This window comes from Lysinibacillus sp. JNUCC 51 (assembly GCF_015999525.1).
In the GTDB taxonomy this organism is placed as follows: Bacteria; Bacillota; Bacilli; order Bacillales_A; family Planococcaceae; genus Lysinibacillus; species Lysinibacillus xylanilyticus.
In genome coordinates this window covers 4218117-4275787 of the sequence record NZ_CP065545.1, presented here as the reverse complement: position 1 = coordinate 4275787, position 57671 = coordinate 4218117, and the positions used below count along the sequence as shown (strand labels likewise).

At 36.6% G+C, this 57671-nt stretch carries 48 protein-coding genes and 2 pseudogenes (1 of these 50 only partly in view); 3 read left to right on the top strand and 47 right to left on the bottom strand.

The features are described from left to right. Nucleotides 1-129 precede the first annotated feature (129 nt). From JNUCC51_RS20615 to JNUCC51_RS20550, 14 genes are all read right to left on the bottom strand, one after another. Nucleotides 130-327 (bottom strand): hypothetical protein, encoded by a 198-nt coding sequence (locus JNUCC51_RS20615; protein ID WP_337989543.1) that lies wholly within the window; start codon nucleotides 325-327, stop codon nucleotides 130-132. Between the two features lie 237 nt (nucleotides 328-564). Then, a complete protein-coding gene (locus JNUCC51_RS20610) occupies nucleotides 565-1416 on the bottom strand; it encodes a leucine-rich repeat domain-containing protein (RefSeq protein ID WP_337989542.1) in 852 nt (283 codons plus the stop codon). After that, the gene (locus JNUCC51_RS20605) at nucleotides 1416-1712 is read right to left on the bottom strand and encodes a hypothetical protein (RefSeq protein WP_337989541.1); all 297 of its coding nucleotides are present in this window, start codon (nucleotides 1710-1712) and stop codon (nucleotides 1416-1418) included. Before JNUCC51_RS20605 ends, JNUCC51_RS20610 begins: the two co-directional genes overlap by 1 nt. 832 nt (nucleotides 1713-2544) lie before the next feature. Further along, on the bottom strand, nucleotides 2545-3255 hold the full coding sequence (locus JNUCC51_RS20600) for a hypothetical protein (protein ID WP_337989540.1): 711 nt from the start codon (nucleotides 3253-3255) through the stop codon (nucleotides 2545-2547). Beyond that, nucleotides 3227-5314: an RHS repeat-associated core domain-containing protein gene (locus JNUCC51_RS20595; protein WP_337989539.1), complete on the bottom strand. Its 2088-nt coding sequence runs from the start codon at nucleotides 5312-5314 to the stop codon at nucleotides 3227-3229. Before JNUCC51_RS20595 ends, JNUCC51_RS20600 begins: the two co-directional genes overlap by 29 nt. A 565-nt stretch (nucleotides 5315-5879) precedes the next feature. Further along, nucleotides 5880-6305, bottom strand: a complete 426-nt coding sequence (locus JNUCC51_RS20590) for an SMI1/KNR4 family protein (protein WP_337989538.1) — start codon at nucleotides 6303-6305, stop codon at nucleotides 5880-5882. Between the two features lie 109 nt (nucleotides 6306-6414). Continuing rightward, nucleotides 6415-6585: a hypothetical protein gene (locus JNUCC51_RS20585; RefSeq protein ID WP_337989537.1), complete on the bottom strand. Its 171-nt coding sequence runs from the start codon at nucleotides 6583-6585 to the stop codon at nucleotides 6415-6417. Between the two features lie 84 nt (nucleotides 6586-6669). Further along, nucleotides 6670-6990: a hypothetical protein gene (locus tag JNUCC51_RS20580; protein WP_268635660.1), complete on the bottom strand. Its 321-nt coding sequence runs from the start codon at nucleotides 6988-6990 to the stop codon at nucleotides 6670-6672. After that, the gene (locus JNUCC51_RS20575) at nucleotides 6959-8428 is read right to left on the bottom strand and encodes an RHS repeat domain-containing protein (RefSeq protein ID WP_337989536.1); all 1470 of its coding nucleotides are present in this window, start codon (nucleotides 8426-8428) and stop codon (nucleotides 6959-6961) included. The genes JNUCC51_RS20580 and JNUCC51_RS20575 overlap by 32 nt, the downstream gene beginning before the upstream one ends. 455 nt (nucleotides 8429-8883) lie before the next feature. Then, nucleotides 8884-9372 (bottom strand): CPCC family cysteine-rich protein, encoded by a 489-nt coding sequence (locus JNUCC51_RS20570; protein ID WP_337989535.1) that lies wholly within the window; start codon nucleotides 9370-9372, stop codon nucleotides 8884-8886. Next, on the bottom strand, nucleotides 9366-10991 hold the full coding sequence (locus JNUCC51_RS20565) for an RHS repeat domain-containing protein (protein ID WP_337989534.1): 1626 nt from the start codon (nucleotides 10989-10991) through the stop codon (nucleotides 9366-9368). The genes JNUCC51_RS20570 and JNUCC51_RS20565 overlap by 7 nt, the downstream gene beginning before the upstream one ends. A gap of 78 nt (nucleotides 10992-11069) precedes the next feature. Beyond that, nucleotides 11070-11309, bottom strand: coding sequence for a hypothetical protein (locus JNUCC51_RS20560; protein ID WP_337989533.1), 240 nt, complete (start codon nucleotides 11307-11309; stop codon nucleotides 11070-11072). 531 nt (nucleotides 11310-11840) lie between these two features. Further along, entirely contained in the window at nucleotides 11841-12437 is a 597-nt protein-coding gene (locus JNUCC51_RS20555; RefSeq protein WP_337989532.1) for a DUF4303 domain-containing protein, read from the bottom strand. A 98-nt stretch (nucleotides 12438-12535) separates the two neighbouring features. Next, nucleotides 12536-13231, bottom strand: coding sequence for an RHS repeat-associated core domain-containing protein (locus JNUCC51_RS20550; protein WP_337989531.1), 696 nt, complete (start codon nucleotides 13229-13231; stop codon nucleotides 12536-12538). A 52-nt stretch (nucleotides 13232-13283) separates the two neighbouring features. On the opposite strand from JNUCC51_RS20550, the pseudogene JNUCC51_RS20545 reads away from it, so the two are divergent. After that, nucleotides 13284-13551, top strand: a pseudogene (locus JNUCC51_RS20545) (IS3 family transposase); the annotation flags it as partial. 103 nt (nucleotides 13552-13654) lie between these two features. Here the strand turns inward: JNUCC51_RS20545 and JNUCC51_RS20540 are convergent. From JNUCC51_RS20540 to JNUCC51_RS20430, 23 genes are all read right to left on the bottom strand, one after another. Beyond that, nucleotides 13655-14332 carry a hypothetical protein gene (locus JNUCC51_RS20540; RefSeq protein WP_337989530.1) on the bottom strand — a complete coding sequence of 226 codons (678 nt, stop codon included), beginning with the start codon at nucleotides 14330-14332 and terminating at the stop codon, nucleotides 13655-13657. A 4-nt stretch (nucleotides 14333-14336) separates the two neighbouring features. After that, nucleotides 14337-15935: an RHS repeat domain-containing protein gene (locus tag JNUCC51_RS20535; RefSeq protein WP_337989529.1), complete on the bottom strand. Its 1599-nt coding sequence runs from the start codon at nucleotides 15933-15935 to the stop codon at nucleotides 14337-14339. A 260-nt stretch (nucleotides 15936-16195) separates the two neighbouring features. Then, entirely contained in the window at nucleotides 16196-16402 is a 207-nt protein-coding gene (locus JNUCC51_RS20530) for a hypothetical protein (RefSeq protein WP_337989528.1), read from the bottom strand. Between the two features lie 345 nt (nucleotides 16403-16747). After that, complete coding sequence (locus JNUCC51_RS20525; RefSeq protein ID WP_337989527.1) at nucleotides 16748-17197, bottom strand: SMI1/KNR4 family protein; 450 nt, start codon at nucleotides 17195-17197, stop codon at nucleotides 16748-16750. 24 nt (nucleotides 17198-17221) lie between these two features. Next, complete coding sequence (locus tag JNUCC51_RS20520) at nucleotides 17222-19054, bottom strand: RHS repeat-associated core domain-containing protein (RefSeq protein ID WP_337989526.1); 1833 nt, start codon at nucleotides 19052-19054, stop codon at nucleotides 17222-17224. 439 nt (nucleotides 19055-19493) lie between these two features. Continuing rightward, a protein-coding gene (locus JNUCC51_RS20515) for an IS3 family transposase (RefSeq protein ID WP_337988355.1) occupies nucleotides 19494-21067 on the bottom strand; the annotation gives its coding sequence in 2 pieces (ribosomal slippage) (nucleotides 19494-20425 and nucleotides 20425-21067; 1575 coding nt in all). A 289-nt stretch (nucleotides 21068-21356) separates the two neighbouring features. Further along, complete coding sequence (locus tag JNUCC51_RS20510; protein ID WP_337989525.1) at nucleotides 21357-21716, bottom strand: DUF7716 domain-containing protein; 360 nt, start codon at nucleotides 21714-21716, stop codon at nucleotides 21357-21359. Nucleotides 21717-21728: 12 nt separating this feature from the next. Continuing rightward, entirely contained in the window at nucleotides 21729-27266 is a 5538-nt protein-coding gene (locus tag JNUCC51_RS20505; RefSeq protein ID WP_337989524.1) for a DUF6531 domain-containing protein, read from the bottom strand. Between the two features lie 178 nt (nucleotides 27267-27444). After that, entirely contained in the window at nucleotides 27445-27591 is a 147-nt protein-coding gene (locus JNUCC51_RS20500) for a hypothetical protein (RefSeq protein WP_337989523.1), read from the bottom strand. Between the two features lie 734 nt (nucleotides 27592-28325). Further along, nucleotides 28326-28490 carry an ATP-binding protein gene (locus JNUCC51_RS20495; protein ID WP_197144222.1) on the bottom strand — a complete coding sequence of 55 codons (165 nt, stop codon included), beginning with the start codon at nucleotides 28488-28490 and terminating at the stop codon, nucleotides 28326-28328. A 773-nt stretch (nucleotides 28491-29263) separates the two neighbouring features. Further along, complete coding sequence (locus JNUCC51_RS20490; protein WP_197229940.1) at nucleotides 29264-29503, bottom strand: hypothetical protein; 240 nt, start codon at nucleotides 29501-29503, stop codon at nucleotides 29264-29266. Between the two features lie 24 nt (nucleotides 29504-29527). Beyond that, nucleotides 29528-32866, bottom strand: a complete 3339-nt coding sequence (locus tag JNUCC51_RS20485) for an RHS repeat-associated core domain-containing protein (RefSeq protein WP_337989522.1) — start codon at nucleotides 32864-32866, stop codon at nucleotides 29528-29530. Nucleotides 32867-33778: 912 nt separating this feature from the next. Further along, entirely contained in the window at nucleotides 33779-34096 is a 318-nt protein-coding gene (locus tag JNUCC51_RS20480) for a hypothetical protein (RefSeq protein WP_337989521.1), read from the bottom strand. Nucleotides 34097-34519: 423 nt separating this feature from the next. Then, nucleotides 34520-35047: a DUF4303 domain-containing protein gene (locus JNUCC51_RS20475; protein WP_337989520.1), complete on the bottom strand. Its 528-nt coding sequence runs from the start codon at nucleotides 35045-35047 to the stop codon at nucleotides 34520-34522. Between the two features lie 32 nt (nucleotides 35048-35079). Continuing rightward, nucleotides 35080-40551 (bottom strand): DUF6531 domain-containing protein, encoded by a 5472-nt coding sequence (locus JNUCC51_RS20470; RefSeq protein ID WP_337989519.1) that lies wholly within the window; start codon nucleotides 40549-40551, stop codon nucleotides 35080-35082. A gap of 30 nt (nucleotides 40552-40581) precedes the next feature. Then, nucleotides 40582-40980 (bottom strand): DUF4280 domain-containing protein, encoded by a 399-nt coding sequence (locus JNUCC51_RS20465; RefSeq protein WP_134020098.1) that lies wholly within the window; start codon nucleotides 40978-40980, stop codon nucleotides 40582-40584. Between the two features lie 76 nt (nucleotides 40981-41056). Next, nucleotides 41057-41554 (bottom strand): hypothetical protein, encoded by a 498-nt coding sequence (locus tag JNUCC51_RS20460; RefSeq protein ID WP_337989518.1) that lies wholly within the window; start codon nucleotides 41552-41554, stop codon nucleotides 41057-41059. Nucleotides 41555-41593: 39 nt separating this feature from the next. Next, the gene (locus JNUCC51_RS20455) at nucleotides 41594-42691 is read right to left on the bottom strand and encodes a pentapeptide repeat-containing protein (RefSeq protein WP_337989517.1); all 1098 of its coding nucleotides are present in this window, start codon (nucleotides 42689-42691) and stop codon (nucleotides 41594-41596) included. 15 nt (nucleotides 42692-42706) lie between these two features. Then, nucleotides 42707-44242, bottom strand: coding sequence for a phage baseplate assembly protein V (locus JNUCC51_RS20450; RefSeq protein ID WP_337989516.1), 1536 nt, complete (start codon nucleotides 44240-44242; stop codon nucleotides 42707-42709). Then, nucleotides 44242-44883, bottom strand: coding sequence for a hypothetical protein (locus tag JNUCC51_RS20445; RefSeq protein ID WP_134020110.1), 642 nt, complete (start codon nucleotides 44881-44883; stop codon nucleotides 44242-44244). The genes JNUCC51_RS20450 and JNUCC51_RS20445 overlap by 1 nt, the downstream gene beginning before the upstream one ends. Nucleotides 44884-45711: 828 nt before the next feature. Next, entirely contained in the window at nucleotides 45712-45963 is a 252-nt protein-coding gene (locus tag JNUCC51_RS20440; protein WP_337989515.1) for a hypothetical protein, read from the bottom strand. A 70-nt stretch (nucleotides 45964-46033) separates the two neighbouring features. Continuing rightward, on the bottom strand, nucleotides 46034-46543 hold the full coding sequence (locus JNUCC51_RS20435) for a hypothetical protein (protein WP_261612635.1): 510 nt from the start codon (nucleotides 46541-46543) through the stop codon (nucleotides 46034-46036). 4 nt (nucleotides 46544-46547) lie between these two features. Next, nucleotides 46548-46946, bottom strand: coding sequence for a nucleic acid/nucleotide deaminase domain-containing protein (locus JNUCC51_RS20430; protein ID WP_337989514.1), 399 nt, complete (start codon nucleotides 46944-46946; stop codon nucleotides 46548-46550). Nucleotides 46947-47168: 222 nt separating this feature from the next. Between JNUCC51_RS20430 and JNUCC51_RS20425 the strand changes: the two genes are divergently transcribed. After that, nucleotides 47169-48502, top strand: a protein-coding gene (locus JNUCC51_RS20425) for an IS3 family transposase (protein WP_337989513.1) whose coding sequence is annotated in 2 segments (ribosomal slippage) — nucleotides 47169-47550 and nucleotides 47550-48502 — 1335 coding nt in all. Because the reading frame shifts where the segments join, the coding sequence is not laid out codon by codon here. 42 nt (nucleotides 48503-48544) lie between these two features. On the opposite strand, the gene JNUCC51_RS20420 is transcribed toward JNUCC51_RS20425, so the two are convergent. Continuing rightward, nucleotides 48545-49783: an IS110 family RNA-guided transposase gene (locus JNUCC51_RS20420; protein WP_337989512.1), complete on the bottom strand. Its 1239-nt coding sequence runs from the start codon at nucleotides 49781-49783 to the stop codon at nucleotides 48545-48547. Nucleotides 49784-50058: 275 nt separating this feature from the next. After that, a pseudogene (locus tag JNUCC51_RS24870) lies at nucleotides 50059-50217 on the bottom strand (recombinase family protein); the annotation flags it as partial. Between the two features lie 205 nt (nucleotides 50218-50422). On the opposite strand from JNUCC51_RS24870, the gene JNUCC51_RS24865 reads away from it, so the two are divergent. Beyond that, complete coding sequence (locus JNUCC51_RS24865; RefSeq protein ID WP_412758785.1) at nucleotides 50423-50638, top strand: helix-turn-helix domain-containing protein; 216 nt, start codon at nucleotides 50423-50425, stop codon at nucleotides 50636-50638. Here the strand turns inward: JNUCC51_RS24865 and JNUCC51_RS20410 are convergent. The 8 genes from JNUCC51_RS20410 to JNUCC51_RS20375 form a co-directional block, all read right to left on the bottom strand. Continuing rightward, complete coding sequence (locus JNUCC51_RS20410; protein ID WP_337989511.1) at nucleotides 50635-51456, bottom strand: replication initiation protein; 822 nt, start codon at nucleotides 51454-51456, stop codon at nucleotides 50635-50637. The two genes, JNUCC51_RS24865 and JNUCC51_RS20410, sit on opposite strands and share 4 nt — an antisense overlap. Nucleotides 51457-52157: 701 nt before the next feature. After that, nucleotides 52158-52691 carry a hypothetical protein gene (locus JNUCC51_RS20405; RefSeq protein WP_337989510.1) on the bottom strand — a complete coding sequence of 178 codons (534 nt, stop codon included), beginning with the start codon at nucleotides 52689-52691 and terminating at the stop codon, nucleotides 52158-52160. Between the two features lie 12 nt (nucleotides 52692-52703). Further along, the gene (locus tag JNUCC51_RS20400) at nucleotides 52704-53342 is read right to left on the bottom strand and encodes a hypothetical protein (RefSeq protein WP_337989509.1); all 639 of its coding nucleotides are present in this window, start codon (nucleotides 53340-53342) and stop codon (nucleotides 52704-52706) included. A gap of 161 nt (nucleotides 53343-53503) precedes the next feature. Further along, nucleotides 53504-53884 carry a hypothetical protein gene (locus JNUCC51_RS20395; RefSeq protein ID WP_337989508.1) on the bottom strand — a complete coding sequence of 127 codons (381 nt, stop codon included), beginning with the start codon at nucleotides 53882-53884 and terminating at the stop codon, nucleotides 53504-53506. A gap of 202 nt (nucleotides 53885-54086) precedes the next feature. After that, nucleotides 54087-54653, bottom strand: coding sequence for a phage baseplate assembly protein V (locus tag JNUCC51_RS20390; protein ID WP_337989507.1), 567 nt, complete (start codon nucleotides 54651-54653; stop codon nucleotides 54087-54089). Nucleotides 54654-55497: 844 nt separating this feature from the next. Next, nucleotides 55498-56178 (bottom strand): Imm3 family immunity protein, encoded by a 681-nt coding sequence (locus tag JNUCC51_RS20385; RefSeq protein WP_337989506.1) that lies wholly within the window; start codon nucleotides 56176-56178, stop codon nucleotides 55498-55500. A 26-nt stretch (nucleotides 56179-56204) separates the two neighbouring features. Then, on the bottom strand, nucleotides 56205-57089 hold the full coding sequence (locus JNUCC51_RS20380) for a deaminase domain-containing protein (RefSeq protein ID WP_337989505.1): 885 nt from the start codon (nucleotides 57087-57089) through the stop codon (nucleotides 56205-56207). Between the two features lie 451 nt (nucleotides 57090-57540). Next, on the bottom strand, nucleotides 57541-57671 hold the 3' end of the coding sequence (locus tag JNUCC51_RS20375) for a YxiG family protein (RefSeq protein ID WP_337989504.1). 283 nt of this gene lie beyond the right edge of the window; only the last 131 of its 414 coding nucleotides appear in the window; the start codon falls outside the window, past its right edge; its stop codon occupies nucleotides 57541-57543.

Sequence of the window (57671 nt, the reverse complement as noted above, 5' to 3'; positions counted from 1 at the left end):
CCACAATATTATTCATTTATCACCGTACTGTTGCTTTAAAAATATTTATTCCAACTTTTATTTTACCCTAACGAGAGTTAATGTGTGTTCCCACCTCATATAATTCAATAAATTTGAAACCTTTTAATTTTAGAGCAATACATTGTTGCATAAATTTTTCTGAATACTAACAATACCGACTCCTGGAATTTTTCTAGTATGACCATCCCTCGGTACAAAGATAGCAGGTGCTTTTAATTCATCATAACCTGGAATAAATTTTTTCATAAGAGCTTTTTGTCCAACATGATGCGAATCTAAACCTGTTCCAGCATGGATGCTGTCCAATGGGCTTGCTCTGAGCGAGAAGCCGTGATTTGTGACACATTGCCCATTTCATTACGAGCGACATCGATTTGTGCAGCTAAGCTACATGTAATCTGTGAATGATTACCTAATTCATCATAAAAAATGAAATCACATCACGATTTAAAAAAACAAAGAGTAGCAATATAATCCAAATTTCTAAGGATTTTGCTACTCTTTTAGGGTGAGTATTTAATACATTTTAAAAATCTTTTTTGTTTAGTTCTTGTTTTTCAAGAGATTGTTTATAGTGTCTCTTTTATGAGAGTAATGCCTCTTCTCTGGATGAAAAGAAACCCCTTTTAATGTCAGACATTCTAGTAATGGCGTTAAGTCCCCTGATTTACAGTTCCAAAAGTTAATGGTCTCCAATTCTCTCATGGTTCTTACAAACTCCAAGGAGACTAGATCTGAAATTAACAATTTTTTTATGGAGCCATTATCATTCAAGAATGAATAATCCATTAGGTTTTTGCAACCTTCTACATGCAACCACTCTAGTCTACTTAATTTGGAAATGCTATTTGCTTCAGATAGGTAATTGTTTTTAACCAACCAGCACGTTTCTAAGTTTTCTAAGTCTTCAACACCTTCAAGTGATTCCAGTTTCTTAGACCCGCTCAGTCGTAGATAAACCAACTCTTTTAATGTGCGTAACTCATGACAATTTTGTTTTGAATATCCAAAAATATAAAGCCTTTTTAAATTAGTAAGTGTTTCTAAGTGTTCGTAACAACTATTAAAGAGATAAAGTTTTTCTAGTTGTTTTAATCGAGAAAAATCAATAGGGATTTGCAAAGATACACTAAAATCAATCATATTCACCAAAGAGTAAAGAGCTTCAATATTGGCAACACTTTTTAATTTAAAATTGTTGTCAATCGTCAGGTTTTTAATGAATTTCTTATCCTTTAAAGGGGCAAGATCTAAATCACACTTAAAATCAACATCATCAACAAACGCACTAATATTAATCGATTCAAACTGCTCTTCTTCTGCTACACGGACTCCTTCTTCTAAATACCTTGGATCTATTTCAATTACACTGTCATTATAACTATATTTTCTCATCATGGGCATCCTCTCACTGACATTTTTTTAATCCCATCTCCATGGCTCATAGTGTCGAATTTAAACTTTATGTACTCAGCATAGTTCTTCGCCTGCTCTTGTATTTCTTTAGAAGCATTAGCAAAATGTTTTTTTCCAGGTGAGCTTCTCACTGGATCATTTGAAAAATGCTCAGCTTTCATTGCGCCATACTTTTTAATTAATAAGTGTTCAACCATGAACCCCATTTTCTTATCTCCGAAATCTAAATGAAGTCCTTTAGTTACATTTTTATAGCCATCTACTCGCTGTCTCATAGAATTATACATACGATTGTAAGTACCATTTTTCCCTCCTGCAACTGGACCTTGGCTAAGTAGTTCGTTTTTTTATGCTTTCATTCTTTAATTTCAACTGGTTGTAAAGCCTTGCTTACACCTTTTTTAAAGTCAACATTACGATGTGGAAATGCTATAAGGTATCCAAATAGATTTTCTCAAATCAGTTTAATTTTCCTTTTTTATATCTATAAATACTCTGGACGTTGCAAACTGCCCTCTTTAATACTCCATAATTTTATTTTCTTGACACAAATTCACAAAAACCTCATCCACAATAATCAAATGTTTAGATTCTTCCATTCTGATGATATGTTGCACCCCGAGAGAATCAGATATATATACAACAATAGTTAATACTAATCGGGGCTGGTATGTTGGTCTACCTGTTACGTTATACTGCCTGACATCCCCTGGTAAAATTCTCTCAATCTCTTGACCAAGAACATTGTACTTCATGGAAGCTGTCCAATGTTCTTGATCTGAGGGAAAAACGGTAATTTGAAACACATTTCCCATTTCATTAAACAGGCAGAAAGCAATTAGCTTTTGCGATTTGATTTTATTTTTTTGCTGAACACAGCAGTTTCAAAAAAAGAGTAGCAATAAAATCCGATTCTCAAAGGATTTATGCTACTCTTTTGATGTAGATACAGTGTTAAAAGCATAACGTACTGTGTGGTATCATCAAAATCCAATTCTTTTTTATTTTTGACCGCTAAGATAGTCGAGCGGAATATCAATATTTACTCGATTTAAACTATTATTTTTTTGTCTTTCGATTTTGATCGAATTATACTTATACAAAGTATTACTCCGACTTAGAAAATATTTTTGTAATCGCTGGTTTACCACTTGCAAGATTATTATCTTGGCTATGAATTTCTGATAAGTTATCAGACAAATCATATGCAATATTATAGTCCCTATCAATTATTATTCTATTTATACTATTTTGAATATAACCTCTAACATTTATTCTCATTACTTTAGAGTCTTTATACTCATACAGTTCCTTAACAATAGTATACTCTTCTTCATTGTCCTCTTCATCATAGTCAATTTCATGTTCGTATGTTATATATTTTTGTGGATGTCCTTCATTATTAAAAAATAAAATCGATATTTTATCTAGGCTTTTAATTTCAATTCCATCAGAATACCTAATCTCAATTAATGAATTTCCTTCTTTAAGAATAAACTTCTCAGAATAAATATACTCATCGTTTGAATATAACTTAGTGTTAACTATGCCATTTTCTAACTTGCCGTATGCAATAATTTGGTCCTTTTTTTTAGGTTCTTTTTTCAATAGCTTTCCTTTTTTATATCCTGATCTTTCAATTTCAAAAGGAGTAAAATTATAATAAAATCCTCCTTTTGACCATTCCCACTGTAATTCTTGAGTTTCATAATTAACCTTCAATTGATTATACATTTTTTTATATAAATTAAACTTCTCCTTTAAAAAGGTTAATTCTTCTAATTGAATGTTATTTTTTGCATTTGAATTTAACTCCATTACTTAACTCCTTTTTTATTGTTTTAAGTTCTTTTAAGAATTCTTTTCTAGTATTTTTATTGTTTAATCGATCATATGCTTTTTGTTTGTAATCGTCTCCATGAACACCATGTCCTTTGTGAGCTGTACTTGTATCATTTATTACCCTATCATTATCCGTTCTAGGAAGCCATATTCCATTTTCTTTACTATTAATATCTATTGGTGGTTTAAAATTAGCCATCTTTGTCCGTAAAGCAACCATCCTAGTATCAGAGGCTCCAGCCATTACAATATGATGAGCATCATAATTAGTTCCCGGCTTACTTCCCAGATTTCCACCAAGAATTGCACTATTAGACTTAAGACCTGCAACGTCTAATAATAAATTAGTATCACTTACATATCCATATAATCTTATTCCACCAAATAAACCTATCGGATCCTGTTGTGTATACACCCCCTCAATTGGAGAGTAGTAACGGAATCTGTTGTAATATAATCCGATCTCCATGTCCTCATACTGCCCCTGATACCTAAACGGAATGAAATCATGTTTACCAGTGAACTCTACCGCCCGCCCATAAACATCAAGTTCAGCTGACCAAACCCTATTACCTTCTTCATCAAAGGCTTCTACAGGTGTTCCTAGATAGTCACTAATAATGCTATAGTTACCTTCACTCGTAATTTTAGCTGAAGGTACGAACCCACCGTTAAACACCCATGTGACTAGATTATCTGGTATTTCAGATTTATTCTCTGAAGAATACTCAACAGGATTTTCAAATTTATCTGAATTATCCTGTGAGATATACTCATGTAGGATAGTATTCCCATCCCATATGAATTTCGTTATCTTTTCGTTTGAACACTTCTCTATCCGTCTACCTATCGAGTCATACTTGAAAGTAACTTCTGTGTTGTCTGGCATGATGACCTTAGACATCATGCCATTTCCGTTATATTCGTACTTCCACGTATCACCATTCTTCTCAATCTTCTGAATGAGATTCCCTTTATCATCATAAGTGAAGGTTGCCTCTTTTGTTTCAAGTAATCTGCTTCCGGCACCATAGACACGATCTGTCTTTTCTTTTGTTTCATACAAATTCCCGACATCATCGACACTGCGATGTAAGAAGTCAAATTGACCGCCTTGATTGGACCAGACGAGATTACTGAATTCATCGTAACCATAGGTAACTTTTACACCTGTTAGCTCGTTTACCATGCTTCGTAATCGATGATTGACATCCCAATTATACGCTCGTCTTCGTGTATCACGGTTTTGACTACTTATTCGGTGATGTGTCGGTTTACCCGTTGCATCGTACTGCCATTCGCTGATGACATCTCCCGGTAAGATTCTTTCAATCTCTTGACCGAGCTCATTGTACTGCATGGATGCTGTCCAATTTTTTTGCTCTGAGCGAGAAGTTGTGATTTGCGATACATTGCCCATTTCATTGCGAGCAACATCGATTTTTGCGCCTAAGCTACTCGTAATCTGTGAACGGTTGCCTAAATCATCATAGCTACTCGCAATCCAATGGTCATTTTGCCACTCATTAATCACTTGTCCAACTGGGTCTAGCTCCAGCTTTACAGTCACATGCTCATTCTCAGTCTCAATTAACGAACCATTTTTGTCATAACCAAACGTTTCCCAAGTGTCATCATAATAATCAGCTCGAATGACATTCCCTAGACCGTCATGTTGGTATGCTGTCCATCGATCGCCCGGACGTTGAATTCTCTGAACCAATCCAGCCAAACTTCGCTCATACGTTCTTTCAATATCATCAAAGCCAATTTCCTTGATGATATTCCCTTTCGAATCGCGTTCAAACTGATACACTTCGCCTTTTTCATTGATGACAGCGGTTAACTGCTCTTCTGTATCATAGGCGAATTTAACTTTCTTCCCGCCTTGGTCTCGAGAGATTAAGCTGCCGAGAATGGTGTAATCAAAGGCTACCTGCGTATGGTTACCCCTTGCAAAAACAACAACATCATCGGCATTGTACTTTAATTGAATGTCGTTACCGGCCGAAAGGTTTGCCCTTAGGCGATTCAAGTTATCATATCGGAACTAATAATCGCAATCTCCTTGTTCACCAAAAGATCTAATTTCCGATATTTAATACTCGTCGCTAAAACAAAATAATAGAAAACAGGCTCGTTATGACATGAAAAGTCATGGCGAGTCTATTTTCTATTTGTACATGGGCTTCGTTTTTACTTTTCTAAACTGACGTATACTTTTTTGAGAATGATCCAGACCTACTGCCATCTTTTGCATAAATATTGCTCGTAAAAATTATCACTATTTTCCTGACTTAGTATTTTCATATCATAAAAAAGACTATCAAGAATTTCTTCAGCAATCTCTAGGTCTTCTGCACAACCTGTATTTTTTGCCAGAAGCTCTACACCTACTTTTATCAGATACCCTCTGTCTTCTTTAGGCAGAGTACTATCATTATAAACTTGAATTATTACGCTTCGCACTTTTCATTGATGACAGCGGTTAACTGCTCTTCTGTATCATTTTGTTCCTTGATAGGTGCAAGCGACTTGATCTTCTAATGGATAAGTGAAAAAACCTTGATAGAAAATTATTCTATCAAGGCTTACAAATATTATCCATTAAGAAACTGAGGAAGATTTGTTATCCATTCTTCTAGGTTTCTATTATACTCTTCAACATCAAAGTCTTCACTATAGTAGTAATATACAGGTGATTTAGGACTTTGTTTGGCACTAATACAAAAGTAATCACCATTACCAACGTCAAGGAATGGAATCAAATCTGCATCCCAATTACCATTCTTAATCTCGTAATCATAAACAAATACTATTAAATCATTGCCATTATTTTTCCCTGTTGATACATTTAAAATTCCTGGAAACACATACTTAGACATTAATGTAATAAATATTTTAAAGTCGTCACTAAATTTACAGTTGAATTTATATTCCAGTTCCCCCCAATCCCTCATAGAAGGGGGATCTAAGACCTCCCATTCTCTGTCCAACACTTGTGCCTCCACTTCATCATGAGTCATCTTAAATTACCTTCCTCTCTTTATTTTTATATACCCTCACCTGGTAATATATATTCATTTCCTCTTTTTTTATAGTGTTCACTTATTTCTTTTCTTCTTTGGCTTGGTGTTAGTCTTGATTTCTCTTTATGTCTAGTATGGTTAATTCACGTCGATGAGTATATTCTTCTAATTCATCAAATACGCCACCTTCAGAGATAGGGACCTGGTTCCTATGGTGTGCCTCGATATTTCTATCTCCATGTGTCTTTTTAGTAGTTGGTCCATCACCACGACGCATCCTTTGTACTTCCTCCATACATCGCCCCTTTGTTCTGTCTTATATAAATTAGGTTGCCCTATTCATTATAGTTGAAAATCAATATTAAATCTCTTCCACCTCGTATTGTAAACTTAGGCTTACAATCACTTTACAAACTTCCTCAATTAACTTACTTTCTTGAACTCTCCTGTTACCAATAGTCCAGATGTATATTTCATCCTTGTAATTTTCTATAGTACACCATCTACCCCAATTAACATCGTCATATGGAAATACTATTACTTTTTGATCCATGATTACATCTTTATATATTTCATTAGATTTAAGGACAGAGAATATCTTCTCGATTACCAAATCTATTTTTTCGTTTTCTTCGAGAACTATTCTGTATTCAATACCCATATTGTCTACACCCTTCTCCATGATTTCTTCCTCTTACCTCAGGCAAAGTCTTTTGGGTTTTATATGGACCAGTCCATACATCTCCATAGGGATGTATCATTACTTTAGAACCATCAGTATGATTCCATGTTTGATTTCCTGTTGAAGTTACTCTGGTCTGATTAAACCCTGAATTTGTTAATATTTTTTCAATTTGAGAAACACTTTTTCCCCTAAGTTGTTTTAGAAGAGATGCTGAATTTAATCCAAATACATCAATCCAAATATTCGGATCATGCACATAAGCATAAAGCGTGGGATTATTCCCTGCAAGCCCTATTGGGTCTTGTTGGGTATATATCCCTGGTACGGGATCGTAGTACCTGAATCGGTTGTAATATAATCCTGTTTCAATATCTTCGTACTGTCCTTGATATCTAAACGGGATGAAGTCTTTTGCGCATGTGAACTCTTTTGCTTGTTTGTATTGGTCTAGTTCTGGTTTTTCTCTGCCATAGATGTCCAGTTCACATAGCCAGATTTCTTTTCCTTGTTCGTCATAGGCACTTACTGGTGTGCCTAAGTGATCGGTTATAATACTGTAACTACCTGAACTTGTTAGTTTGGCTGTTGGGATGAATGTGTCTGTATTGAATATCCATGTTGTTAGGTCTTCATTTGTCGGTTGGGACAAGCCGCTTTCTTTAGTGATTTTCCATTCGTGTAAAATGATGTTCCCATCCCATATGAATTTTGTTTCTTTACATTCACTCACTTTGGCTATTCGTCGTCCGAGTGGGTCGTACATAAAATGAATTTCTATTTTGTCTGGTCTAACGACCTTCGACATCATTCCATTTCCACAAAACTCGTATTTCCACGTATCACCGTTCTTCTCAATCTTCTGAACAAGATTACCTTCATCATCATAAGAGAATGTTGCCTCTTTTGTTTCAAGCAATCTACTTCCGGCACCATAGACACGATCTGTCTTTTCTTTCGTTTCATACAAATTCCCAACATCGTCGACACTGCGGTGTAAGAAATCAAATTGACCGCCTTGATTAGACCAAACGAGGCTACTGAATTCATCGTAACCATAGGTAACTTTTACACCGGCTAGCTCGTTTACCATGCTTCGTAATTGATGATTGACATCCCAATTATACACGCGTTTTCGTGTATCGCGATTTTGACTGCTTATTCGATGATATGTTGGTCTACCTGCTACATCATACTGCCATTTGCTAATGACATCCCCTGGTAAGATTCTCTCAATTTCTTGACCGAGTTCATTGTACTGCATCGCCGCTGTCCATTGTTCTCGCTCTAAGTGAGATGCTGTAATTTGTGACACATTTCCCACTTCATTACGAGTAACATCAATTTCTGCTCCTAAGCTACTCGTAATCTGTGAACGATTGCCTAATTCATTATAGCTACTTGCAATCCAATGGTCATTTTGCCACTCCTTGATCACTCATCCAGATATATCTCGCTCTAACTTTATGGTCACATACTCATTTTCAGTCTCAATTAGCTAACCCTTTTTGTTATAGCCAAACGTTTCCCAGGTATCATCATAAAAATCAGCCCGAATAACATTACTTAGGCCGTCATGCTGATATGTTGTCCAACGATCGCCTGGACGTTGAATTCTTTGCACCAATCCCGCAAGACTTCGCTCATACTAGGTCGGTACCCTATTTTAAATCCTAAAAATGTGGCGTTTGTTGCACATGCCATGCACTTAAAAAGCCCTTTTGTCACAGAGGACAAAAGGGCATACAAAACAAAAATATTATTAGCCTTAAAATATCACTTAACCCTTTTCAGCCTTTGTAAACTATATTCTTAAAGGCTAATCTCTTCTTCGGTTTTCTCGCTTTTGACGATTGAAAGTCGAGCGTTCTCTATAATACAAATACAATTGATTTAGTCACCTTTTTTATATGGGATATTTTCTGGTTCAAGAAGCGTTCGGTGCTTATCTCTATAGTCTTTAATTGAAGAATGATTTACAGTACTAATACGCTCTATATCATTTTCCGTTCCGCCATCATCCTCCCACATACAGACGCGGCACACTTCATATTCGCCTCGAGTTGAAAGAGTAAGATACCCACAGCATGGACATTTATATAAAACTTCCTCATCTCCAATTATATTTACATCGTCTTTAAAACAATCTTCAAGAAATTTTTTTAAAAAGTTATTTGATATTCCAACAAGAATGATAGTAGTAAAATGGCCAACTAAAAAGTTTTGAACATTTGGAGAGTAAGCACTATCATATTCTTTTGTTTCACCTTCCTCATCCAAATAATCGGAACAAAGGATATTATCGATTTCGTTTTTGGATAAAGAAGAGATTTTGTATATCGCGTAACTTGTTAACGCAAGTTCTCTACTAAATATTAACATTTGTACTTAACCTCTGACTTTGATAGTTTTGTTTTTTCAAGCGCGAAATTAACTGCATCTGTAAAAGGATCCTCTACAACGAATTCAGGAAGTGCTATATAAAACGAAAGAATCTTTCCATCTTTAGCATGTCCTGCAAGTACTCGATTAGTAGCTGGATCAACTTTTATAAGTTGGTTTCCAACTTTAGCTTGTTTTATACCTGGAGATTCATCTGCTAGAAATTGCTCCATAAGATCATGATACTCATTCTGTGAGATATCACCAAATTCCCCTTGTTTTACTACATGTTTGTTATAATGAGTACCTAATTCCCCGCTTTTCCATTTATTTTTTCCTTTTTTCCACTTTACATCACTAAAAAACAATCCAAGCGGATCGATACTAATGTTTGGATCACCAACATAACCATACAAAGTCGGATTTCCACCCGCTAGTCCAATCGGGTCTGACTGTGTATAAATTCCCTCTGTAGGCGAGTAGTATCTGAATCGGTTATAATATAATCCTGTTTCAATATCTTCATACTGCCCTTGATAACGGAATGGAATAAAGTCTTTCTCACCTGTGAATTCTTTCATTCGTCCATAAATATCAAGTTCTGCTGACCAAACACTGTTGCCTTGTTCATCATAGGCTTCAACAGGCGTTCCTAGATAGTCACTAACTATACTGTAATTACCTTCACTCGTGATTTTAGCTGAAGGAATGAATCCTTCATTAAACACCCATGTCACTAGATTATCTTGTATTTGAGATTTATTTTGTGAAGAATACTCATCTAGATTTTCAAATATATCTGAATTATCCTGCGAGCAATACTCATGCAGGATATTATTCCCATCCCATACGAATATCGTTGTTTTTTCGTCAAAGCTCTTCTCTATACGTCTACCTAGCGAGTCATACTTGAATGTAACTACTGTCCTGTCTGGGCGCACGACTTTCGACATCATGCCATTGCCGTTATATTCGTACTTCCACGTATCACCGTTCTTCTCAACCTTCTGAATCAGATTACCTTCTTCATCATAAGAGAAGGTTGCTTCTCTAGTTTCAAGCAATCTGCTTCCTGCACCGTAGACACGATCAGTCTTTTCTTTCGTTTCATACAAACTCCCGACATCATCAACACTGCGGTGTAAGAAATCAAATTGATCACCTTGATTGGACCAGACGAGGTTACTAAACTCATCATAACCATAGGTAACTTTTACACCAGTTAACTCGTTTACCATACTTCGTAAGCGATGATTGACGTCCCAATTATACACGCGTCTTCGTGTATCTCGGTTTTGACTACTTATTCGATGGTGTGTAGGTCTACCTGTTACGTCATACTGCCATTTGCTAATGACATCTCCAGGTAAGATTCTCTCAATCTCTTGACCGAGTTCATTGTACTGCATGGATGCTGTCCAATGGGCTTGCTCTGAGCGAGAGGCTGTGATTTGTGACACCTCTCCCATTTCATTGCGAGCGACATCGATTTTTGCACCTAAGCTACTTGTAATCTGGGAACGGTTGCCTAATTCATCATAACTACTCGCAATCCAATGGTCATTTTGCCATTCCTTGATTATTTGGCCAGATGGGTCTCGTTCCAGCTTTACGGCCACATGCTCATTTTCAGTGTCAATTAACGAACCATTTATGTCATAGCCAAACGTTTCCCAGGTGTCATGATAATAATCGGCTCAAATGATATTCCCTAGACCATCATGCCGATACGCTGTCCATCGATCGCCCGGACGTTGAATCCTCTGAACCAATCCAGTTAGACTTCGCTCATACGTTCTTTCTATCTCATCAAAGCCGATTTCCTTAATGATATTCCCTTTCGTATCACGTTCTAACTGATACGCTTCGCCTTTTTCATTGATGACAGCGGTTAATTGCTCTTCAGTATCATATATGAACTTAGGTAGGAAGAGCATATAGCATCTTCTTACCCATGTCCTGGATTCGACTTTATTATTTACACGATCCTACTAATTAAATCTAAAGACTGTTAAATCAAAATATTCCGGACTTAACAAGCTTCCTTCCTTGATAAAATTAATTCCTCAAATTTTTTGTCTATACAAGAATTTATAAATCTTTCATCAAGTATTTAACTAAAGGAGTATAATCTGACCTTATAAGATCTAAACAAGGATGGAGATATACAGTAAATACACGACAAAACAATTCTATTTCTAACAGAAAAACATATATAAAGAAAGTGCTTATAGCAACTTCTATATATATGTTTTAAAACTTAACTATAGTAAATCTATTTTAACTTCACACTTCACAATAAGTGTTCCCACATTATTATTAAACCAAGTACTTCTTCTAAATTTTCACCAATAAAATCAAAACCATCTTTTCCAGTAACAAATCATGTATTACATATATTCACACATAGATTTCTCGTAATCGTATACGCTTAACAACAATACAAATTTACTATTATACTATTGTATTCAATTGTATCGTTTACTGAATTTATTATAGATTTCTTCTGAATTAAGGATTTTAGCAGAGAAATTTTCTATTTCTTCTGTTCTTTCATCATCAGATATTGAAATAAATATTGTAATTTCTTGATTATTATCAATAAAAACCCCCTTTTTTATCAATGTTTGTAATGTAGATGTTAAACATTCAAAAAATAATCTTTGAAACAAGGATAATTCCTGTGGATTTAATGTCGAACCCTTTTCAAATAAATTAGGAACAATTAAAGCCATTTCACTATGCTTTAAATCATTATTAGAATATCCCCATTCAGCAGGAATCCATTTTGTATCATAAGTAATATTATCTAGCTCATCGAACTTCTCGGGAAAATACTCTGCAAATTGAGCAAATAATTCGTTGTCTTGACTGTCATCCTCATTATTTTTTTTTTCTAAAAATTCGTTTGTATTTACTGCCAAGAATAGACTAACTGTATCACTATCTGTAACTAAACTTAATGCATATATTTTTTCATTACCGATCATTTTTTTTATGTTAGTAAAATCTAATTCTATAGCTTTGACTAGTCTTTTCTTTAGATCAATAAAAAAATCATCCATTTTTTCATCTTCCTTCCTCATTAGTAACCTAGTTCAGAAAACTAAGTTACTTTTTAAGTTGTAAAGCTAAGCTATTTTGAAGTGTTTATTACATTCATTTAATAACAACTAAAAACTTTTTCTCCCACTTTTTGGAGGTGTTCTTTCATCTGTTTTTGTGCATTTTTAAATGCTTCAGCTTCCCCAGATAATTGAGGTAAAAGCTCTTTGTGCTTTTCCATTAAAGCCTCCGCAACTTTCTTTGCATTTGCTTCTGTATGAACCCCCTTCGTATTTGAAGCCCACATTAAATTGGATGGATCATTTATACCTATTTTATATACATCAAGTATCCCTTGACTTATCTTCACATATATTCCTCGTTTGTCTTTGAATACACCTTTAAACACAATATGGTGTCCATGTGGATTAGTTAACCCTGGTGGTTGAGGTATATTTAATGCTCTCAAAAACGCCGACCAGTTCGTCAAACCTAAAGGGTCAACCTCAATATTTGAATCCCTAATATATCCATATAAAGTAGGATTGTTTCCTTCTAATCCTATAGGATCCTGTTGTGTATATATTCCTTCACTTGGTGAATAATAGCGGAATCGGTTATAATATAGATTTACTTCTTTATCATCATACTGCCCTTGATATCTGAAAGGAATAAAATCTTTCTCACCTGTAAATTCATTCACTCTGCCGTAGATATCAAGTTCTGCTGACCAAACCCTATTACCTTCTTCATCAAAGGCTTCAACAGGCGTTCCTAGATAGTCACTAATAATGCTGTAATTACCTTCACTCATGATTTTAGCTGAAGGTACGAACCCATCATTAAACACCCATGTGACTAGATTATCTCACTATCAAATGAAACCATATTGTCATACGCTTCAATCAAGAGGTATGTCTCGTAAAGGAAACTGTTACGACAACTCTGTAATGGAGAATTTCTTCGGGATTATGAAGTCTGAGTTTTTATACTTCAAAAAATTTGAAAGTGTAGACCATTTTAAAACTGAATTAGAATAGTATATAACGTATTACAATACAAAAAGAATTAAGGCAAAATTAAAAGGCATGGAGTCCGATACAATATCGAACCCATACCCTAACCGCTACCTAATGAAATAACCGTGTCTAACTTTTAGGGGTCACTTCATTTTGACATGCTTTTTATTTTGCAAAGCTCGATATATCGGAACTTCTCTTTTGTATCATTTAATATTTTACAATTCCTCTGAATCAACTAATTCATCTTTTAAATAGGTTATTTCTTCATTTAAGAAAACGCTGATTCCTAAATCACGATTTACTGTGTTTTTTTTAAAACTTATTATCTCATCTATTAAATTTTGTATTTCAACTACATCATTCTGATTGTAAGTGTAAATTTTAAAATATAATTTAATGAAATCATATTTTGTTTCTGCTTCTAAATTGTATAGATCGTTGTTTATGTTTTGGTAATTAAATGTTGATGTTTTTTCAAGAATCAAATATTTTAAAGTCATTTGTTCATCAAAAACTATAAATACATCTTCTGTTAATTCCCTGAAAATATAACTTTCAGCTAAATAAAGTTCATTTTCAATAGAATATGAAAAAATAATAGTATCCTTATATAGAAATTGACGTACATTATCAAGTTTTTTGTTTTTATCCAAAAAAACTTGATAATTTAATTCTATCTTTTCTTTTTGTTTTTCACCTAATACTTTTAGTACTTTAGGTTCATTTCGCAAAATTTTAGATCCTGAATTATAGAGTAGCTGAATGTTTAGTTTACAAACATTTCCGAATCTATCTGCTTCCCAAAAATCTTGTATTTCGTCAGAAGCATAAACTGATTCTCCCCACTCTATACAGTAGTAACCACCATTAACTATTTTTGTTATATTATTCATAGTTTCATTCTATTTGAGTAATTGCGGGCTTATCAGTTATAGACTTAATGTCTTTATACACTCCGGCAGCATCAGACTTACCATAAGCGGTTATTATGCCAGAGTCCTTTCCGCTAACTACTACAACATCTCCATCTTTATAGAATATTAAATGATTATTGTTCTTATGATAAAAAATATTATCTGGCTTGTCGAGTATATCCTTGATAACATCATGATTCATACCATGTTTATCCATATGCCCGTTGAATCTGGATTCTTTCAGGTCACCCGTAAAGTTTTTTCTGAATTTTTCTAGTCTTTTTGCACCTTTACATTCACTTAATCCGAATGGATCAACAAACCTATTCGAATCACTAACATAACCATAAAGCGTAGGATTATTTCCTGCCAACCCTATCGGGTCTTGTTGTGTGTAAATACCCGTGCTAGGGTCATAATAACGAAATCTATTATAATATAAGCCAGTTTCCAAATCGTGATACTGCCCTTGAAACCTAAATGGAATAAAGTCTATTGCAAATTCTTCTTTACAAGTATAGCCACCGAATTTTTTATTATCTCGTTCTCTCGGTCTGCCATAAATATCAAGTTCAGCCGACCAGATTTTATCGCCATCTTTATCGTAAGCTTCGACAGGCGTCCCTAGGTAATCAGTGATGATACTGTAGTTACCTTCATTCGTGATTTTAGCTGTTGGTACGGATCCATCATTAAATATCCATGTGACTAGGCTTTCCTGTTCTGCTGAGTCATCTTCTAAACTATATTCATGCAAGATGGTGTTGCCATCCCAGACAAATCTCGTTGTTTTTTCATTGGAATGCTTTTCAATTCGTCTCCCTAGTGGATCGTATTTAAACATGACTTCTTTTAAAACTGATTGATTCTGTGAATAGCATACAACCTTCGCCATCATGCCATTGCCGTTATATTCGTACTTCCACGTATCACCATTCTTCTCGACTTTTTGAACTAGATTCCCTTCCTCATCATAAGAGAATGTGGCCTCCCTCGTTTCAAGCAATCTACTTCCAACACCATAGACACGATCTGTCTTTTCTTTTGTTTCATATAAATTCCCGACATCATCGACACTGCGGTGTAAGAAGTCAAATTGACCGCCTTGATTGGACCAAACGAGGTTACTGAATTCATCGTAACCATAGGTAACTTTTACACCCGTTAACTCATTAACCATGCTTCGTAAGCGATGATTGACGTCCCAATTATACGCGCGTCTTCGTGTATCGCGGTTTTGACTACTTATTCGGTGGTGTGTTGGTCTACCCGTCGTATCATACTGCCATTTGCTGATGACATCTCCTGGTAAGATTCTCTCAATCTCTTGGCCGAGTTCATTGTACTGCATTGATGCTGTCCAATGAGATTGGTCTGAGCGAGAAGCTGTGATTTGCACCACATTTCCCATTTCATTACGAGCGACATCGATTTTTGCACCTAAACTACTTGTAATCTGTGAACGGTTACCTAATTCATCATAGGTACTCGCAATCCAATGGTCATTCTGCCACTCCTTTATCACTTGTCCAGATGAGTCTCGCTCCAGCTTTACTTTCACATGCTCATTTTCAGTCTCCATCAACAAACCATTTTTGTCATAGCCAAACTCTTCCCAGGTGTCATCATAATAATCAGCTCGGATGACATTCCCTAGACCGCCATGTTGATTTGCTTTCCAACGATCACCTAGACGTTGAATTCTCTGAACTAATCCTGCCAGACTTCGTTCATACGTTCTTGTAAGCTCATCAAAGCCGATTTCCTTGATGATATTGCCTTTTGTATCAAGTTCAAACTGATACGCTTCGCCTTTTTCATTGATGACAGCGGTTAACTACATTAGTTGACATTTGTACCTGTTGCTTCAAATACGATATCTGGCGCTTGTCCATCTTGCTTTGTCATCTCTTCCATTCGTTCGTGTAATCGCTCGAAATCACCCCGTGTATGATGTAGCACACCTTCAAACTCACATTGGCGGTGACCATCATAAATCGCAACGGTACTTTTTCCTTTACTAACATCTAACGCAATGACATGTTTCATCTCATTCTTCTCCTTTTGACCAATCATAGAAGCCTTCACAGTACCTTATCGATTCCACTTTCTTATACACGATCTCTTGGATCCAACATACTAAACTAATTCATATTAGGGCATGAAGTTAGCCGGTTTTATTTACGGACTCACAAATGGTCCCAGAGGCTAGTCGGCTTTTCTTCACTTCTACTATAAAAAAATAGTAGCACAAACCATGGCCTTGGTTTGTACTACTAATGTTAGTGTGTTTTAATCTTTATTAAATCCATTAAATAACACAAAAGACTTGTAATACTGTTGTTTCTTTATTTTTATATTATTGTTGGTTAAAACTCACTTCTTTATTATATCTTAATATTTACGTTCTTCTTCTTCATCATCTAGTATATGATTAAAAAAGTCAGAAAAATTCTCCCATACATCTGGCTCGGAAATAAAATCTTGCTCCTCTAATTTAGTTATTTCTACAGAATCTAGCCAAATGATTGATGGTTTGTTTTCTGTATCCATAACAATAATACTTTCATCTTGTTCAGCAATAACAACAAATCTACTCGGTAAACCAACGGCCTCTCTAATTCTCAAAGTTTCTCCAATAAGATTTGTTGAATCAGAAAATAAAAAAGAATGTATATTTTTCCCTCCAACATCTCCTCCACTGTAGAAACTAGATACTTCTCGAAAATCATTAGGTAGTTTTATTTGAAGATCATATTCGATTTTATCCAAGTAATCTTTAGAAATTCCATCAATATCGTATAAAGCTCTATATTTATTTAGCAATTCATTCATATCATTCATTATATCAACACCTCTTCTAAAAATTTATGATTTACATCGGGTTTTCCAATATTCTCGTGTATCGACACCAAATTTCGACCTATTTATCGGATAATTAGGATGTGGTTTATTTCTCCCAAATTGACTATGCAATATATCTTGCCCATACTTTCCAACACCATGATAACGAGTACTTGCTTCTACTAATGCTCCTCTCGAATCTTGACCTAAATGATGTAATGTTGCAAAACTACCATCAGATAGTTGTGGTGCTTTTCCGTATTTATTTGCCGCATCCCTATTTGTCATACCAATATACTTTTTATCTCCTGCACTTCTAATTTGATCCCAATTAATATCATCTCTTTGATACACATCATATGTTTGTCTAGTTCCCTTTGGTCTTGTTGCAGTCCAAATAACTTTTTTCCAATTTATCAAGCCAAACGGATCCAGCTCCATGAGAGGGTCACTAACATATCCATATAACGTTGGATTATTCCCCGCTAGCCTAATAGGGTCTTGTTGTGTGTAAATCCCCTCACTTGGTGAGTAATATCGGAATCTGTTGTAATATAATCCAATTTCCACGTCTTCATACTGCCCTTGATAACGGAATGGAATGAAGTCCTTCTCACCTATGATCTCTTTCATTCGTCCATAAATATCAAGCTCAGCTGACCAAACCCTCTTACCTTCTTGATCATAAGCTTCTACAGGCGTTCCAAGATAATCACTAATAATACTGTAATTACCTTCATCTGTAATTTTAGCTGAAGGTACTAGTCCATCGTTAAATACCCACGTAACTAGATTATCTGGTATTGCAGATTTGTTCTGTGAAGAATATCCCTCCAGATTTTCAAATTTATCTGAATCTCCCTCCGAGAAATACTCATGGAAAATCGTATTCCCATCCCATACGAAACTTATAGTTTTATCGTCAGAGCACTTCTCTATCCGTCTACCTAGCGAGTCATACTTAAATGTAACTTCTGTGTTGTCTGGTCTGATGACCTTCGACATCATCCCATTGCCGTTATATTCGTACTTCCACGTATCACCATTCTTTTCGACTTTTTGAATCAGATTTCCTTCTTCATCATAAGAGAATGTTGCCTCTTTCGTTTCAAGCAATCTACTTCCAGCACCATAGACACGATCTGTCTTTTCTTTTGTTTCATACAAATTCCCGACATCATCGACGCTGCGGTGTAAGAAATCAAATTGACCGCCTTGATTGGACCAAACAAGGTTACTAAATTCATCATAACCATAAGTAACTTTTACACCTGTTAACTCGTTGACCATGCTACGTAAGCGTTGATTGACGTCCCAATTATACACTCTTCTTCTTGTATCACGGTTTTGACTATTTATTCGATGGTGTGTCGGTCTACCAGACATATCATACTTCCATTTGCTTATGACCTCCCCTGGTAAGATCCTCTCAATTTCTTGGCCGAGTTCATTGTACTGCATTGATGCTGTCCAATGGGCTTGCTCTGAGCGAGATGCTGTAATTTGTGACACATTGCCCATCTCATTACGAGCGACATCAATTTTTGCTCCTAAGCTACTCGTAATCTGTGAACGATTGCCTAATTCATCATAACTACTCGCAATCCAATGGTCATTCTGCCATTCTTTGATTACTTGTCCTGATGGGTCTCGCTCTAGCTTTACGGTCACATGCTCATTTTCAGTCTCAATTAAGGAACCATTTTTGTCATAGCCAAACGTTTCCCAAGTGTCATCATAATAATCAGCTCGGATAACATTCCCTAGACCGTCATGTTCATACGCTGTCCAACGGTCACCCGGACGTTGAATTCTCTGAACCAATCCTGCCAGACTTCGCTCATACGTTCTTTCCATCTCATCAAAGCCGATTTCCTTGATGATATTTCCTTTTGTATCACGTTCAAACTGATACGCTTCGCCTTTTTCATTGATGACAGCGGTTAACTGCTCTTCTGTATCATAGGTGAATTTGACTTTCTTCCCACCTTATTCTCGAGTCATTAAGCTGCCGAGAATAGTGTAATCAAAAGCTACCTTCGTATGGTTATCTTTCGCAAAAACAACATCATCATAGGCATTGTACTTTAATTGAACATCGTTACCATCTGAAAGATTGCCGCAAAAAACCAAACATATGCACTTGTTTTTCTTATAATTTTTATAAATCATATTTTTGAAAAATGCATCTTATTCATAAAACGGCTAAATAAATCCCTTCGATCTAAAAAATCAGGCACTTTTGTTATACTGAACTGCTCCCTGTCAAGTAGACAGTGGAAATAATAAAAATGCTTTAAGCGGCTTGAGTCCTGAATTCTAAAGGACTCAAGCCGTTTAATGTTTCTTGATAACGTTCGTTGTTATAGAATTCGATGTACGTATCAATGGCGTGTTTTAATGCCTCAAACGTCTCAAACTTATGTAAATAATACTTTTCTACTTTCAGTGTCCCCCAAAACGCTTCAATTGGCCCATTATCGATGCAACGGCCGACTCTCGACATACTATGTGTTAGTTTTGCCTTCTTCATAATTCGCTTAAATTCTTTAGATGTATATTGATACCCACGATCACTATGTAAAAGCGGAAACTCATCTTTTGACAGTTGACGAATAGCTGGTCTTACCGTCTCAAAAACAAGGTCATTATTGTTTGAATGACCTAATACGTAACTCACAATGGACTTATCATAAAGATCGATAATCGCACTTAAATAAGCCTTCTTACCGTTACCATACTTGAACTCCGTCACATCTGTACACCATTTCTGATTCGGCTTTTCGGCTGTAAACATACGTGCTAACACGTTTTCTGCTACGTAATCCGGTTTCACCTTTCGGTACTTTTTCGGACGACGGCGAATCACCGCCTCTAAACCACAAATTTGCATTAGACGATGAATACGCTTCTTATTCACTTTCGCTAAGTTTTCTTTTTCACGTTGGCGGTTAATAGTCATTGCGATACGGCGGTAGCCATAAATGCCATCTATTTGTGTATATAAGTGTTGGATAGACGCCATTAGCTGTTGGTTCTCCAATTCCCGTGCTGAGGGTTGACGATTGAGCCATTTGTAATAAGCTGCACGGGATACCTTGGCGATTTTACATAATAAAATAATCGATAAGTTTTCATGCTTCGCTAGCTCTTGGATCGCGAAATAAAGGCTTTGAATCCGAACTTTACTTAACGATACCTCCTTTCGATTTCCTCTAACTTTTTTAGTAGTAAATTTTCTGCACGTAATCGTTCATTTTCGCGCTCCATCTGTTGAATTTTTAAGCGTAATTCATCTTCTGGTGTGCGTTCTTCTGCTGGTTTTGTACGACCTCGTTGATCTTGAAGGGCCTTTTCCCCATCTTGTTCAAACTTACGTACCCATTGATACACCTGTTGATAAGATACCTCATATTGTGCTGCTGTCTCTTGATAATTCTTCGCGTTTGCTAGGCAGGCTTTGACGATTTCAATGCGTTCTACTACGGTTGTTTTTCTTCCTTTAGTCATAGTTTGGCTCATTCCTTTACCCGAATCTTTTAATTCACTATGACTAGTATAGGTTTTTAACCATGATTTGAACAACGACCAACTGCTAATTTCATATGTTGAGAGGATTTCGTACATTGAATACTTTTTTGTTAAGTAGTCTGCTACTGCTCGTTCTTTTAGTTCTTTGGAGTAAAACTTATTTTTCTTAGCTGGCGTTAATGCTTCAATTCCCCCGGTTTTAAATTTAGTACGCCAGCTTTTAAATGTGTAAGTCGAAATAGCGTACTTTTCACAAATTTCTCGAATAGAATAAAGCTCTTCCTCTACATATTGAAGAGCTAACAATTTCATTTCAGGTGTTATTAGTTGTTTCGTCATAAAAAAACTCCCCATTTAATAAACAGATTTTATTTTTTAATCTGTCTACCTAATGGGGAGCATATCATACATCTTTATATATCAATTCATACAGTCTTTTAGAAACCTTTTTCGAAAGTCTTTTAGCGTTATATTAAATTCTGATTTAACAACTTTTCTAGCAGCCTCTTTAATTCCATTAATCACAAGAATATATTTCAAAAAAATTTATTTCTAGCATTGTAAAAACGACTTTAGCATAAGCTAAAGCCGTTGAACTAATCATTGAAGATGTTAATATACAGCCAGACTAAAAATCCATAAACGTATCGTGTTCCATATAATAATTTAGTCCCAGTATAAAGTCATTAATTGAAGCTTGTTTTTTCTGGTGTAAGACATTCATTAACACATCTTCAAATTGTTGTCCGTCATAAAAGAATTCTAATGATTCATTAATTACAAAATCAGGGTATACTTCTTCGTCATCATCAGTAATGATTGGATTGAGATCCAAATAACAAATTAGGTCTGGACTCGCAATTTCTTCATCTTCTTTAGTATACAAACAAAAGTTAGTATTTTTAAAACCATTTTTTTCAATATCCTTTGAAATAACATTGATTATCTGACTTAATTTATATGGTTTTCCGAACTCTATATTTTCCATAAAAATCCTCCTTTACTTTTTGCATTTAATCTTACCAGTTGCACCATCTAACTTTCCTTTTCTACCCGGCTTTCCTCCTCCCCAAATGTCACGACCTCCAGCTCCAGTTGGATGATATAATTTATGATTATTAGCGTGATCAGCGCGGTCCACAAGTGCAAGCCTTCTTGTATCTTCATGATGATGCCATGTAAGATCTACTGGACTTGATCCCATATCAGGGTTTTTCAACCAATCATGTAGTGCAGGATATCGACCCAGCATATCACGTCGGAAAACTGGATCACTATTGAGTTCATTAATAAATGCTTTATTTGCCCTATTAAACTGAACTTTATCACTTGAATATTGGTGTTTAGGGTCTAACATAAAATCATAAAATATATGATATTTACCATTATTAGGGCGTGTAGCTAATCCTAATGGATCAATCATAGTATTCGGATCATTTGTATATCCATACAGTGTCGGATTATTCCCCGCTAGTCCTATCGGATCTTGTTGCACATACGTTCCCTCAATAGGAGAGTAGTAACGGAATCGGTTGTAATACAATCCAGTTTCCTCATCCTCATACTGCCCCTGGTATCTGAACGGAATAAAGTCACATTCACCAGTAAACTCCTTCACCCGACCATAAACATCAAGTTGAGCTGACCAAACCTGATTACCTTGTCCATCATATGCTTTTACAGGTGTTCCAAGACAATCACTAATAATGCTGTAGTTACCTTCATTCGTGATTTTAGCAGACGGTACGAACCCATCGTTAAATACCCATGTGACTAGATTGTCTGGTATTTCAGACTTGTTCTGTGAAGAATACTCCTCTAGGTTTTCAAATCCCCCTGAATCTTCCTCCGAGAAATACTCATGTAGAATAGTATTCCCATCCCAGACGAAATTCATAGTTTTATCATCAGAACTCTTCTCAATTCGTCTACCTAGCGAATCATACTTGAAAGTAACTTCTGTGTTGTCTGGCCTGATCACTTTCGCCATCATGCCATTGCCATAGTATTCGTACGTCCACGTATCACCGTTCTTCTCAAGTTTCTGATTCAGATTACCTTCATCATCATAAGTGAAAGTTGCCTCTCTCGTTTCAAGCAATCTACTTCCTGCACCATAGATGCGATCTGTTTTTTCTTTCGTTTCATACAAATTCCCGACATCGTCGACACTTCGGTGTAAGAAGTCAAATTGACCGCCTTGATTGGACCAGACAAGGTTACTGAATTCATCGTAACCATAGGTAACTTTTACACCCGTTAACTCATTAACCATGCTTCGTAAGCGATGATTGACGTCCCAATTATACGCGCGTCTTCGTGTATCGCGGTTTTGACTACTTATTCGGTGGTGTGTTGGTCTACCCGTCGTATCATACTGCCATTTGCTGATGACATCTCCTGGTAAGACTCTTTCAATCTCTTGACCAAGTTCATTGTACTGCATTGATGCTGTCCAATGTTCTTGCTCTGAGCGAGATGCTGTAATTTGTGACACATTGCCCATCTCATTACGAGCGACATCAATTTTTGCTCCTAAGCTACTCGTAATCTGTGAACGATTGCCTAATTCATCGTAGGAACTCGCAATCCAATGGTCATTCTGCCACTCCTCTATCACTTGTCCAGATGAGTCTCGCTCCAGCTTTACTTTCACATGCTCATTTTCAGTCTCCATCAACAAACCATTTTTGTCATAGCCAAACGTTTCCCAGGTGTCATCATAATAATCAGCTCGAATAATATTCCCTAGACCATCATGTTGATACGCTGTCCAACGATCACCCGGTCGTTGAATTCTCTGAACCAATCCAGCCAAACTTCGTTCATACGTTCTTGTAAGCTCATCAAAGCCAATTTCCTTGATGATATTACCTTTCGTATCACGTTCAAACTGATACACTTCTCCTTTTTCATTTATGACAGCGGTTAACTGCTCCTCTGTATCATAAGTGAATTTGACTTTCTTCCCGCCTTGTTCTCGAGATAGTAAACTTCCAAGAATGCTGTAATCAAAGGCTACTTGTGTATGATTATCTTTCGCAAACACAACATCATCATAGGCATCATACTTCAATTGAACGTCGTTACCATCTGATAGATTCGCCCGTACTAGACGATTCAAGTTATCATAACGGAACTTCTCTGTGGCCCCTAGCGGATTGGTCGTTGATGTACAGTTACCACGACGGTCATATGTCCATGCGGAACTCGTTCCGTCTGGTAATGTCACTTGACTCAAATTCAGATCAGCATCATAAGATAAGCTTACCACATGGCCTTGCGCATTTGTCACACTTTTAATTAAATATTGCTCATTATAGGAAAATTCTGTTTTCATTCCATCTTCTAAAATATTTGCTTGCAATGTGCTATCTTCATTATAAATCCATTGACGACTTCCGCCCTCTGCGTTAACTGCCTGAACCAGCCTATCCTTCTCATCATACTTTGAAGATAAGATACTGCCATCTGCACGAGTAATGGTCACTGGATTTGCCCACTCATCATAGCTAAATGTCGTCACACGACCATCTTCATCAACTGTTTGAAGTAATTCAAAGTCATCATTATATTGATAACTGACTTCACTACCATCTGGATGTACAATTTTTGTACAGAGATTATCTTCATTAAAATAATAATAACTCTTATGGCCTAAGCTATTCGTAATTTCGTTATAGCCCTCATGATAAGAAAGCTCCCCTGCAAGGACATTGCCATCTCCCCATGTTTTGATTACTCGTGCACCTGTAGTTGGGCCATCATAGCGCCAGAAGAAGCTATTTTTATTACGATCTGTTTTTTGCATCATTAAGTGATTAACATATTTAATATGCGTACTTTGCCCTAACGCATCTTGGATTTCGATTAAATCTTGTCCATCATTGTAATCATAGCGAACTAAAACTTCACGACTCATCTGGTTGCGTAAGGCTACTTCTGTCATTCTGCCTACCTCATTGGTTGTAACTTCGAGCACTCTACCCACACTGTCCGTTACTTGAGATAGGAACCCTTTAAGGTTATAGGCAAATTGAATATGATGCTCTTGTTCATTTTTTACTTCTTTTAATCGATATGTTGTTTCTGTTGATTGTTCAAATACATAAATCAATCGTGTATCATGCTCAAATAGATGATATTCCTCGCCTGTATTTGTTAAGGTCATTCTTTCTCTTTTGTTAAAATACGGCAAGTTTATTGGTAAAATTGGAAATCCTACTGCGCGACCATCCGTTACTACAATCCCAATCAGGTCATCTTCTTCAAAAATCTCTAAGGCTAGATCGTATGTAAAGTGCATACCATGACCTGTTAAGCCAATGCGACTACTATCACTGTACCAAGCGCGTTCCCATGAAAGGGGGATAGGTCCAGGTAATTCAAAGTCGACGCCTTCATAAATCATACGTCCTGTGATTAAATCAACGGGCTCAAAACCTCTTTTACAGAATTTTTTACTTAACCCTTGTGTACAATTAAACTTCTTTAATACCCCATGATTAAATTTCGTTAGCCCAGTTTTGGCCATAGCTTTCATTGCGCCTACTGCCTTCGATGCAGCGAGCAATTCATCCATCGACGAAATAACTTTATCTGCGGCAGTCTTCACAGCCTTAGATGCTTTGTTAGCTAGTTCCGCTAGTCCCTTTACTGCATCTAACGTTTTAGATATTTTCGGATAAGCTGCCTTCATCCCTTTTGCTAAAGCTTTTGAAGCATCTATTGCCTTATCAGCACCTTTTGCAGCATCAGCAGCTTTATCTAAGAGTTTTGCCCCTTTTTTGACCTTGTAGGCTCCCTTGGCGGCATCACCAACTAACGGGACCGCACCTACTAAGTTCATGGCTGCATCCATGTAATTCCCTCTTGCCAAGCTAATTCCTGCATTCGCAATATCTGCAAATGTACCTATAACAGGAATAAATCCAGCAACATCCAGTGCTGCACTTACGCCATCTACTAAACTACTAAACCAGCCTTTCTTCTCTTTCTTCTCTTCTGCCTTTTGCGGGAAGATTAAGTCAACTTTACTCATTGCTTCGATTGCTTCTTCATTTAGCTTCGGTGGCTGGCTTTGCTTCTCTTTACCTTCTTGATCAATGAGCGTACTAATTAATTGTGTGTCAGCGGCCATAATCACATGACTTTGTTCCTTCGCTGATATAGCAATCCATTCTTCCGCCTCTACGGCTAGCTCTTTCATTCCACTAATTTCGAGAGTTTCATCGGCCGCTAGAATGATGGTGCTGTTACTTTGAAATGTTACGCCGTCTCCATCATCCATCTTTAAATCCAAGACACCATCTACTGCACTAAAGGTAATATCTCCAACACCTAATGTCACATCTTTCCCAACATTGGTCGCCAATGATTTAACAGTAGTATCCGCCATTTTCTTCATCTGCTTTTGTCCGCCCTCTGGCGTGGCTGGACTAACACGCACCGAGCTGATTACGATGGCTTCTTCTTCAACTGCACTTGGAAAATGCAATTGAGCACGTGCACCTATTTGGGGCATTAAATACATAACGCCATTGGCATCTGCTGAATATGCAAACCAATGTGCTTTTGCTTGATCCTGGCTTTTATCTATATCTAAGTGAATTTTAACGGTGTTTTGCGTAACATCAATGATCTTTCCTGTAAATGCTGCACCAATGAGATCTAAATTACGTACTAATCGCTGACGAATACTTTTCTCTGGTTGGGCAGTATATTGAAACTTCAACACACCTTCATCAAGATGGGTTTCCCTAGCCGTTACGATATAGGAGCTTCCCTTGAATTGCACCAATGTGCCCAACTCATGGGGCTCCGTGCTTTCAAACTCACAAAAAGTATAATCGGCTTCACTCACATCAGTACCATCATTTTCAGTAATCAATCGATATGCATCGACGTCCATACGTAATATTGATGGCAGATGGTCGATCGTTATGCTTTTCCTACTTTGAGGTGTCCCAAGCCAGAATCGAGCACCTTTTCCTTTTAAATCTGGAAAAACAACGGCGTGCAAACGGGAGGCCATTCTTTTAATAAATTCCCAATCTGTTTCTAAGTATTGAATCGCGATACTACCAATGGCTTGGCCGTTAGAAGCTTGGTCGATGTAATCCCCGTTAGGATAGGCTTTCACGATGTTATTTATTAATTGCACATACGTCATATTGGCATCTTGAAAAGAACGTGAGCGCTTCGCAATATCCATATTTGCTGTAAATGATACAGCCTCAACGGAGACATAGTGTACCCCTTGTGATGCCTGCAACTCTGCATTTTCAATTCTTCCTGAGAACAATATGGCACTGTCTCGTCCAAATTTCACAACCACTTCATCTGTATGATTGACCCGCTGAATATACTTTTGCGCTTGCTCTTCAGCGATCATTCCTGTAAAGTACAATCTCGCATGGTCATTGCCCTTATGTTTGATAGTTAGTTTATCTAAATGAATAAGCGGATAAGGCCATTCGAGCACAAGATCCTCATACGTACTAACCATGTGTACTTCCTTTTCTTCTAGCGATTTCATTACTTACCTCCTTTCAATCAACTTCGTCTTTTCTTGTAAGTTAAATTCCAACATGCCGTAAGCAATGGGTTTCCAAATATTCATCTCTTTTTTCACACAATTAACCGAACCCATCGTCATTTCTCGCCTACCTAAAACAAAAACATTAAATTATAAATCTTGTTATCTAGTACTGGCGTCATGAAAACAAATAACCAATTTGTACACCGTTAACTTCATTAATGCCAATATCCAACATTTTCGCAGTTGGCTGTGTTTTTTGAAATATATTCATCATGGACTGTGTGATATCTTTTACTTCTTCTGCTTTTATCTGTTGTTCCATGATTTTCAACATGACGTAGATTTTTTGTGTTTGTATAGATATAATCGGTATCTACGACTAGATAGATATTTTTTATCTATTATTCAGGTTCCAAACACGTCAAATTTTGAAGGTATACATCCGGATTTTAATCCTCATAAAAACTAATTTCTGTAAACTCATATGTAATAATTAGGGTTCGATGTTCTCCATTCATTCCTTTTGCCTTACATGTCTCTTCATCCATGAAATTCATTGTGTTCTATCCTTTGTTTCAATTTGTATTATTCTTTCTATCTCATAACCTTTTATTTTTTACTTTCCTATTAAATACTATCGCTAAATTTTGTTTTTTAATTCAGCAATACCCCAAAATTAATTAAATACGGAATTAAAACCATTAATTGGTTATTTTTCTTCATAAATATGCTAATAAACCATAGATAAAAAGTCAACATCCATACGAACCATTATTCAGAATAGACCAAAAATACTGTGTATTAAGGAAATTTGAATTTTAGTAGTTAGATATACTGAGTGAGAGATGTTAAAGTGAAACTTTAAACATTAGGTACAAGAAATATAATTAATCGTCAAACTAAGATTACATTCGTGATGGGGAGAATAGTTATAGTTGTAAAATATTATTATACTATGGTGAAAGGTATGCTATCGTAAATGGTAATAAAATTTAAAGTAGGCAAATAAATGTAAACACCAATATGTACATTTTTGCTTGTTTAAAGGTGAATAACTCACTTGTTTTCAGAGTTTAAATGATACTTTAAACTGTTTGAATCATCGACGATTGTGACAACGCTAGCGTGATGTAATAGGCGATCTATTATCGCATTCGATAACTCTGGTTCAGGGAAAATTTCATTCCATGATTTGTAAAGGTCTTTTTTATTTCTCTCCATATATACTGCGTATACATTTCTATTTCATCTTGCATGCTAACTACCAGTTCTCTTTGCTTCTTCTTAAGTATTGTCCAATCTAAGCTGCAACTTAATGAGCCTCGCCCCTCTTAAACTCCCATAAGCAAACCCCACAGGGCAATTTCACCTTATGGGGTACACTTCTGTTAATTTATTAAACACTCGGTTCTCTATAAATTAGGTTGCCCTATTCATCATAGTTAAAAATCAGTTGATGGGGAGTACATATTAAATCTCTCCCACCTCATATGTAAACATAGGTTTACATTCACTTTACAAACTTCCTCAATTAACTTACTTTCTTGAACTCTTCTGTTACCAGTAGTCCAGATGTATATTTCACCCTTGTAATTTTCTATAGTATACCATCGATTCCAATTAACATCGTTATATGGAAATACTATTACTTTTGGATCCATAATTACATCTTTATATTTTTCATTAGACTTAAGGAAAGAGAATATCTTCTCGATTACCAAATCTATTTTTCATTATCTTCAAGAACTATTCTGTATTCAATACCCATTTTATCTATACCCATCTCTATGATTCCTTCCTCTTACGACAGGCAAGTCTTTTGGTTATAACCACTATCACCAGACAGAAAAAGCAGACCCTGACTTAAAAAAACCTACGTAAAAAAGGATATTGTATCTCTTCAAACGTAGGTTCTAAAATTATATTTTCTCGGAAATATTACTATTAATTATGAAGTTCATCAAATACTACTCACAAAGATTTTCCTTACACCTTTAGGTTTTGATAAATTCAGCCCAGCCATAACTAATCACCTCATCTTCAGTTGGAAAATCATATTTTGCATATGTGTTAAATGGCAAACATTGTTCCTGAGTTATTTCATATGGACTTTTCCATTCAGACTCACATTCTTTACAACATAAATACAGACTTGATGTTTGAATATCTTTTACAATTATAACCCAGCCTTGGTCACACAATGGGCACCAATCAACTTTATATTCATTTATCATTTTACTCTCTTCTTTCATCATTAGTTATTTTGAAGGAAATGCGGTAACAATTTTATTTGTTCCACCTTCTGTAATAATCGTAACATTATTTAAAACATCACCTGATCCTCTAAATCCACCTTCCAATCCAGCTTCTGGAGAAGGAATTACATATTTATCATTCCCGTTCGGTTGAGTAACAGGGGTTCCTTTATTTGTCCAAGCATCATTAGTTTGAGTAAAACCATCCTCCGAAAATACGCCGTGCTTCGGTTTAGTTAAATCATCAACGTTATGTAGTTCTACATGCTGTTGAGTAGTGTAACCATCGTGCCTTGTTCGGCTCCAATCTGGCTTGTCAATCTCACATTCATTTAATCCAAAAGGATCGATCATTCTATTTGGATCTTTTACATAGCCATACAAAGTGGGATTTCCACCAGCAAGTCCAATCGGATCTATTTGAGTATAATTGCCTTGTTCGGGGTCGTAGTATCGGAATCTATTATAATACAATCCTATTTCTTCATCTTCATACTGACCTTGATAACGGAATGGTATAAAGTCTTTCTCACCTGTAAATTCTTTCACTCGTCCATATATATCAAGCTCAGCTGACCAAACCTTATTACCTTTTTCATCAAAGGCTTCTACAGGAGTTCCTAAATAGTCACTAATAATACTGTAATTACCTTCATTCGTAATTTTAGCTGTTGGAACGAACTCATCATTAAACACCCATGTAATTAGATTATCTGGTATTTCGGAATTAGTCTGTGAAGAATTCTTAACTAGGTTTTCAAATTCATCTGAATTTTTCTCCGAGAAATATTCATGTAGAATCTTATTCCCATCCCATACGAATTTCAATATCTTTTCGTTTGAACTCTTCTCTATTCGTCTACCTATCGAGTCATATTTGAAAGTAACTTCTGCGTTGTCTGGTTTGATGACTTTCGCCATCATGCCTTTCCCGTTATACTCGTACTTCCACGTATCACCATTCTTCTCAACTTTCTGAATCAGATTACCTTCATCATCATAAGAAAATGTTGCATCTCTCGTTTCAAGCAATCTGCTTCCCGGACCATAGACACGATCTGTCTTTTCTTTCGTTTCATACAAATTCCCGACATCATCGACACTGCGGTGTAAGAAGTCAAATTGACCGCCTTGATTGGACCAGACTAAGTTACTGAATTCATCGTAACCATAGGTAACTTTTACACCGGTTAACTCATTTACCATGCTTCGTAATCGATGATTGACGTCCCAATTATATACGCGTCTTCGTGTGTCACGATTTTGGCTATTTATTCGATGGTGTGTCGGTCTACCAGTTACGTCATATTGCCATTTGCTGATGACTTCCCCTGGTAAGATTCTTTCAATCTCTTGACCAAGTTCATTGTACTGCATTGATGCTGTCCAATTTTCTTGCTCTAAACGAGAAGCTGTGATTTGCGACACATTCCCCATTTCATTGCGAGCAACATCAATTTTTGCGCCTAGGCTACTCGTAATCTGTGAACGATTGCCTAATTGATCATAACTACTCGCGATCCAATGGTCATTCTGCCACTCCTTGGTCACTTGTCCAGATGGGTCTCGATCCAGCTTTACTTTCACATGCTCATTTTCAGTCTCAATTAAAGAACCATTTTTGTCATAGCCAAACGTTTCCCAAGTGTTATCATAATAATCAGCTCGGATAACATTTCCTAGACCATCATGCTGATACGATGTCCAACGATCACCTGGACGTTGAATCCTCTGAACTAATCCTGCCAGACTTCGTTCATACGTTCTTTCCATCTCATCAAAGCCTATTTCCTTGATAACATTCCCTTTCGTATCGCGTTCAAACTGATACGCTTCGCCTTTTTCATTGATGACAGCGGTTAACTGCTCTTCTGTATCATAGGTGAATTTGACTTTCTTCCCACCTTGTTCTCGAGACATTAAGCTGCCGAGAATGGTGTAATCAAAAGCTACCTGCGTATGGTTATCTTTCGCAAAAACAACATCATCATAGGCATCGTACTTTAATTGAACGTCGTTACCATCCGAAAGGTTTGCCCGTACAAGACGATTTAAGTTGTCATAACGGAATTTCTCTGTGGCCCCTAGCGGATTTGTCGATGTTGTGCAGTTACCACGACGGTCATACGTCCAAGTTGAACTTGTTCCGTCTGGCAATGTTACTTGACTCAAGTTCAGATCAGCATCATAAGCTAAGCTTACCATATGGCCTTGTGCATTTGTTACCTCTTTAATTAAATATTGTTCATTATATGAAAATTCAGTCTTCGTACCATCTTCTAAAATATTAGCCTGTAATGTCCCATTTTCGTTATAAATCCACTGACGACTTCCACCCTCTGCGTTTACTACCTGAATTAGCCTATCCTTCTCATCATACTGTGAAGATAAGGTACTGCCATCTGCAAGAGTAATCGTTACTGGATTTGCCCATTCATCATAGCTATATGCCGTGGCACGACCATCTTCATCTACTGCTTGCAGTAATTCAAAGTCCCCATTATATTCATAGCTAACTTCACTACCATCTGGGTGAACAATTTTCGTACAGAGATTATCTTCGTTGAAATGGTAATAACTCTTATGACCTAAGCTATTCGTAATTTCGTTATAACCCTCGTGATATGCAAGCTCCCCTGCAAGGACATTGCCATCTCCCCATGTTTTGATGACTCTTGCACCTGTAGTTGGGCCATCATAGCGCCAGAAGAAGCTATTTTTATTGCGATCCGTTTTTTGCATCATTAAGTGATTAACATAATTAATATGCGTACTTTGCCCTAATGCATCTTGGATTTCGATTAAATCTTGTCCATCATTGTAAACATAACGAACTAAGACTTCACGGCTCATCTGGTTGCGTAAAGCAACCTCTGTCATTCTGCCTACCTCATTGGTTGTAACCTCAAGCACTCTACCAACACTGTCGGTTACTTGAGATAGGAACCCTTTAAGGTTATAGGCAAATTGAATATGATGGTCTTGCTCATTTTTTACTTCTTTTAATCGGTATTTTGTTTCTGTTGTTTGTTCAAATACATAAATCAATCGTGTATCATGCTCAAATAGATGATATTCCTCGCCTGTATTTGTTAAGGTCATTCTTTCTCGTTTGTTAAAATACGGCAAGTTTATTGGTAAAATTGGAAACCCTACTGCGCGACCATCCGTCACAACAATCCCTATCAGGTCTTCTTCTTCAAAAATCTCTAAGGCTAGATCGTATGTAAAGTGCATACCATGACCTGTTATGCCAATGCGACTACTATCACTGTACCAAGCGCGTTCCCATGAAAGAGGGATCGGTCCAGGCAGTTCAAAGTCGGCACCTTCATAGATCATACGTCCGGTAAATGTATCAACAGGATCTGAACATGTATGAATGGATTATGGAAATTTGAGTTTTAGTTGTTAGATATACTGTGGGAGAAAAGGGTAAAATGAAACTTTAATCCTTTGGTACATGAAATGTAAATAGCTTTAAACTATGATTACATTCGTGTTGGAAAGAATAGTTTTAGTTGTATGTTTCTACGATGGTGAAGGTATGCTACAGTTAGTGGTAATAAAATTTAAGTATGCATATAAATGTCAACACCATTATGTACATTTTTGCTTGTTTATGGATGAATAAAACCACTCGTTTTACAGAGTTTAAATGATACTTTAATCTGTATGAATCATAGACGATTGTGACAACGCTAGTGATGTAATGAGCAATCTATTATCGCATTCGTTAACTTTGGTTCAAGGAAAATTTATTAGATAGTTCTATTTCATTAGGATTATATTTCTTTAATTTGTATTTTTCTATTAAATCATTTTCTAATTTAAATAAATCCTTATCTGTTAAGGGTTCGGATTATGGATAAAGCAAAAAAGAGTAGCAATAAAATCCAATTCAAAGGATTTATGCTACTCTTTTGATTTAGGTACAGTGTTACAAACGAAACCAGCGTTTTTCTTTACTTTAGAAAAACATTTAACTATTAAAGTAAATACTCTTTTAATCTAAACAATAATTCAATTAATTTTTTATTGTATTTAAGCCGTATACAAGCAGCTCACATTCCCACAAAAGAATTGTGTTGGTTTTGATACTATGTGATGTAGTATAAATATTATTTTTGTAAATTTGTAATAAATAATTAAATATCTCTTATAAAAAAAGGAAATCATATTCTTCTTTCTGTATGTTTAAAAACTTTTTCAAACTTCTATTAATTATAGAAAGTCCTAGATGTGATTTAGAATTCAAAAAAAATTCAAGCATTTTTCAGTATCTAAAATTGTAACATGAACTCCAAATCCATTATCGATTAAAATTACATCATGACCTTTTTCCAAGTATGAAGTTACTCTTTCTTTAATCCATGCAATCAGATGTTCTTTATAACATCTATTATCTTTTCGCTCATTTGGTAAACTATATGTTTTATATACGTACTCGGTTTCTCTGTCCTCATTTTCAGTATACTCATTAGATAATAATATTTTTTTAAATTTAATCCCAGGGGCTTTTTCGTATTTATTTTTTATTAAATGTCTTTGTAGTTTTTCACTTAAATCCATAGTTTTTCACTACCCTTTACATTTGATCTCTAATGATGATCCGCACCTTTGGGATCATCTATTGCATATCTATTCTCTTGGTTTTTAAGTACAATCTATCCCCATATTTAATTGGCTTAAATCAAACTAAATCAAACTCTGTCAGAGGATCATAAACATATCCCAATAATTTTTAATAATAGCCCCTAGACCCATAAACACATTAATATCAAAGCTTCTAGCAATTTTAATTTATCTTGTCGAAAAAACTTTGATGAAGAAAATAAATGTATTAAATAAAATTCTATCTCTAACGTAAAAAACATACGTAAAGAAAAACTTATATGTTCTCCTTACGTATGTTTCAGATTTTTAATAATTTGCTTTTATCAACTATATAATATTACGTTATTTATTGTTGTAAGACTCAAATTACAAAATATACTACTCTTCTGCAGCCTCACTAATCCAATCCAAAATATTTTCTCTTTTGTTTAGACGTAAAGCTCTGATTGTGTTTGTTTCATCAGGAGGCATTACCTCAACATTCACATACACTTTACTTCTCGGTTGATTTAAAGAGAATATTCCTTTTTTATCTATTTTTTCCACAGCCAAAACCATAGCTTCTAATCTAAAGTCTACTTCTTCAAACCATTTAATTTCATCAGTATAGTCGAGTACACGTTCATTAAATAGATTTCTTACAGTTTCAAAATTCTCGGAACCAAAATTCCAATACGGTGAATCTGCATATGACCATTTTATTAATTCAGCATCTTCCTTTGAAGATTTTTTAACGACATTCTCTAACGCCTCCCAAGACCATGCTGAAATAACTGGAGCAACAGCCTCTCCTGTTGTCACCAGCGCACAATAATAATAAGTTTCTTGGTTTTGAAATAAACTTAAAAACGATTTTTCCATAGCTAGCGCTATTTCATCAACTAATATCTTTAAATCTTTATCCATCTACATCCTCCTTTGTAAACACATCATAAATACTATTTACATTTTTCCAAAACTTCCCGTCCAATAGTACGAAGCTCTTTCCTTAAAGCACTACGAATCGCCCTTGCACCATAACCTGATTTAATCATTTTTGACTCGACATTTTGAAGACGATTTAATACCTCAGCATGAAAAGAACCTTTATGAGTTATATTGTGAGGAGTTGGATGTCCCATTGGGATTCCATTTGCAGCATCGTTAATGTTTATACGATATTTTTCTAACATAGCTCTTGATTCTACTGCCGGAGCCCACTGTCTCATTTTTCCAGTAGATGCAACAATATGTGCAGCTGCTTGTCCACTTCCAACTGGTCTTCCTTCACGAGCTAAATTTCCACTTAGAATTTTTGAATTTTTCCCCGTTTCTCTACTTAATCCGAATACATCCACCCAAATATTAGGATCACTCACATACCCATAAAGTGTTGGATTATTTCCTGCAAGTCCAATCGGATCTATTTGAGTATAGTTCCCTTGTTCTGGATCATAGTATCGGAAGCGATTATAAAACAATCCTATTTCTACATCTTCATACTGTCCTTGATAACGGAATGGAATAAAGTCTTTCACACCTGTAAATTCATTCACTCTACCATAGATATCAAGTTCAGCAGACCAAACTATATTACCTTCTTCATCATAGGCTTCTACAGGTGTTCCAAGATAATCACTAATAATACTGTAGTTGCCTTCACTCGTGATTTTAGCTGAAGGTACAAACTCATCATTAAACACCCATGTGATTAGATTATCAGGTATTTCTGACTTACTCTCTGAAGAATACTCATGTAGGATAGTATTCCCATCCCAAACGAATTTCTTTATCTTTTCGTTTGAACTCTTTTCAATTCGTCTACCTAGCGAATCATACTTGAAAGTAACTTCTGTCTTGTCTGGGCGCACAACTTTCGACATCATGCCATTGCCGTTATATTCGTACTTCCACGTATCACCATTCTTTTCGACTTTTTGAACCAGATTTCCTTCCTCATCATAAGAGAATGTTGCCTCGCTCGTTTCAAGCAATCTGCTTCCTGGACCATAGACACGATCTGTCTTTTCTTTCGTTTCATACAAATTCCCGACATCATCGACACTGCGGTGTAAGAAGTCAAATTGACCGCCTTGATTAGACCAAACAAGGTTACTAAATTCATCATAACCATAAGTAACTTTTACTCCTGTTAACTGGTTAACCATGCTTCGTAAGCGATGATTGACGTCCCAATTATACACGCGTCTTCGTGTATCGCGGTTTTGACTACTTATTTGATGGTGTGTTGGTCTACCCGTTGCATCATACTGCCATTTGCTGATGACATCTCCTGGTAAGACTCTTTCAATCTCTTGACCAAGTTCATTGTACTGCATTGATGCTGTCCAATGTTCTTGCTCTGAGCGAGAAGCTGTGATTTGCGACACATTCCCCATTTCATTGCGAGCAACATCGATTTTTGCGCCTAAGCTACTCGTAATCTGTGAACGGTTGCCTAATTTATCATAGCTACTCGCAATCCAATGGTCATTCTGCCATTCCTTGATTATTTGGCCAGATGGGTCTCGCTCCAGCTTTACTTTCACATATTCATTTTCAGTCTCAATTAAGGAACCATTTTTGTCATAGCCAAACGTTTCCCAGGTATCATCATAATAATCAGCTCGAATGACATTTCCTAGATTATCATGCTGATATGCTGTCCAACGACCACTCGGACGTTGAATTCTCTGAACCAATCCTGCTAGACTTCGTTCATACGTTCTTTCTATTTCATCAAAGCCGATTTCCTTGGTGATATTGCCTTTCATATCACGTTCAAACTGATACATTTCGCCTTTTTCATTGATGACAGCGGTTAACTGCTCCTCTGTATCATAGGCGAATTTAACTTTCTTTCCACCTTGCTCTCGAGACACCAAACTGCCAAGAATGGTGTAATCAAAGGCTACTTGTGTATGGTTATCTTTCGCGAAAATGACATCATCATAGGCATTGTACTTTAATTGCACGTCGTTTCCATCTGATAGATTTGCCCGTACTAGACGATTCAAGTTATCATAACGGAACTTCTCTGTAGCGCCTAGTGGATTTGTTGATGTTATGCAGTTTCCGCGGCGGTCATACTCCCATGTCGAACTTGTCCCGTCTGGCAATGTTACTTGACTCAGGTTTAGATCAGCGTCATAAGCTAAGCTTACCACATGGCCTTGTGCATTTGTCACCGTTTCGATTAAATATTTCTCATTATAAGAAAATTCAGTCTTTGTTCCATCTTCTAAAATATTTGCTTGCAATGTGCTATCTTCATTATAAATCCATTGACGACTTCCGCCTTCTGCATTTACAACTTGAATCAACCTATCTTTCTCATCATACTGAGAGGATACGGTACTGCCATCTGCAAGAGTAATCGTCACTGGATTTGCCCACTCATCATAGCTATATGCTGTGACGCGATCATCTTCATCTACTTCTTGCAGTAATTCAAAGTCCTCATTATATTGATAGCTAACTTCACTACCATCTGGGTGAACAATTTTCGTACAGAGATTATCTTCGTTAAAATGGTAATAACTCTTATGACCTAAGCTATTCGTAATTTCGTTATAGCCATCGTGATAAGAAAGCTCCCCTGCAAGGACATTGCCATCTCCCCATGTTTTGATAACTCGTGCACCTGTAGTTGGGCCATCATAGCGCCAGAAGAAGCTATTTTTATTGCGGTCAATTTTTTGCATCATTAAATGATTAACATATTTTATATTCGTACTTTGCCCTAATGCATCTTGGATTTCGATTAAATCTTGCACATCATTGTAAACATAACGAACTAATACTTCACGACTCATCTGGTTACGTAAGGCAACTTCTGTCATTCTGCCTGCCTCATTAGTAGTAACTTCGAGCACTCTTCCAACACTGTCAGTTACTTGGGATAGAAGGCCTTTAAGGTTATAGGCAAATTGAATATGATGGTCTTGCTCATTTCTTACTTCTTTTAATCTGTATTTTGTTTCTGTTGTTTGTTCAAATACATAAATCAATCGTGTATCATGCTCAAATAGATGATATTCCTCGCCTGTATTTGTTAATGTCATTCTTTCTCTTTTGTTAAAATACGGCAAGTTTATTGGTAAAATTGGAAACCCTACTGCGCGACCATCCGTCACAACAATCCCTATCAGGTCTTCTTCTTCAAAAATCTCTAAGGCTAGATCGTATGTAAAGTGCATACCATGACCTGTTAAGCCAATGCGACTACTATCACTGTACCAAGCGCGTTCCCATGAAAGGGGGATAGGTCCAGGTAGTTCAAAGTCAACGCCTTCATAAATCATACGTCCTGTAATTAAATCAACGGGCTCAAAACCTCTTTTACAGAATTTTTTACTTAGCCCTTGTGTACAATTAAATTTCTTTAATACTCCATGATTAAATTTCGTTAGCCCAGTTTTGGCCATAGCTTTCATTGCGCCTACTGCCTTCGACGCGGCGAGCAATTCATCCATCGATGAAATGACTTTATCTGCGGCCGTCTTCACAGCCTTAGTTGCTTTGTTAGCTAGTTCCGCTAGTCCCTTTACTGCATCTAAGGTTTTAGATACTTTCGGATAAGCTGCCTTCATCCCTTTTGCTAAAGCTTTTGAAGCATCTATTGCCTTATCAGCTCCTTTTGCGGCATCAGCAGCTTTATCTAAGAGTTTTGCCCCTTTTTTGACCTTGTAGGCTGCCTTGGCGGCATCACCAACTAACGGTACCGCACCTACTAAGTTCATGGCTGCATCCATGTAATTCCCTCTTGCCAAGCTAATTCCTGCATTCGCAATATCTGCAAATGTTCCTATGACAGGAATAAACCCAGCGATATCCAGCGCAGTACTTACTCCATCTAATAAACTACTAAACCAGCCCTTCTTCTCTTTCTTCTCTTCTGCCTTTTGTGGGAAGATTAAGTCCACTTTCGTCGTAGCTTCGATTGCTTCCTCATTTAACTTCGGTGGTTGGCTCTTCTTCTCTATTCCTTCTTGATCAATGAGCGTACTAATTAATTGTGTGTCAGCGGCCATAATTACATGACTTTGTTCCTTCGCTGATATAGCAATCCATTCTTCCGCTTCTACGGCTAGTTCTTTCATTCCACTAATTTCGAGTGTTTCATCTGCCGCTAGCATGATGGTACTGTTACTTTGAAATGTTACGCCGTCTCCATCATCCATCTTTAAGTCCAAGACACCATCTACTGCACTAAAGGTAATATCACCAACACCTAATGTCACATCTTTCCCAACATTGGTCGCCAATGATTTAACGGTAGTGTCCGCCATTTTCTTCATCTGCTTTTGCCCGCCCTCTGGTGTGGCTGGATTCACACGCACCGAGCTGATTACGATGGCTTCTTCTTCAACTGCACTTGGAAAATGCAATTGGGCACGTGCACCTATTTGGGGCATTAAATACATCACGCCATTGGCATCTGCTGAATAAGCAAACCAATGTGCTTTTGCTTGATCCTGGCTTTTATCGATATCTAAATGAATTTTAACGGTGTTTTGCGTAACATCAATGATCTTTCCTGTAAACGCTGCACCAATGAGATCTAAATTACGCACTAACCGCTGACGAATACTTTTCTCTGGTTGGGCAGTATATTGGAACTTCAACACGCCATCATCAAGATGGGTTTCCCTAGCCGTTACGATATAGGAGCTTCCCTTGAATTGCACCAATGTGCCCAACTCATGGGGCTCCGTGCTTTCAAACTCACAAAATGTATAATCGGCTTCACTCACATCCGTACCATCGTTTTCAGTAATCAACCGATATGCATCGACGTCCATTCGTAATATAGAAGGCAGATGGTCGATCGTTATGCTTTTCCTACTTTGAGGTGTACCAAGCCAGAATCGAGCACCTTTTCCTTTTAAATCAGGAAAAACAACGGCGTGCAAACGGGAGGCCATTCTTTTAATAAATTCCCAATCTGTTTCTAAGTATTGAATCGCGATACTACCAATGGATTGACCGTTAGAAGCTTGGTCGATGTAATCCCCATTAGGATAGGCTTTCACAATGTTATTTATTAATTGCACATACGTCATATTGGCATCTTGAAAAGAACGTGAGCGCTTCGCAATATCCATATTTGCTGTAAATGATACAGCCTCAACGGAGACATAGTGTACCCCTTGTGATGCCTGCAACTCTGCATTTTCAATTCTTCCTGAGAACAATATGGCACTTTCTCGTCCAAATTTCACAACCACTTCATCTGTATGATTGACCCGCTGAATATATTTTTGCGCTTGCTCTTCAGCGATCATTCCCGTAAAGTACAACCTCGCATGGTCATTGGCCTTATGTTTGATGGTTAGTTTATCTAAATGAATAAGTGAATAAGGCCATTCAAGCACAAGGTCTTCATACGTACTAATCATGTGTACTTCCTTTTCTTCTAGCGATTTCATTACTTACCTCCTTTCAATCAACCTCGACTTTTAAAAACCTTGTTTCGGTATTTCTACTTCCTCTTGACCGTCATGAATAATTTCGATTTTTCCTCCACCTGCTGAGCATTGCGTATGGCAGCGGCTTAATAACGCTTGCTTCCCCTCGATGTTGACAGTTTCCATTCCTTCCATCCAATCAATGGAACATGTTGGTGTACATGGCTTTTGCAACTGTAAACAAACACCAAAGGTTGGGATGTTATCAGGGTTTCGATCCCCTACATTCATGACGGCTTTCTCTTTAATATAAACGCCATGATCTTGCGGCAAATTTAAATAATTGAGGTGGCTACCATGCTCACAAGAAATGATGGCGCCATGTACGACATAACTAAATTGCTCTTGTTCCGAACCTTCTGTTTCCAAACTTTCTACAACTTGAGCCATTTAATATCCTTCCTTTCGTATCGATTAAACACTGTTTCAAACTACGACAGTGTTTTGGAATGATTTATTAGAATGATTATCGTCTTTGTAGTTTTACTCGTTGCAACTGAATCCCGAGATATGGTCGTCGCAGCATACTTTCTGCCACGTCTAAATTGACGATGGTAAACGATTCCTTTTTGCCGTCGACTTGAAAAATACAATCTAGTTCCACCTTCTTAGGGTCAATCACGAGCTCCTTTATTTGTCCGTCTGGATAATAAATCGTGTCATCGGAAATACAGTTCTTCTTTACAATGTCCATAAGCCAATGCACACGCTGTGTTCCTTTCTTCACATCCGTAAAGACAATGGCTGTAAATTCTAAGTTATCCTCGTATTTCACCAATAACCCTTTTAAATCATCCGACACGATTCTACGAGGCTTCTCTAAATAATCCAGATATACCGCATTCTCTTTTTCTATTACTTCCCCGAATACAGATGAACAGATAAAGTCATCATCGAGGTCTGTCTTGAAAGGAATGATTGGATTTGTAATGCTTTGATCTTGTCGAAGAATAAAATACTCCATCTTTTCCTCCTGTAACTATCATTTCTATTGATTTCAAAGTTAATGAATCCAATGAATGTCTTTTATCTGGTCTGGGCTAAATAGACACTTCTCTTGATCGCGTTTAAAGAAGGTAGCTCCTTTTAAATTGGCGCCTGTAAAATTGGCGCCTGCAATTTGTGCAAACTCAAACCGTGCATTTTCCAAATTCGCATTACTGAAATCAGTACCTAAGTAACACGCAACCTCGTCATCGGGAAGCAACAGCGTTTTCCCCTGTGCATGCGTAAAATTAGCGCCTGCTAAATTGGCATTTCGAAAATCAGCATCTTGAATAGCTGCATATGAAAAATCAACATTCGCTAAGCTACAATCTACAAAACTAGTCCCGATGCAAACACTTTGTTTCAATGAAGCCCCTTCTAAGTCACTCCCACTGAAATTTGCATAGGAAAAGTCCATTTGGTTGAAATGTTTTTGCTGTAATTGTAGACTTGAGAAGTTTTCAAACGTATACGATTTGTCCATCTCGTTTTTCTCTAACCATGAGACAAGATTTTCTTCCACCCGTTCTCGTTCGTCGATGATCGCAACATCTTCACTAAATCCTTTATATTCACCGACACGAAATCGTAAACACGCGGCTCGTTGAAAATCTATTTCAGGTACGCTGTCTTTTTGATAACGGAAGAGATAGCGTACCAATTGAATAATATACTGATGAAACAGAATCACTGTCTGTTGAATAATTCCTCGAACGTCAGCTGCTTGGATGGAGAGATATGGCTTTCTTTCTTTTTCAAGCGTTTTCTGTAAATCTATAATCGCCTCACTAAGCCAATCCGCTTCATACTGTGCTGTGCATTCTCCCCAGTCGTAGTACCATTTTTCTCCATAGGCTTCTAGCAAATACGTACACTTGTTTTCTAGTAATGATGTTCGTAGCAATGAAAAATGAATAAAGGCAACTGGCGCTAACCTTTCTTGCTCTTGCAGATCTTTAATATTTGCAAACAGCTGTTCAAGCGAGTTAATGATTGGTTTTAGTAAGATTTCCTTCTCTTGACGAAACTGTCGATCAACCTTCTCCTGTAATCGGCTGATATGAACTGACACGCATTCATCCATAAAATGCTGTAATGCTTCTTCTCGTTTCATGCGTTCACATCCTCACTAATTTGCTCGTACTTCTGTTCCTTTAATCTCCATTTTGTCTTCCATCTTGATTGAACTGTCTTTACAAGTCATCTCTATTTTCTCGGTCGCATTAATCATAATTTGCTTCGCATTGATGGCAACTTTATCTGTTGCTTGTAAGGTAATATTTTTATCACTTATGATGGAGATCCCATTATCATCCATAAGCGAAATCATTAATCCACCACCAGATATGACAATCCGATCGGGTGCAAGTAGAATTTGTTTACCGTGCTTCGTTCTGAGTGTTTTGACATCTGGATCAGCCATCCGCGCTGGATCTTGGCGACTATCCTCTGGTGGTGCAGGTCTTGATCCACCACCGCCTCCTCCGCCACCGGCACTGGCACTTCCACCACCGCTTGGACTAGGCGGATTCGTCGCTGCTAACATCGAACCAGATTGTGGTGGTGCTTTTGATACGGAACTAATCGCAATCCCTTCATCCTCACGATTGCCTGGGAAATAGATTCTGACGTTATCAGATAGCTCCGGCATGAAGTACCATCCTGTATTATCTTCTGATGCATAAATCGTTGAATACGGAAACCAATATGCTGTATCTTTTTCTTGACCCTCGTCAAAATCGACATGAATACGAATTTTGTCCCCCGCAACATCAATTACTTTTCCTTGAATGGAGGCGCCAATAATAGCTTGATTATAAGTAGTGTGGACACTGAAGCCGTTCTGAGGTGTTAACGTATAGATATGCTTGAACAAGCCATCTTTTAAAGTTGAGTAGATTTTATAGACATACAGTTTCTTTGATTGGAACGTCACTTCATTGCCTATTTTGAATGGTTGGAACGATTCTACTTCATAGTACATGTAGTCACTATCAGTAATACCGTCAAGATGATTTTTACTGGACACAAGGAAATTGCCAATCGCCTTTTTAACTCGATAATTAATGGCCTCCATTTTTTTCGTGCCCCCTGCTTGAAACGGTACACCGAAGTAAAACTTTGCGGCCGGATGAACCGTATCTGGCACCAGGCCTGTATGGAATCGTGATGCCATTCGTTTAAGAAACTCCCAATCTGTCTCTATATACTGCATCGTGAAACGACCAATGCTAGCGCCTTTAGTGGCATAATCCATGAAATCTGCACCTTTTTGATCGGCAATACATGCATCTATTAATTCACTATAGGGCATACTCGCATTTTGATAAGTTTGGTTTTTCTTCTTAACATCTAACACATACGTATGCGAAACTGCTTTAACCTCTAAATAATATGTGCCCAAAACCGATTTCACTTGTACATCTAACGCAAGCCCATTAAAAATAGGAATAGTTTGTCCACCACTGCCGATTTGCAATACTTCAATAGCCGTTTCTGCATCTGTCATATATACATAGGAATCTTCGAGTTCATCTGGAATCACACCCGTTAAATGCAATGTAGCATGCTCATTCATTTGTTGCGTAATTTCGATTTGATTGACGCGAATATTATAGGGCATCACGATTATATCTTTATACGTTAAGGCAGTTTCCTTTTTCATTAAACAACACCTTCCCCATCTAATAATTTGTTTTCAACCGAGATAGATTCCATCATGCCGTAAGCAATGGGTTTCCAAATATTCATCTCTTTTTTCAAACAATTAACCGAGCCCATCGTCACATTCTCGCCTACTCTAAACAAAAACATTAAATTATAAATCTTGTTATCTAGTGCTGGCGTAATGAAATCAAAGTAACCAATTTGTACATCGTTAACTTCATTCATACCGTTATCCAACATTTTTGCAGTTGGCTGCGTCTTTTGAAGGATGTTCCTCATGGCCTCTGTGAAGTCTTCTAATTCCTCTGCTTTTATCTGTTGTTCCATGATTTTCAGCGTGACATTGATGGACGTACTTTCGCTTGTGTAAATATAATCGGGTCTGCGAGTTGAGGGATATTTAATATCCATTAATTCAGGTTCCATCACATCAAATGTTGCAGGCATGCACATCCGGATTTGATCCTCATAAAAACTCATTTCTTTAAACTCAATCGTTTCATCTTCAATCATGAGCTGACCATCTTTAATCGCCTTCACAATATCAGTATGTAATAATTGATTTTCGATGTTCTCCATTCGTTTCTTCTGCCTTGCATGTTTCGTCATCTCAATAACTTCTTCATCCATAAAACTCATTTTTTTTCGCTCCTTTGTTTCGATTAGTCTTTCTATCTTATGACCTCGTTTTTTATTTATTGTTAAATAACACCAATTACTTAGGTCATTTTGTTATTAATTTAATTTTTTTCAGTAATATTCCAGTATTAATTACATATATGGAAAGAAAACCATTAATTGGTTCTTTTTCATCATTAAATATGCTAATAAACCCCAGGTAAAAAGTCAACATCCATAAGTTCTATTATTTGGAATAGACAAAAAAATAATCCTGAAGATCGGGAAAATTTGAAATTTAGTAGTTAGATATACTGTGTGCGGGGAAGGATAAAATGAAACTTTAATCATTGGGGTATAGAAATGTAACTCGATCGAACTGCGAATACATTTATGATGAAGAGGATAATTATAAGTTGTAAATAATGAAGGTATGCTGCATTTAAGAGTAACAAATCAAAAGATATTTAATAGCAGTACTATATGTACATTTTTGCTGTTTAAGGATGTATAAAATTAATCTGTATGAATCATAACGATTGTTACAACGCTTGATGTCCTCGCCTTTTGTTGTACTCCAGTAAGACGTTTGGGGATCTGTTGTTTTAGGGTTAGAGTCGCACCGACGGACAACGGCAGTTTCCTCAATGGGATAGAAGGGCAAAGCAAACGCACCCTTCATATTTACACCACTTACTAACTATAAACCTTCAAATTTGTAATGCTTTTTTATCAGTTATAGCCTTATTGGTTTTTGATTCAAACATCAAATTACTATTTATGTATTAAGTACACTAAAATTTAAAAACCTTGAAAGGCATAAAGCCAATCAAGGTAATTTTTTATTTACTATGATTCGATAGCTGTTCTGTCAGGAAACACACCACCTTCTTTTACTAGGCAAACTGCCAATCTTTGAGATGCTCTATCATAATAAAATTTAGATGGAAAATTGTTATCCGATATAACTTCTAACTCGGAAAACTTTCTAGTCAATTTATTTAACTCAATTTTCCCCATAGTATTTTCATTAGGTCTGAATCTGTAAACTACAGTTTCATTATCTTCATATTCTTTTAGTAATAAAACATATGAAGCCATCTTATTCCTCCCTTGATGGATAACCCTGGGCTCCCAGACTCTACTACTTTATTAAGCAATTCATAGGGTTTCATAATCCAGTTTCATAGTCTTCTATCAAATGTGACCAATATCCTTCTACTTCCTTCATTGCTATGGGGTCAATTTGCTCATACACCTTCCTCAACTCAATAGCATAGTTATTTGAAGTATATACACCTTCTTTTCTCATTTCCATTGATATTTCCTGCCTAATCAAATGAAACAAGAAGAACGTTCTTAAGTTCTGATTAAGCGTATAAATTAGAGGGTGATGTAAGGAAGAACTAGTAAAAAGCTCATCGCTCCCCTCTTTTAAGTAAAGTCCATATTCATAAGACGCACAATGACCCACTTTGATAAATTGCACTTCATTAATTACCGTTTTTCGGAAGTTAATAAACTCATAGAACTCAAAATCACCAAATTCTTTCGGCACTCCAATATCTACCATAAAATCAGCATTTTCAACACTTACCCCAAAATTAACTAATTCATTAAAATCATAGTCTCGTGTTTCTGAGTCATAATATTCTCGTATCTCTCGGATGTCAAAATCCATACTTTCACTCCTTTAACTTTTCAAGCTCTTTAGCTAATTCAGCATTTCCCCGATCTCTTGAAGCTTTGTCCCCATACTCAACACTATAGCTTACTTCAGCGTCAGGAAGTTCTTTTTTTAGTAGTGCCTTACAATCATGACCACCAAGAATGCAAGGTTCTCTTTCAGTGTACACTCGGTGGACTTTATAAGTCTGTCCATTTAGTTCAGCAGCTTTTTTTTCCTCTACCAAAACTTTTTCGGAATGCACTTTTTTCACTTCAACTTTTCCACTTGGTTTTACTTTTGTTCTTTCTGTACTTTCAAAAACCTTCGAAAAACGTGCACCATCTTTCTCAATGTCTGCCACAACAATATTTCTTAAATCATATATTTGATTATCAATTCGATAATTTTTCGCCATTGAACTTAAATCAGATTCTCCATACTTAACTTGTAACGGCAATTTTGGATTAGCTAAATTCGTAGTATTACCCGTACCCTATGTTGTAATCTTAAAATCCGCTAATAAAAAAACAATCTATCTTAAACTAAACTGTACCCTATAAGATAGACACTTTGAAAAAAGTCTATCCTATAGGGTACTTTTGTTTATAATGAGAAAAAAGATGTCGGAGCGGAATAAATGACGAAAAGATTATTTACTAAAAAAGAGCAAGAACAACTAAAATGTAATCCTAATGTCCAGGCTATTAGTGATAAAGCGATTACTTATACTGAGGAATTCAAACGCCATTTTATTGCAGAAAATGAAAAAGGAAAACTCCCAAGAACGATTTTTGAAGAGGCTGGTTTAAATGTTGAACTAATTGGTTTGAAGCGCATTAGTTCAGCGGGAAAGCGTTGGCGTGCAGCTTATCGTACAACTGGAGTAGCTGGTCTACAAGATACACGTAAAACGAATTCAGGTCGTCCAATAGAACGGGAATTAAGTTTAGAAGAAAAAATTGCACGATTAGAAGCGAAAAATCGATTATTACAAGCGGAGAATGAACTTTTAAAAAAGCTCGATCTACTCGAAAGGCAGATGTTAAAGAAGAAATAACAATTACAACAGAACTAAAATTTGATTTAATCAGTAAAACGATTCAAAAATATAAACTAAAACGTTTAGTAAGTTATCTATGCGAAATCATGGGTGTATCTCGTTCAGGTTACTATAATTATTTCACAGAAAAATCAGCACAAAAGCGTGCAACCCATGAGTTAGCAGATAAAGCCATCAAAGATATCATTTTAAAAGCGTATCATTTCCGTGGGCGTAGGAAAGGTGCACGTCAAATTAAAATGACGTTAGAAAATCAATATGGGATTACATATAACTTAAAACGTATTCGCCGTATTATGAAGAAATTCGAGATTGTATGCCCAATTCGAAAAGCAAATCCTGCACGTAGAATGGCCAAAGCAACAAAAGAACATCGTACATGTCCAAATGAATTACAACGTAACTTCAAACAAGGTGTAGCAGGAAAAGTATTATTAACAGATATCACGTATTTGACGTATGGAAACGGCAAACGTGCTTATTTATCAACGATTAAGGACGCTGAGACAAACGAAATTTTAGCGTATGAAGTATCTGCTTCATTAAGTATGGATATTGCGCTCAATACTCTTCGTAAATTGAAGCGAAATCACCACCATTTAACGAAAGATGCATTTATTCATTCAGATCAAGGATTCCATTATACGAATCCAAAATTCCAGAAACTTGTGAAGGAAATGGGACTAGGGCAATCTATGTCAAGGCGAGGAAACTGTTGGGATAACGCCCCTCAAGAATCCTTCTTCGGTCATTTTAAAGACGAAACCAATCTGAAAGCGTGCGAAACATTAGAAGAAGTAAAACGAGAAGTGAAAAGTTATATGATGTATTACAACCATTATCGAGGGCAATGGAACTTGAAAAAGCTGCCGCCTGCAAAATACAGACAGCAGCTTCAAAAGGTAGCCTAGCTTTTTTTCAAAATGTCCTTTACAAAGGGTACACTTTAAACCTCAATAAACTACTTCTTCCTCTTTTATTATCGGTAATTCATAGGCTGTTTTGTGCTTCATCATGCCGTATATAATGTTTACAAGCCTTCTCATGATACAAACCAATGCCTGTCCCTTTGTTTTGCCTTCTTTTAGTTTCCGTTGATAGTATGCATGGAATACTGGATTCCTTGGCAGCTTACTTCCTTTTGCCACTTGTACTTGCTGTACGGCTAAGTTGTAAAATAAAGCGTGTAGCGCCCGATTTCCCTGCTTGCTTTTTTGTTCCCTTCCTTTCCCACCAGAACCAAAGTAAACAGGCGCAATGCCCGCAAATCGTGCTAATTTGTTGGCATTCGGAAAACGGCGTACATCACCTATTTCTGCAATTAAAGCCGAAGCTGTAACTAGATCTATGCCTGGCATCGTGTCTAATTGAAAGTCTAGTAAACTCATTAACCCTTTCAATTCTCGTTCCACATATCGCATTTCCTGCTTCTTAAATGAAATGTCTCTGACGATGCTCTTTACTAGAAAGTCTCGTGTTTCTTGGTGTTCTCTTATTGTGTTTCCATCCTCTTTCACCAACTTTAAAATCTCACTCGCTTTTTTCACCGAACATGTATTGCTACTCGCTTCTAATAAAAATATGGTCAATTGCTTTACACTTACCGCTTCTAAACACGGTGGAGACGGATATCGTTCCCAAAATGCCAATGCTGTTTTTCCATCTACTTCTGAAAAAAACTTTTTATAGCTTGGATAGTGGTGACTTAATTGAATATGCAGTTGGTTCTTTAAAGCTCCTTGTGCCTTTACTAAGGCATTTCTTCTACTGACCAGCTGTTGTATCGACCAGTATAAATCATGTGGTTTAGCATCTGGTAACTGGTCTAGTTTGTTCACTAAAATTCTGGCTACACATTCTGCATCCCAACTATCGCTTTTTTGTGTGGTCATATTACTTTTTCGTTCAGCGTATGAAAGAGCTGGATTCACTTCTTTTACAACTTGTCCGTGCTCATCCAAAAACTGCGCTAATGCTCGTCCATAGCCCCCAACATCTTCTAAACCAAAAATAGGTGTCAAACCATCATCCATATGTTTATAAATATCCAGTAAAAAAGTTGAAAAAGCAGAAGGCTTATTTTCAAACTTTATTTCATCTAGTTTTTCTTGCCAACAATTAATAATAACCGCCACATGGTGTTGCTTATGTAAATCTACTCCCACATAAAAATGCTTCTGTCTTTCGTGCATTAACTTATCCTCCTATTCAATGGAATGAAAATGCCGGCAACCTTAGTTCGAGCGTTCACCAACTGGTGCGCATTGGTACGAAAGCCTATCCATTTTCACCGTTATATGAAGATATATAAGTAAATGAGCACCTTTTTTAAGTAGCTCTTCAAATTATTGCAGGGTGTTGCCCATTTGCTTGTATTTGTCCATATGTATAAATCCCCCGATAAAAGCTTTCACGGTCTAAAATGCGCTTCACTTGTACTTTTGTAAATCGTTTCCCTTTCTCTGTTCGATCCGCTGAGTCCTCTATCCTCATATATGTGAAGTAGTTGAAGCTTATTTTCGTCACAATACCTTTCAATTTCTTCTACTTGATACGTTAAACTATACCCTTCACGTACTTGCCCTTCTGTTGAAACTCTTACATAACCAACTACTTTTTCTTTCATAATGCCCCCTACCGTTACAGCAATTAAAGTCCCTGTAACGCTTACCCGTTTTTTGCGGATAACTTGTGTGTAACGTCTATCCGTTACAACATACTGTACGACCTTACCCAAATTATGCACAACCCTTTATTTTAAAGTCGTTTTTTCTCTAGTATGGTCGTACACTATACATAACCTTACAATCTAACAAAGAGGTGTTTTTATTATGTCTTCTACTATTCGTCTACGTCTCAATGAAATTTTAATTGAAAAACAAATGAGCCGTCGGCAACTTGCCAAGCAAGCCTCATTGCGCCCTAATACTGTCAATGATTTATGTACTCAGCCCATACAACGTCTGCATATAAGTACTCTTTCAGCTTTGTGCGACACATTACACGTCTCTATCCAGGACCTACTTGTATTGGAGATGAACGATTAACTCACTTGAAGTACAGTTGAACTTGGTTCTTCTATCAATCTTTTCCACTCCACCCTTGCTAATTCGTCGAAGTCCAATCGATACTGATTTGTAAGGGTCTTTTTTATTTCCCTCCGTATATACTGTGTATACATATCTCTTCCGTCTCGCATGCTAGCTACCCGTTCTCGTTGCTTATTTTTAAGTATTTGCCACTCTGTTACTACAGCCGCAAAATAATGTTCATTCTGTTTTGGTGGATGTTTCATTAGGTCTTTAAGCAATACTTGCTCATTTACGTTATACACAACTTCTATTCGGCTTAATTCATGTGCTAAATAAATTCCTTTATTCCTTGCTAGTTCAAGCCGTTTATCATAAATCCTACAAAAACCATTCCGTTTACGTTGGTCGCTTCTACCAAAATATCGTGTTGTATCAAAGTGTGTCATATTCCTCCGTGCGTCTGTCGGTATCACCACTATATTTTCCAAGCCTGTTTGTAAATCATACGCTACATCACGGCTTACAAATTCTACTCGGCTTGCTCGTATTCCTACCATCTCTAGTATTTCTCTAAAATGTGAGTAATGCTCTGGCCTTGTTTCAATCCTTAGGGTATGTAAGTGACCTTCTGTTTCTCTAAAGTTTTTAAAATATAGATGAATGTATACATCGTCACTTTTCCGCATGTGTAGTTCATAGCTGTATGTTCCACTATAAATCTTCATTTTCACTTTATATTTCTGCACTCCGACCATATAAACACGTAAAAATGTCGAATATGGTACATCCCTATAATCTAAAACAAACTTATCTATCGAAACCTCTATTTCCATCGCCTGTTCTTCCCCTTGTATGCTAGTACTTGTATAAAATTTAACACTTAGTACACTAATTAAATAAGCGCAATCTTTTCAATTTACATATTTAAACATGCAAAAAAGCACTTGTCGCCTGTTATAGACAATCAAGTGCTTTAAGTTTATAAATTTTCTAAGTTGATTAATATTTGCAAGTTTTATAAGTTATTTTAGTATTGACAGTATGACATCTTTTTTACCATATGGCAAGTTTAACGTTTAAACCCTTTAGCTTGTTTAATCTCGTGTGTTTGTTCCTTAATACATCCATAAGTGGTCCTTGTAAGTAAAATGTCATCTCGCTTATTCTCGCTCTTATTTCATTATTGTTAAAATAGCACTTCTTGATGGCCTAGCCTTCACGAGTTATTAATTCAAATTCAAGGATATCTTTAACTGTACACAATTAAAAAACTATTTATATCCTTGTTCATCGCCACGAGCTTTGTCATTATCGTTTATTTAGTCACTATTCCATACAAAAATACCTCCTGCATGTAAAATGTCATCTCGCCTAATTTTCACACTTTTCTTCCTAGACCACTGTTTATAGAGTACTCCTTGATGGTCCAGCCTTCATGAGTTTTCGAATCAAATATCAGATTACTTTTTAACCACAAACTTCTTTGAGTTAAGAAAAAACCTTGAAGGCATATAGCCAGTCAAGGTTTAACAACTCAATAACTATCCTCAAAAAGACAATTAAATATTGTAACGTCTTCCTCTTTTAACTCTAATGAAATATTCGGCACTACAACATTAAGAATATCTTCGTCTAGCGTTTGAATTCCATTATTATTTAATATTTCTAAAACCCTTATATTAATCCGCTCTGTTTCTTTATTAAGTGGAGAATATGCTTCATGTATTTGTACAGCCCCATCATTGTAATTGTACCTAACATATTTAATCACTGAATACGGAGCAATTAATGAAATTAAAACCATAACCCCTGTTATCTCATGCTTTTCCAAAAGATAATCATTAAACTCATCACTACCTATTCTAAAGTTCGGACTCAGCGATGATTGAATAAAATAAGAAAAGCACGTTGAATAACTGAAGTCGGTAAGATTATCGATGAAAATCTGTTCTACCTCATCATTAAACTTACTAACCCAATATTCCTTATCAATATACTTAGCGAGTATATATTGAAAATCACCTTTTCCATACAATCTGCCAATTGTATTCAGTAAAACTTCTTTCATATTATACCTCCATTATTGTACAGGATAGCCATGAATATTACCTTTTTTATCAATATGAACTTTTACCCTAGTTTCTCCATTTGGTCCAACTGGCTTGCCAAAATCATAAGTCTTTACACTTCCATCTGCTCTTACCGGAGTTCCATTCATCCATGCTTCTTGAGTTAACTGTACACCATTTTGACCTTCAGGCCATTGTGACTTGGTTGAAACGTTATTACCATGCCCAGGCACATGCTTACCTTGCTTTCCTGCATCTACTTTTGGTGCTCCATTTATTCCTGCATCAACCGTACCTTGACTCGGTAACTTACCAGAATAACCCGTACCCTTAGTCTCATCTTGTTTTTTAGGATTTTGATTTGGTTTTGGTGCTGGTTTTGGTGCTGGTTTTGGTGCTGGTTTTGGCGCCGGGTTTGGTGCTGGTTTTGTTTGACCGCCGCTAGGTGTTTTAGAAGTAGTTCCTTTTACTCCTTTTAATCCAAATAATGAAGTTACAACACCAAAACTATCTAACCAGTGTTCCTTTGATAAAGGGTCTTTTGGGTTTACTGCCCCTTCAACCATTCCGGTAAGGCCAAAGCTTGCGTAATTTGCAAAGTCAGAAGGTGAATTCCACATTTTTCCTTGTCTGTCCTTCGCTCCAGACACTATACCATCTAATACTCCTAATGTGAGATAGTTTGCAAAATCATACGGTGAGTCTAATGCTTTGTTCGCCCTTGTATCTAGACCATTCTTAAAATCTTTACCAATTTCAATAAAACTATTGTATGATTTTACAAATGGGTTTTCAGTTTTAGGCTTTGTTTTTACGACCGTTTCCTTAGTGGTTTGTTTGCTTTTACGGCGGCTTTCTTTGCTTGGGTTTTTGCCTTCTGATAATACTGTTTGGCTTTTTGAACAGTCTTTTTCGCATAAAGGGCAGCCTTTTTTACGGTTCGTTTATACCATTTTACAAGTCTCTTTTTCGTAAGTTTTAAGAATTTACGGGCTTTCGTATAAACCTTGCCAATCTTTTTCTTAAGCTTCCTCTTAAGTTTTTTTAAAAGATTCTTTAATTTTAATTTACTTTTCGCCTTTTTAATTTTCTTTTTTAAAGACTTGCCTGCCTTTTTAACACTCTTAACAACAGGGATACTTCCAAAGAAACTGCCAACGGCTCCCCAGAAGCCTTTACCCTTCTTTGCCATTAAGCATCACCCCCACCAGTAGGGATCATACCCACGATATCTAGTGCGGATTCAAGGTCAGCACCTTCTCCCGATGTATTAGACACGGACACTGGTGCTTTGTTCGAGCCTTCCATAGTGACAACCTGTCCCTGCATATCGGTGATACCGTCAAGAACGAGACTGCTAGTGCGACATGTCAAGCGCATGGATTCTGTTGCGCTCATCGAAATGCTTTTACCTGCAAAGGTGATATCGTTGGTTTTAGTGTAAGTGATTGCTTACTATGTACTTCTACTCCGCTACCCTGATCCAGCTTTAGGAAAACGGCGCCTTCCTTTGCGGTAAACGTCACCGATTGCGGGTCTAGCTTGATGTCCTTGCCTTTTGGTGTGCCCCAGTAGGACGTTTTTGGATCGGCTGTCTTTGGGTTGGAGTCGCCGCCCTTTCGTACACTGTGGCGGACAACGGCTGCTTCCTCCCGGTGTGTCGGGAAGGCAAGATGAACGCTATCGCCTTCTTCTGGCGGGCTGTAAAAGCCGCTATGTCCTTCTGCAGTATAAGACGTAGCAAGTGAGAACCATGTGGCTTCTTCCTTTTTTTGTGCCTCATCAATTGATAGGTGCAGGCGTACTTGATCTTTTTTGACCTCTAATACCTTACCCTCAATCGCTGTGCCTGACAGGGAAGGAATGTTAAGTCTTTCTTGACGAATGCCTGCCTCGGACAGTAAATGATACTCATACCTTGTTGCATACGTGCTATGGACTTCGCCACACCTATAAATCATAGATTAGAAAAAATAAACAGCTCAAACTCACCATAATTATGGTCGTTTGAACTGTTTGTTTTTACAAAAAATTGTGTCATTCTAATACTTTACATTTACTCCAGTAAACAAGTCTGAATTTTACCATTATTTAGTTTGATTGAGTCACATTCTAAGTATTTCTCACCACATTTAAAACTTGTTATTTGCACATCCCATTCAGCATCTTGAATGACACATCGAATTTTTGAAAGTAGACTTTTCCAATGCTCTATACAATGTTACCTTTGCGCTTAACTGTAAAGATTTTCAAGAACTCTAGCAATTCGTTTCGATAAGTCCTGACGCTCTTCCTCTGTCAATTCAAAATCGGAATTATCAAACAATCCTTCTTTTATCTCATTGATGATGTCTTCAGGCAATTTTTTATTTAGTCTTATCTAGTTCTCAGCGATTATAGTGTAGACAATCTTTTTTGCACAAGCCTTGTTTCGAAACCGTCAACTTGCTGTAGAATATGATGTTTACTTACTGCCTCAAAAACAAAACCCAGTTCCATTTTCCCCTTGATTTTTTGTATATATTGTTGAAGAATAATCCAGGATAAAAGTTCGATTATACTTACCCAGTTTTACAGAAATATAATAACGAGCAAGTACTATTTTGCACAAAGCTGATTGCACATAGTCACTACTTTATATTAACAAAATAGAACCAGCTTCGTCTTTATTACCACTCTGATAACAAAAAAACAAATCAATTATAGGTAGTATTGACCACAATTGACCTGTTCAACATTAAAAATATGAACTATCCGTTTCAACATAATATCGAATTTTAATTTTTAATTTCTCTTGATATACTTTTAATAGATTTTTATTAGATTGTTGATACGTTGAGATAAATCTTCTTTTTCTGATTCCGTTAACTGTTGCCCTACGTCATCTATATTGAACTTCTCAAGTTCATATTTTATATTAAGTTCTCCATGATCATGAATTCCTTTATTAATTAATAGTTCAGCTAATGTGACTTTAATAGTAATATTCTCACTAAGCGTATTTTTACAGTCCCTTTCAAAACGTTTCAGCACTTTATCAGAAACTTCTTCTAATGGGATAATACTAATAATGTTATCAAAATAAACTTTTACTTCCTTAGTCATCTCATGATAATACCAGCGTGCCCTAGGATCGTGATTTAATGAAATCGTTGTATCATCAAATTGACGTAATACGTAATCTCTTCTTTCTAATAGATCCTCTACTTCTTCTGTACTTAACTGCTGTCTGATACTGTTAATATTTAGATTTGTTAACACTTCACACGATAATTCCTTAGCACGTACAGATAATTTTGAATGTGTTAGAGCAATTCTCGCTAAAGCAACATGGATAGTTGCTTTCTCGGCTTCTCCATCATTCATAGAAACTTCAAAATCATAAGTTGTTCTCGCTAATGCTTCATAATCACTAAATTTTTCATCTTTGTATTCCAAGTAAGTATCATAAACTGAGGTTAAAAGCTCGTAATAACTCCAATCCAATTTTCTCCACACTCCTGTATAATTTATTATTTATTAACCTTAATTTTTTGGCCATTATTATGAATAATTTCAATATCAATATTTGGGTATTCTTTGCTAAAGGCATTTATAACTCTACTACAACTACCACAAGTATCAAGTTCAGTAAATAATATTTTACCACTAGCATCGGGATTATGCCCTAATTTATCTGCAATATCATTTAAAATTTTATACTCAGTATCCATATCTCTAAGGAAAACATCTCCTACCTCATTCGGGGCATTTGTTGCACTAAATTTAATCTTATCCTCAGTTGGTTTAACTGAAAACCCTTCATAATTGGGATTTCCATGTGTTGCATCTATTTTACTATGTGCATAGAATTCTTTCTTGTCCAATCCTGATATATTTACTTCAGCGTAACCGAAATTCCCCCCTCCTCTTTTCTTAAGAAGCGTATTTGATACTAATTTTTTATATTCCGTAGCACGATCAAGAATATATCCTTCATTCTTCATATCAATTTCCCTTGTTGGATACACTTTACCATAACTAACTCCATTATCCTTATGCGCAACCTTAGTCTCATTTTGTTTTTGGGGATTTGGATTTGGATTTGGATTTGGATTTGGATTTTGTACGGGTTTTGGCGCTGGTTTTTGTGCCGGTTTTGGTGCTGGTTTTGGCGCCGGGTTTGGTGCTGGTTTTGTTTGACCGCCGCTAGGTGTTTTAGAAGTAGTTCCTTTTACTCCTTTTAATCCAAATAATGAAGTTACAACACCAAAACTATCTAACCAGTGTTCCTTTGATAAAGGGTCTTTTGGGTTTACTGCCCCTTCAACCATTCCGGTAAGGCCAAAGCTTGCGTAATTTGCAAAGTCAGAAGGTGAATTCCACATTTTTCCTTGTCTGTCCTTCGCTCCAGACACTATACCATCTAATACTCCTAATGTGAGATAGTTTGCAAAATCATACTGTGAGTCTAATGCTTTGTTCCCTTGTATCTAGACCATTCTTAAAATCTTTACCAATTTCAATAAAACTATTGTATGATTTTACAAATGGGTTTTCAGTTTTAGGCTTTGTTTTTACGACCGTTTCCTTAGTGGTTTGTTTGTTTGCTTTTACGGCGGCTTTCTTTGCTTGGGTTTTTGCCTTCTGATAATACTGTTTGGCTTTTTGAACAGTCTTTTTCGCATAAATGGCAGCCTTTTTTACGGTTCGTATATACCATTTTACTAACTTCTTTTTCGCAAATTTTATGAATTTACGGGCTTTCGAAGCTTACAGGAGGTTATCTCTATACATTGAATATAGAGGGGACGTTCGGCACTCCGTCCCCCCAAAAAAACGGTTATCTATACGATAACCACTATACAGCTAACTTACAGTATATTTACTTCCATTTATGACAATACATTTTGCTTCAACTAACAATATAGCATTCCATATTTCCAATGCAAAGTTAGCATTAGAATAATATTGATTTACCCAGTCCTCTTCTATTGATG

Excerpts from the sequence above, each read along its gene's own strand:
- JNUCC51_RS20535 (WP_337989529.1), bottom strand. The coding sequence starts at position 15,935 with ATGGAGACTGAAAATGAGCATGTGAAAGTAAAGCTGGAGCGAGACTCA.
- JNUCC51_RS20440 (WP_337989515.1), bottom strand. The coding sequence starts at position 45,963 with ATGGCTTCATATGTTTTATTACTAAAAGAATATGAAGATAATGAAACT.
- JNUCC51_RS20480 (WP_337989521.1), bottom strand. The coding sequence starts at position 34,096 with ATGGATTTAAGTGAAAAACTACAAAGACATTTAATAAAAAATAAATAC.
- JNUCC51_RS20570 (WP_337989535.1), bottom strand. The coding sequence starts at position 9,372 with ATGTTAATATTTAGTAGAGAACTTGCGTTAACAAGTTACGCGATATAC.
- JNUCC51_RS20530 (WP_337989528.1), bottom strand. The coding sequence starts at position 16,402 with ATGAAACATGTCATTGCGTTAGATGTTAGTAAAGGAAAAAGTACCGTT.
- JNUCC51_RS20395 (WP_337989508.1), bottom strand. The coding sequence starts at position 53,884 with ATGGCAAAGAAGGGTAAAGGCTTCTGGGGAGCCGTTGGCAGTTTCTTT.
- JNUCC51_RS20500 (WP_337989523.1), bottom strand. The coding sequence starts at position 27,591 with ATGGAACAACAGATAAAAGCAGAAGAAGTAAAAGATATCACACAGTCC.
- JNUCC51_RS20410 (WP_337989511.1), bottom strand. The coding sequence starts at position 51,456 with ATGGAAATAGAGGTTTCGATAGATAAGTTTGTTTTAGATTATAGGGAT.
- JNUCC51_RS24865 (WP_412758785.1), top strand. The coding sequence starts at position 50,423 with ATGTCTTCTACTATTCGTCTACGTCTCAATGAAATTTTAATTGAAAAA.
- JNUCC51_RS20460 (WP_337989518.1), bottom strand. The coding sequence starts at position 41,554 with ATGGAGTATTTTATTCTTCGACAAGATCAAAGCATTACAAATCCAATC.
- JNUCC51_RS20465 (WP_134020098.1), bottom strand. The coding sequence starts at position 40,980 with ATGGCTCAAGTTGTAGAAAGTTTGGAAACAGAAGGTTCGGAACAAGAG.
- JNUCC51_RS20445 (WP_134020110.1), bottom strand. The coding sequence starts at position 44,883 with ATGAGTTTTATGGATGAAGAAGTTATTGAGATGACGAAACATGCAAGG.
- JNUCC51_RS20600 (WP_337989540.1), bottom strand. The coding sequence starts at position 3,255 with ATGGAGTTAAATTCAAATGCAAAAAATAACATTCAATTAGAAGAATTA.
- JNUCC51_RS20420 (WP_337989512.1), bottom strand. The coding sequence starts at position 49,783 with ATGCACGAAAGACAGAAGCATTTTTATGTGGGAGTAGATTTACATAAG.
- JNUCC51_RS20435 (WP_261612635.1), bottom strand. The coding sequence starts at position 46,543 with ATGGATTTTGACATCCGAGAGATACGAGAATATTATGACTCAGAAACA.
- JNUCC51_RS20525 (WP_337989527.1), bottom strand. The coding sequence starts at position 17,197 with ATGAATGATATGAATGAATTGCTAAATAAATATAGAGCTTTATACGAT.
- JNUCC51_RS20450 (WP_337989516.1), bottom strand. The coding sequence starts at position 44,242 with ATGAAAAAGGAAACTGCCTTAACGTATAAAGATATAATCGTGATGCCC.
- JNUCC51_RS20455 (WP_337989517.1), bottom strand. The coding sequence starts at position 42,691 with ATGAAACGAGAAGAAGCATTACAGCATTTTATGGATGAATGCGTGTCA.
- JNUCC51_RS20430 (WP_337989514.1), bottom strand. The coding sequence starts at position 46,946 with ATGGCGAAAAATTATCGAATTGATAATCAAATATATGATTTAAGAAAT.
- JNUCC51_RS20610 (WP_337989542.1), bottom strand. The coding sequence starts at position 1,416 with ATGAGAAAATATAGTTATAATGACAGTGTAATTGAAATAGATCCAAGG.
- JNUCC51_RS20560 (WP_337989533.1), bottom strand. The coding sequence starts at position 11,309 with ATGCTCTTCCTACCTAAGTTCATATATGATACTGAAGAGCAATTAACC.
- JNUCC51_RS20490 (WP_197229940.1), bottom strand. The coding sequence starts at position 29,503 with ATGATAAATGAATATAAAGTTGATTGGTGCCCATTGTGTGACCAAGGC.
- JNUCC51_RS20470 (WP_337989519.1), bottom strand. The coding sequence starts at position 40,551 with ATGAAATCGCTAGAAGAAAAGGAAGTACACATGATTAGTACGTATGAA.
- JNUCC51_RS20540 (WP_337989530.1), bottom strand. The coding sequence starts at position 14,332 with ATGAATAATATAACAAAAATAGTTAATGGTGGTTACTACTGTATAGAG.
- JNUCC51_RS20390 (WP_337989507.1), bottom strand. The coding sequence starts at position 54,653 with ATGATTTATAGGTGTGGCGAAGTCCATAGCACGTATGCAACAAGGTAT.
- JNUCC51_RS20405 (WP_337989510.1), bottom strand. The coding sequence starts at position 52,691 with ATGAAAGAAGTTTTACTGAATACAATTGGCAGATTGTATGGAAAAGGT.
- JNUCC51_RS20510 (WP_337989525.1), bottom strand. The coding sequence starts at position 21,716 with ATGGAAAATATAGAGTTCGGAAAACCATATAAATTAAGTCAGATAATC.
- JNUCC51_RS20605 (WP_337989541.1), bottom strand. The coding sequence starts at position 1,712 with ATGAGACAGCGAGTAGATGGCTATAAAAATGTAACTAAAGGACTTCAT.
- JNUCC51_RS20485 (WP_337989522.1), bottom strand. The coding sequence starts at position 32,866 with ATGATCTATGAAGGTGCCGACTTTGAACTGCCTGGACCGATCCCTCTT.
- JNUCC51_RS20505 (WP_337989524.1), bottom strand. The coding sequence starts at position 27,266 with ATGAAATCGCTAGAAGAAAAGGAAGTACACATGGTTAGTACGTATGAG.
- JNUCC51_RS20520 (WP_337989526.1), bottom strand. The coding sequence starts at position 19,054 with ATGGAAAGAACGTATGAGCGAAGTCTGGCAGGATTGGTTCAGAGAATT.
- JNUCC51_RS20590 (WP_337989538.1), bottom strand. The coding sequence starts at position 6,305 with ATGACTCATGATGAAGTGGAGGCACAAGTGTTGGACAGAGAATGGGAG.
- JNUCC51_RS20580 (WP_268635660.1), bottom strand. The coding sequence starts at position 6,990 with ATGGAGAAGGGTGTAGACAATATGGGTATTGAATACAGAATAGTTCTC.
- JNUCC51_RS20555 (WP_337989532.1), bottom strand. The coding sequence starts at position 12,437 with ATGGATGATTTTTTTATTGATCTAAAGAAAAGACTAGTCAAAGCTATA.
- JNUCC51_RS20495 (WP_197144222.1), bottom strand. The coding sequence starts at position 28,490 with ATGGAGAGAAATAAAAAAGACCTTTACAAATCATGGAATGAAATTTTC.
- JNUCC51_RS20550 (WP_337989531.1), bottom strand. The coding sequence starts at position 13,231 with ATGAGTGAAGGTAATTACAGCATTATTAGTGACTATCTAGGAACGCCT.
- JNUCC51_RS20475 (WP_337989520.1), bottom strand. The coding sequence starts at position 35,047 with ATGGATAAAGATTTAAAGATATTAGTTGATGAAATAGCGCTAGCTATG.
- JNUCC51_RS20585 (WP_337989537.1), bottom strand. The coding sequence starts at position 6,585 with ATGCGTCGTGGTGATGGACCAACTACTAAAAAGACACATGGAGATAGA.